The following is a 56,563-nucleotide window of genomic DNA, read 5'->3' as shown; positions in this document are numbered from 1 at the left end:
TGCAGACCTCGCGCTCCTCGGCGCTCTCGGCGCCGATCATCGCCGACCCGCGGCTGCGCAAGCTCTCCTTCACGGGGTCGACGGAGGTCGGCCGCAAGCTCATCGCCCAGGCCGCGGAGGGCGTCCTGCGCGTTTCGATGGAGCTCGGCGGCAACGCGCCGTTCGTCGTCTTCGACGACGCCGATCTGGACAAGGCCGTCGAAGGGGCGATGGCGGCCAAGTTCCGCAACATCGGCCAGGCCTGCACCGCGGCCAACCGGTTCATCGTGCACCAGGACGTCGCCGAGGAGTTCGGTCGTCGGATCACCGAGCGCGTGAAGGCGATGAAGATCGGCCGGGGCACGGAGGAGGGCGTCACGATCGGTCCGCTCATCGACGACGACGCCGTGGCGAAGGCCGCAGAGCTCGTCGGCGACGCGGTCGAGCGCGGCGCGACCCTGCTGGCCGGCGGCAAGGCCGTCGACGGGGTCGGATCCTTCTACGAGCCCACCGTGCTCGCGGACGTCCAGGCCGGCAGCGAGATCCTCCGCGAGGAGATCTTCGGACCGGTGCTCGCGATCGCGACGTTCGCGGACGAGGACGAGGCCGTGCGCCTCGCCAACGACACCGAGTACGGGCTGGTGTCCTACGTGTTCACCGAGAACCTGCAGCGCGGTCAGCGCATGATCGACCGCCTGGAGACCGGCATGATGGGGCTCAACGTGGGCGTCGTCTCGAACGCGGCCGCGCCGTTCGGCGGCGTCAAGCAGTCCGGCGTCGGCCGGGAGGGCGGACTCGAGGGCATCCACGAGTACCTGTCCACCAAGTACACGCTGATCCCCGTCGACTGAGCCCCTCACACCAACGAAAGGAACCGGACATGACCGACTACGCCGTCGTCAACCCGGCCACGGGCGAGACCCTGGCGACCTACGAGACCGCCACCGATGCGCAGATCCAGGACGCGATCGCCCGCGCGCATGCGGCCGCCGCGATCTGGGGCACCACGCCGGTGGCCGAGCGCGCCCGGGTGATCCGTGCGATCGCCGAGGGCCACAGGGCCCGCCGCGACGAGTTCGCCGCGATCATCGTGCGGGAGATGGGCAAGCCCCTGGCCGCCGCTCTCGGCGAGGTGGACTTCGCCGCCGACATCATCGAGTTCTACGCGGACAACGCCGAGAAGATCACGGCCGACCAGCCGCTGGACATCCTCGGCGAGGGGACCGCGGTGATCCGGCGCGCGCCGCTCGGCGTGCTGTTCGGCATCATGCCGTGGAACTTCCCCGCCTACCAGGTGGCCCGCTTCACCGGCCCGAACCTCGCGGTCGGCAACACGATCATCCTCAAGCACGCGCCGCAGTGCCCCGAGTCCGCGGCGCTCCTGGAGGAGATCTACCGCGACGCCGGCCTGCCGGACGGCGGGTACGTGAACGTGTACGCGACGAACGAGCAGTCCGCGACGATCGTCGCCGACCCCCGCGTGCAGGGCGTGTCGGTGACGGGATCCGAGCGGGCGGGTGCGGCGGTCGCCGAGGTCGCGGGCCGCAACCTCAAGAAGGTCGCGCTCGAGCTCGGCGGATCCGATCCGTTCATCCTGCTGTCCACCGACGACCTCGACGCGACCGTGCAGGCCGCCGTGGACGCGCGCCTGGACAACAACGGCCAGGCGTGCAACGGCGCCAAGCGCTTCATCGTCGTGGACTCGCTCTACGACGCGTTCGTGGAGAAGGCCGTGGCCGCGCTGTCGGCGGTCGTCCCGTCGGATCCGGCCAAGGACGACACGGTGCTCGGCCCGCTCGTCTCGACGCAGGCGGCGGAGCGGCTGCAGGAGCAGGTGGACGGCGCTGTCGCCCAGGGCGCCACGCTGCTCACCGGAGGCACGCGTGAGGGCGCGTTCTTCGCCCCCACGCTGCTCGCCGACGTCACGCCGGAGATGGACGTGTACCGCGAGGAGCTCTTCGGCCCCGCGGCCGTCGTCTACCGCGTCGCCGACGAGGATGCGGCCGTGGCGCTCGCGAACGACACCTCGTTCGGCCTCGGGTCCTACGTCTACACGACCGACCCTGCACAGGCGCAGCGCGTGGCCGACGCGATCGACGCGGGCATGGTCTACGTGAACGTCGTGCTCGCCGATAGCCCCGAGCTGCCCTTCGGCGGCGTGAAGCGCAGCGGCACGTCCCGTGAGCTGGGCCTGCTCGCCGCCGACGAGTTCGTCAACAAGAAGCTCATCCGCGTGGCCTGACCCCGGCCGCAGAACGCCCGCGCCGCACACCGCGCGGGGAAGGGCCGGTCGATGCTCATCCGCATCGACCGGCCCTTCGTCGTGCGCGGGGCGTAGCGTGGAGACGTCCTGTTCGTTTCCGGAGGGAGCCGCCATGACCACCGTCGCCGAGAACATCGTCGCCACACTCCGCGCGAACGGGGTGAAGCGCGTGTACGGGATCCCGGGGGATTCGCTGAACGGGTTCACCGACGCTCTGCGCAAGGACGGGACCATCCGCTGGGTGCACGTCCGCCACGAGGAGACCGCCGCCTTCGCGGCCGCGGCGGAGGCGGCGCTGACCGGCGATCTCGCGGTCGCGGCGGGATCCTGCGGTCCGGGCAACCTCCACCTCATCAACGGGCTCTACGACGCCAACCGCTCGCGCGTGCCGGTGCTGGCGATCGCCGCGCACATCCCGACGAGCGAGATCGGCACGCAGTACTTCCAGGAGACGCACCCCCAGGAGCTGTTCCGGGAGTGCAGCGTGTACGTCGAGTACGTCTCCGACCCGGTGCAGATGCCGCGGCTGCTGCAGGTCGCGATGCGGCAGGCGATCGCGAAGCGCGGCGTAGCCGTTCTCGTGATCCCCGGCGACATCGCCCTCGCGGAGGCCGCGGACGATGCGATCGCCATGATCGAGCGGAGCCGGCCGATCGTCGTGCCGAGTCCGGGGGAGCTGGAGCGTGCGGCGACGCTGCTCAACGCCGCCGCCAAGGTCACGATCCTCGCCGGTGCGGGGGCGGAGGGCGCGCACGACGAGGTCGTCGCGCTGGCGGACCGTCTCGCGGCGCCCGTCGTCCACGCCCTCCGCGGCAAGGAGTTCGTCGAATACGACAACCCCTTCGACGTCGGCATGACCGGGCTGCTCGGCTTCGCCTCGGGCTACCGGGCGATGGAGGGCGCGGACGCGCTGCTGGTCCTCGGATCCGATTTCCCCTATCCCCAGTTCTACCCGGCCGGCGCGACGACCATCCAGGTCGACATCCGCGGCGAGAACATCGGCCGGCGCCATCCCGTCGACCTCGCGCTCGTGGGAGACGTCGGCGCCACCGCCGCGGCGCTGCTCCCACGGCTGAAGACCGATCGACGCCGAGGACACCTGGACGACGCGACCGCGCACTACCGCAAGACGAGGGCCAAGCTCGACGAGCTGGCGGTGCCGTCGAAGGGCCGCAAGCCCATCCACCCGCAGTACCTCGCCCGCCTCCTGGACGAGGCGGCCGCCGACGACGCCGTCTTCACCGCCGACGTCGGTTCGCCCACCGTCTGGGCCGCGCGCTACCTGCACATGAACGGGCGTCGCCGTCTCATCGGCTCGTTCAACCACGGTTCGATGGCCAACGCGCTGCTGCACGGGATCGGTGCCCAGGCCTCCGAGCCGGAGCGGCAGGTCGTCGCGCTCGCGGGCGACGGAGGGCTGACGATGATGCTCGGCGAGCTCATCTCGCTCACCCAGAACAGCCTGCCGGTCAAGACGATCGTCGTGAACAACTCGTCGCTGAACTTCGTCGAGCTGGAGATGAAGGCCGCCGGGTTCGTGAACTACGGCACCGAGCTGGTCAATCCGGATTTCGCGGCGGTCGCCGACGCGATGGGCATCTTCGGTCGGCGCGTGGAGCGCAGCGAGGATCTGCCGGACGCCCTGCGCGAAGTGCTGGCGCACGACGGCCCCGCGTTGCTGGACGTGGTCTGCGAGCGGCAGGAGCTGTCCATGCCCCCGGCGGTCAACGCGGAACAGGTCAAGGGGTTCGCGCTCTATGCGATCCGCACCGTCCTCTCCGGCCGCGGCGACGAACTGCTCGATCTCGCGAAGGCGAACTGGCGGCAACTGTTCTGACGGGAGCGGTCGGATGGATCGCCGCAACGCGCCCGGGATGGCCCGCGGGTTCGGTGGCCGTCCGGGGATGCCGTACACTGGACGAGCAGTTGTTGTCTGCATTCTTTCGCCGTGCCGTCCATCTGGTCGGTCCGGGGGAGAAGGCGGGCAGAGGCCACACGGCCTCTAGGGCGGTAGCTCAATTGGCAGAGCAGCGGTCTCCAAAACCGCAGGTTGCAGGTTCGATTCCTGTCCGCCCTGCGCGTCAGCGCGTAGCTGGCACACGAAAGGTACTCGAGGATGGTTCAGGACGCATCGGGCGCTGTGGTCTCCACGGCGAACGGCGGCGCGGGCCGCGACAAGAAGCTCGGCTTCTTCGGGCGCATCGCGCTGTTCATCCGTCAGGTGATCGCGGAGCTCCGCAAGGTGGTCACCCCCACGCGCAAGGAGCTCGTCAAGTACACGCTGGTCGTCCTCGGCTTCGTCATCGTGATGATGGCCCTGGTGTACGGGCTGGACATGGCCTTCTCGTGGCTGACGACGCAAGTCTTCGGGGTTCCCGGGAAGACCGCGTGATCCCGCGGCCGGGATCCTCCGATCCGGCCGAACCTGAAGGAGTGAAGCAAGTGTCCGAACGCGAACGATACCTCGGCGACGACGTCGATTGGGCGACCGCCGCCGAGCAGTCCAGTGAGGACGACGAGGCGCAGGAAGGCGACATCCTCGCCTTCGAGGAGCGCGCCGTGACCGCCGCCGAGCACATCGCCCTGCACGTCGAGGGCGATGACGACGAAGACGCGGACGACGAAGACATCGACATCGAAGACCCGGAGGCAGACGCGATCGTGAACGACGCTCTCAACCTGGACCAGGCCGCGGAGTCCGAGGCCGCCGCCGAGGTCCTCAACGACTCGACCGCCGAGGAGGAGGCCGACCGCGAGGCCAAGGCCGCCGACACGGTGACCCCCTACGACGGCCCCGACGTGAACGGCGAGGAGGACGCTCCCGTCCTCGACCCGGACGAGGTCGCCGAGATCGACGACGCCGCCGACGTGGTGGACGCCGTCGAGTCCTCGGTCGACGCCGCCGACGCGGCGAGCGACCCGACCGACGTCGACCCCGCCGACGCCGAGGAGGACCCGTACGAGGCCTTCCGGATGGATCTGCGCATGCTCCCGGGCAAGTGGTACGTGATCCACTCCTACGCCGGCTTCGAGCGCAAGGTGAAGGCGAACATCGAGCAGCGCAAGTCGACGCTCGAGGTCGAGGACGACATCTACCAGATCGAGGTCCCGATGGAGGACGTCGTCGAGATCAAGAACGGTCAGCGCAAGATGGTCACGCGCGTCCGGATCCCCGGCTACGTGCTTGTGCGCATGGAGCTCAACGAGGACACCTGGTCCGTCGTGCGGCACACCCCCGGCGTCACCGGCTTCGTCGGCAACGCGCACAACCCGACCCCGCTGCGCTTCGAAGAGGCCTTCACCATGCTGAAGTCCCTCGTCGAGGTCAAGGACGTCCCGACCGCCAAGGCCGTGGCTGCCAAGGGCGGCACCGCGGTGGCGCGCCCGGTCGCGGCCGAGGTCGACTTCGAGATCGGCGAGACCATCACGATCAAGGAGGGCTCGTTCGCCGGGCTCCCCGGCACGATCTCGGAGATCAAGCCCGAGAGCGGCAAGCTCACGGTCCTCGTCTCGCTCTTCGAGCGCGAGACCCCGGTCGAGCTCTCCTTCGACCAGGTCACCAAGATGATCTGACGCTTCCTCGCGAAGCGCATCGAGAACGGCCGTCCCGCGAGGGGCGGCCATTCTCGCGTTCGGGACTCCGGAGCAGGTGACTCACGAAGTCTCCGGTGAGCTTCCGGAGTTCCTGTTGCCGATGTGGGGGCGGCCCGGGATGCGGAGGAACCCCGGATCCGGTAGACTTGTGTGGTTTGTGCGCCCGTTCATCGTGCGCGCGAACGCCACCGCGTTCCGGAGATGCCGGATCCGCGGGAGAGGGACGCCCCAGGGCATCCGCTCGAGAAAGGAATCATCATGGCACCGAAGAAGAAGGTGACCGGCCTGATCAAGCTCCAGATCAACGCCGGCGCCGCCAACCCGGCCCCGCCGATCGGCCCCGCGCTCGGTCAGCACGGCGTCAACATCATGGAGTTCTGCAAGGCGTACAACGCGGCGACCGAGTCGCAGCGCGGCAACGTCATCCCCGTCGAGATCACCGTCTACGAGGACCGCAGCTTCACCTTCGTCCTGAAGACCCCGCCGGCCGCCGAGCTCATCAAGAAGGCCGCGGGCGTGCAGAAGGGCTCCGCCACTCCGCACACCGTCAAGGTCGCGAAGATCACGGCCGAGCAGGTCCGTCAGATCGCCGAGCAGAAGCAGGCCGACCTGAACGCGAACGACGTCGAGGCCGCGTCCAAGATCATCGCAGGAACCGCCCGTTCCATGGGCATCACGGTCGAGGGCTGAGGAGAGAACAATGGCTACCAAGTCCAAGGCTTACAACGCTGCTGCCGCGAAGATCGAGGCAGACCGCTTCTACACCCCGTCCGAGGCCGTCGTCCTTGCGAAGGAGACCGGCTCCGCGAAGTTCGACTCCACCGTCGAGGTCGCGCTGAAGCTCTCGGTCGACCCGCGCAAGGCTGACCAGATGGTGCGCGGCACCGTCATCCTCCCGCACGGCACCGGCAAGACCGCCCGCGTCATCGTCTTCGCGACCGGTCCGGCCGCCGAGGCCGCGATCGCCGCGGGTGCCGATGAGGTCGGCGGCGCCGAGCTCATCGAGAAGGTCGCCGGCGGCTGGACCGCGTTCGACGCGGCCGTCTCCACGCCGGAGCTCATGGGCCAGGTCGGTCGACTCGGTAAGGTCCTCGGTCCCCGCGGCCTGATGCCGAACCCCAAGACCGGCACCGTGACCCCCAACCCGGCCAAGGCCGTGGAGGAGATCAAGGGCGGCAAGATCGAGTTCCGCGTCGACAAGCACGCCAACGTGCACTTCGTCGTCGGCAAGGCGTCGTTCTCGGCCGAGCAGCTCGACGAGAACATGAAGGCCGCGCTCGAGGAGATCGTCCGCCTCAAGCCGTCCAGCTCCAAGGGCCGCTACATCCAGAAGGGCGCCGTGTCGACCACGTTCGGCCCCGGCATCCCGCTGGACGTCAACGCCATCTGACCATCCGGTCGGAAGCCCGCACAGGGCTCGTTCGAAGGTCCGCTCCGTTCTCGGGGCGGACCTTCGTCGTGTCCGGCGCGGCACCCGCGCGGATCTCGTCGTGTCCCCGGCTCGGGAGGCGGGAGAATGGAGGCACGCGCGCGTGGACGGAGGACACATGGTCGATCGGGGCGGTTGCGGTCCTGCCTGTGTCTGCGGCGGTCCGTCGCGGGCGACGGACTCGATGGGCAACGCCGGATTCCGGACGGTGGCGGCATGAGCGGCCCACGGTTCCCTCGCTCCGTGTTCTCGCGCGGGCAGGAGCCCGATGCGCGGTTCACGCTCGCGAACGAGCGCACCTTCCTCGCCTGGATCCGCACCGCGCTCGCCCTGATCGCGGGCGGCGTGGCGCTCGAGGTGCTCGCGCTCGACCTGCATCCCGGGTTCCGTCTCGCCGCCTCCCTCGTGCTCGTGATCACCGGGATCCTCACGCCGGTGCTGGCCTGGCGCACCTGGATGCGCGCGGAGCGCGCGCTCCGGCTCGGGCTGCCCCTGCCCGGTTCTCTCCTCGGCGTGCTCCTCGCGGTCGCCGTCGCGGGCTCCGGCGTGCTCGTGCTGCTGTCGATCCTGCTGCGATGACCCTCTTCGACCCCGGACTGCAACCCGAGCGCACCCAGCTGGCCTGGCGTCGCACCTGTCTCGCCCTCGCGGCGGGATCCCTCGCGGCCATGAGGCTGCTGCCGCACGCCTTCGGGAGCGCGTGGTGGATCCTGGGCGGGATCGCGGGCCTGATCGCGACAGGAGCGCTGTGGATCGGGTCCGGCCGGCGGATGGGGGCCGCGAACGATGCGCTGAGAGCGGAGGACGAGCAAGCCAGGATGCCCGGCGGCATGCTGCTCGCCGCCGTCGCGGGATTCGTGGCGCTCGTCGGCGTCGTGAGTCTCGGGATCGTGCTGGCGAGCGGCCTGGGCGCACCTGCGGCGCCGCTCTTCTGAGTCGACCAGGCGGGTTCGAGTCGATCCGGCGGGTTCCGGGCCGATCCGGCGGGGTTTCAGAAGGCCGAGCCGCCGAGCGCGGCCCACCCGATGAGGAGCATGGTCGCGAGGAACCCGCAGACGTAGTTGAGCAGGAGGAAACGGCGCCACCCGCGATTCGTGGCCGCGGAGTCCGCATCCGTGACCCCTCGGAACGGCCACACCGCGACGATGTACGGGATGGCCAGCGCCGCACCGAGCGGGCCGGGCCAGGCGGTGAAGAGCATCAGCACCCCGGCGAGCGCCCACAGGGCCAGGGCGAAGCGCACGGTCCACCGCGCGCCCAGCACGGTCGCGATCGACGAGATCCCCGCCTCCCGATCCGGGATCACGTCCTGCACGGCGCCGAACGCGTGGCTCGCGACGCCCCAGGCGAAGAAGGCGAGCAGCAGCACGACAAGGGGCACGGTCGGCGTCGCCCTTGCGAGCACGAGGCCGTACACGGCGGGAGAGACGAAGTGCACGCTCGAGGTCGCGGAGTCGAGGAACGGGATCTCCTTGAACCTCAGCCCCGGCGCCGAGTAGGCGACGACCGCGAACAGGCTGATCGCCAGCACGAGCCAGGACAGCGGATCGCCGAGAAGCACGAGCGCGACGACGAACGGGACGGGCAGGAGCACGGACCACGCCAGCACCGCGCGGTGGCGAGCGGGGGAGAGCACGGCGCCCTCGGCGCCCCCCTTGCGGGGATTGGCGAGATCGGAGGCGTAGTCGAAGACGTCGTTGATCCCGTACATCGTGAGGTTGTAGGGCACGAGGAAGAACAGCGTGCCGATCACGAACGCCGCGTCGATCCGCCCCGTCGTGAGGACGTAGGCGGCGGCGAAGCCGAACGCCGTGTTGATCCAGCTCAGGGGGCGCGACGTGAGCAGCAGGTCGCGGAGGAGGGGGCGGGCGGCGATCGTGCTCATCGGCGGGGCTCCTCGGGACGCGGTCCCGCCGAGGAGCGGGCGGCGGATCCGGGATCCGCGGGGGATCGGCGGGCGCGGTCGGCGGGTCCGCGGAGGTTCCACAGCGCGGTGCCGAGCAGGGCGGCGGCGAGCGGATAGGCGAGGTCCTCGACGGGGGCGAGGCCGATCCGGATCCCGCTGATCCGCTCCGGCGCGTACGTGAAGAGGCCGCCGGCGATCATGAGGGAGTCGAAGACGACCGTGAGCAGGATCAGTCCGAGCGTGGCGAGGACCAGCGCCCGCGCGTGCCCCGGGGGTCGGCGACGCCAGAGGACCGCCTGCACGATCACGCAGGGGGCGAGGAAGACGGCGTCGACGAGCAGGTAGGTCCCGGTCACGAGCGCCGCTCCGCCCTCGTCTGCAGGATCCGCCGCGAACCCGTGTAGAGCACCATCGTGACCTGCACGAGGAAGAGCAGGAACACGGGCTCCTCGACGGGCAGGTGCGGGGCCAGCAGGATCCCCGTCGAGATCGGGTTCCCCTCGCGCGAGAAGATGCCCGTCGCGATCCCCACGCCGTCCCAGAGCAGCAGGAACGCGAGGCCCACGGCGAGCACGAGCAGTGCGCGTCGGGGATCCGCCCAGAGGAACAGCCGCCACCGGGCGTCGACGAGTCCGACGCACAGGATCGACACGAGCAGCAGCCCGAGGTAGAGGATGTTCATCGTGCCTCCTCCACAACGGGCAGCGGGCCGGAGGTGCGGTCGCCGCGGAACGCCTTGAGCACGAGTTCCGCGCTGATGAGGCACATCGGCAGCCCGATCCCCGGCAGGGTCGTGGCGCCCGCGTAGAAGAGGCCGCTCGTCGTGCGAGAGCGGGTGCGTCCGCGCAGGAACGCGCTCTGGCGCAGCGTGTGCGCGGGGCCCAGCGCCGATCCCCTCCAGGAGTGCAGATCCCGGGCGAAGTCGGCCGGCCCCACGGTGCGGCGGACGACGATCCGCTCGGCGAGATCGGGCGCCTGCGCGTGCACGGAGAGCTCGGCGATCGCGCGATCTGCGATGGCCTCGACCCCCGCCGCGCCCTTCCCGTCGAGACCGCCGGCTCCGATGCCCGGATCGGCCGGCACGGGGATGAGCAGGAACAGGTTCTCGTCCCCGTCCGGCGCGACGCCGGGATCGGTCGCACTCGGCATACAGGCGTAGAACGAGGCCGGATCGGGGACACGGGGAGCCGTTCCGAAGATCGCGTCGAAGTTGGTGTCCCAGTCTGCGGTGAACACGAGGTTGTGGTGGGTGAGTGCGGGAAGCCGCCCGCGCACGCCCAGCATCGCGAGCACCGCGCCCGTTCCGGGATTGGCCCTGCGCCAGTGCGCCGCGGAGCGCTCCCGAGCCCTCGGCGGCAGCAGGGCGGTGTCGCTGTGGTGCATGTCGACCGTGCTCACCACCTGGTCGAACCGCTCCTCGCGCACGAGGCCGTCGTGCGCGACGGCGACGCCCTGCACGGCGCCCGCCTCGACGAGGATCCGCTGCACGCGCGCCCGGGTGTGCAGCGCCGCCCCCGCGTCGCGGGCGAGCCGCGCGAACGCGTCGATCACAGCGCCGAAACCGCCGAGGGGGTACAGCACGCCGTCGGCGAGGTCGAACGAGCTCATCAGATGGAAGAGCGCGGGGGCGATGCCCGGTGCGCCGCCCAGGAAGACGGCGGGGTACTGCAGGATCTGCCGCAGCCGCCGGTCGGTGAACGAGGCCTCGACCATGCTCTGCAGCGAGGTGCCCAGCAGGCGCGCCAGCCGGGGCAGCTCGCGCAGGTCGCGTCCGGGCAGGAACGCGCGCGGGTGGGAGAAGTCGGTGTAGAGGAAGCGGTCGTTCGCGATCCGGGCCGTCCGCGCGGCCGAGTCCAGGTGCCGGGCGAGCGCGGCGCCCGCACCCGGCTCGACGGACTCGAACAGGGCGAGCGAGCGCTCCCGGTCGGAGCGCACGTCGAGCGGCGCCGCCCCTTCGTAGAACACCCGATACGCGGGGTCCAGCCGGACCAGGTCGAGCTCCCTCTCCGCGCTCGTGCCGAGGAGGCGGAAGCAGTGGTCGAAGACCTCCGGCATGAGGTACCACGACGGGCCGGTGTCGAAGCGGAATCCGTCCTGCTCCCAGCGTCCCGCCCGGCCGCCGAGCCGGTCGGACTGCTCGAACAGGGAGACCTCGTGTCCATCCGCGGCGAGCAGGGCCGCCGAGGCCAGTCCGGAGATGCCTCCGCCGAGGACCGCGACGCGGCTCATCGGGGGTCACCGCCCGCGCGGCGATCCCGGCCCGCGCGGGTGCGACCGTACAGTGCCGCGCGCGCGAGCAGCGTCGCCTTGCGGGAGGCGGGCACGCGCACACGGCGCTCGACGAGCTCGCGCGCGGGCGTGCGGCGCAGCCGCGCCGAGAGCTCCGAGTACAGCAGGTGCGCCGCCGTGACGGCGCGGCGGGAGGAGGCCGGAAGCTCGCCGATCACGGCCTGCGCGATCGCGAGCTCGGCGTCGATCCCGTCGAGGATCCGGTCGCGCTGCGCATCCGAGAAGGAGTGCGGGTCGATGCCCGGAAAGTAGCGTCGTCCGAGCCCATCGGCGTCCTCGCCGAGGTCGCGGAGGAAGTTCACGCGCTGGAATGCCGATCCCAGCGCGATCGCGCCGCGGTCCCACCGCGCGTCCCGGACGGGGTCCGGTCGCAGCCCGCGCCGGAACGAGGCCAGGCACATGAGTCCGACCACCTCGGCCGATCCGTACACGTACTCGTCGAGTTCGCGTTCCTCGGTGAAGGCGAGCGGGGTCAGGTCGCGGCGCATGGACGCGAAGAACGGACGGGTCAGGTCGGTGCCGATGCCCGTCGCGCGCGCCGTCGTGGCGAAGGCGTGCACGACGAGGTTGGCACTGTAGCCCGACGCGAGCGCGGCCTCGACCTCGCGCTCCAGGCCGTCCAGGACCTCGCGGCACTGCGGCGAGGACAGTCCGGCGTCGGCCGCGCAGCCGTCGACGACCTCGTCGGCGACGCGCACGAGCGCATAGATCGCGGCGAGATCCGCCCGTACCGACGGGCCGCAGAGCCGCGTCGCGAGGCGGAACGAGGTCGAATAGCTCTCCAGAACCTGCGCCGAGCCGCGCGCTGCGGCGCGGTCGTAGAGGGCGAGGCCCGCGGCCCCGGTCATCGGCCGCGCTCCGTGGCCGCGTCGATGATGCGATCCAGGTCGTCGACGAGCGCGGCGGGGAGCGCGGCGAGGAGCATCGACGCCCGGGCCTCGGCGGCCAGGCCGGAGATGACCGCCTCTGTCCGCGCCAGCGCGCCCGAGCGCTCGATGGCGCTCCGGAGCACGGCCGCGCCCTCGTCGTCGAGCGCGGGATCGCCGAAGAGGGATGCCGCCGAGATCCAGGCCGGATGACTCCTGGCATGCGCGACGAGCAGCGTGAGCTTGCCCTCGCGGAGGTCGGAGACCACCGACTTGCCGGTCAGCGAGGGATCCCCGAACACGCCGAGGACGTCGTCCCGCGCCTGGAAGGCGACGCCGATCGTGGTGCCGATGAACCCGAGCGCCTCGATGACGGCGGGCTCCGCGCGGCCGAGCAGCGCGCCCATCCGCAGCGGGGCGCTGAAGGAGTAGCGGGCGGTCTTCTGCTCCATGGTGCGCAGGATCGCCCCCTCGTCGGCGTGGCCGCGCAGGCTCAGCACGAGGTCGGCGTGCTCGCCGATCGCCGCGGCGTCGATCGCGTCGGCGACCACCCCCGTGAGCGCCCGCCGGTCGGCGACGGGGGCGTCGAGCTCCGCGATGATCCTGTGCGCGGCGGAGAGCAGGAGGTCGCCGGCGAGGATCGCGCAGCTTCCGCCGTAGCGCAGCGCCTCGGCCTCGCCGACCCCCGACGCGCGGGCCGCGTCGCGGCGCCGGGCGATGAGGTTGGGCGCGCCGCGGCGGACGAGGTCGCGGTCGATCACGTCGTCGTGCAGGAGGAAGGCGAGATGCAGCAGTTCGAGCGCCGCCGCGGCGCGGATCGCATTCTCGGTGGGCGCATCGGCGAAGGCCGCGTGCGCGGCCAGCAGCAGGCGTGGCCGCAGGAGCTTGCCCCCCGCGGCCGCACCGCGCGCCTGCTCCCAGACCGCGTCGAAGCCCTCCGCGTCGTCGATGCGCGCAGCGATGTCCTGGAAGGACCCGTCGATGACCGCCTCGACATCGGCGAGCACGTCGGAGGAGAGGGTGCTGTCGATCACGAAGCCAGCTCCTCGAGCCCGCTGCCTCCGCCGAGGAACGGGAGCAGCTGCGCCTGCAGCACGAGCCACGGGCTGAACGCCCAGGGCGCCCGTCGCACCGACTCGGCGAGATCGTCGGGGTCCACCCAGCGGTGCTCGATCACCTCATCGGGATGCGGCCTCGCGGCCTGCGACGTGGTGGCAAGGTACACGGGACAGATCTCGTTCTCGACGATGCCCGCCGCATCCGTCGCTCGGTAGCGGAAGAACGGCAGGACCGGCTCGACGGTGTCGAGAGGGAGCCCGAGCTCGTGCTCCGCCCGGCGGCGTACCGCGGCGACGAGTTCCTCCCCGGGCGCGGGGTGTCCGCAGAAGGAGTTGGTCCAGACGCCGGGCCAGGCGGCCTTGGTGAGCGCGCGCCGGGTGACCAGCAGGCGCCCCTGGGGATCGAAGACGTGGCAGGAGAAGGCGAGGTGCAGGCGGGTGTCCGCGCCGTGCACGCTGCTCTTGGGAGCCGTGCCGATCTCGGATCCGTCGGCGCTCAGGAGGACGACCCTCTCGATGTCTGCGGTCACGACAGGCCTCCTTGGCTAACCAGGTTAGATAATTACCTTGTTAGAAGTAAACCCTATGGCATAGGGTCCTCACGTGGAAGTCCCCGATTCCGAAGCCCGCGCCGGGCGCGCGATGATCGATCCACGTGTGATCGATCCCGACGCCGACCTCGTCGCGCGGGCGCATCTGGCGGAGGCGGAGGTCGACGAGATCGTCGGGATGATGACGGCGTTGCGCGCCTGGCGCGAAGCCGACGAGCGCATGAGTGCGGCGTCCCGCCAGTACATGAAGCTGAATCAGAACGACATGCGCGCGGTCCGCTACCTCATGGCCTGCGAGAACGCGGGGGAGCTCGCGACGGCCCGAGCGCTCGCGGAGCACCTGGGGATCAGCTCGGCCGCGACGACGAAGATGCTGGACCGGCTCGAACGGGGCGGCCATGTGCGCCGCCTGCCTCACCCCGCCGACCGTCGCTCGATCGTGCTGCAGATCACGCCCGAGACGCGCCGCTCCGCACGCGCGGGCGTGGGCCGTCTGCACGCGCGACGCTTCGAGGTCGGCGCGCGCATGACCTCCCAGGAACGCCGGGTGGTGACGCGGTTCCTCCGCGACCTCGCGGCCACGGAGAACGCAGAGGGATCCGAACGCCCCGCCCCCGAGCGCCCCGAAGACTCGGAACCCCGCGGCTCCGCTCGCCCGGGATCCCCGGAAGGGCGCTGAGCGGAGCGGGACCGGTCCTCAGCCGACGAGCACCGGCAGCACCAGCCCCACTCCCATGACCACCAGGATCACCGCGATGACCGTGTCCAGGATCCGCCAGGCGCGCGGCGTGCGCAGCCACCGGCCGAGGTGACGGGCGCCGAAGCCCAGGCCGAAGAACCAGATCACGCTGGCCACGATCGCGCCCGCGGCGAAGAGCCAGCGTCCCTCGCCATGCGTCGCCGCGATCGACCCGATCAGCAGCACGGTGTCGAGATAGACGTTCGGGTTCAGCCACGTGAACGCGAGCGTCGCGAGGATCACCGGCGCCAGCGCCGGCCGGGTGCGGGTGGCGACGTTTCCGGAGCCGTCCGCCGCGGACGGGAATCCGGCCTCCGCGTCGGTGCCGCCCGGATCCGCCGCGAGCGCCTCGCCGCCCGACCTCCACGCCCGCCGCGCCGCGAGCACGCCGTAGATCACGAGCGAGATCCCGCCGGCCCACCGCGCGAGGACCACCAACCAGGGCATCGAGGTGACCAGGTAGCCGAGGCCGGCCGTGCCGGCCAGGACGAGGGCGGCATCGGAGGCGGCGCAGATGACCACGACGGGGAGCACGTGTTCCCGGCGCAGGCCCTGCCGCAGCACGAAGACGTTCTGCGCACCGACCGCGATGATGAGCGAGAACATGAGGCCGAGACCGGCGAGCAGCGTGAGCACGCTCTCACGCTAGGCCGGGGACGCGATTCAGCACCAGCGAAGATTCCTTACCTCACATTAGAATCGGTGATGTGCAGGTGGATCCGGATCTCGCGCGGACCGTGGCCGTCGTCCTCGACGAGGGCAGCTTCGATCTGGCCGCGCGTCGCCTCCTGCTCACCCCCTCCGCGGTGAGCCAGCGCATCAAGACGCTCGAACAGCAGCTCGGGCGCATCCTGCTGGTGCGTTCGAAGCCGGTGCGCGCCACCGAGGCGGGGGAGGCCGTCGCCCGGTTCGGGCGGCAGATCGCCTTGCTCGAACGTGACGCGATCGCGGGGTTCGGTCTGGCCGCCGGCAGGCACGGCGCGCGCATCCGCATCCCGCTGGGCGTCAACGCCGACTCGCTCGCGACCTGGTTCCTGCCGCCGCTGGCGCGGCTCGCGGAGTCCCACGACGTCGAGTTCGACCTGCACAGGGACGATCAGAACTTCACCGCACGCCTGCTGGAGTCGGGCGCCGTCATGGCGGCCGTCACCTCCCAGGCCGAGGCGGTCGGCGGCTGCCGGGTCGAACCGCTCGGGGCCCTGCGCTACGCGGCGGTCGCGACGCCCGGCGTGGTCGGGCGCTGGTTCGGCGGCGGGGTCACGGCCGAGGCGCTCGCGGTGGCTCCCTTCGTCGACTTCGACCGGAGGGACCTCCTGCAGCACGACTGGCTGGCCGCGCGCGGGGTCGACTCCTGGACCGTGCCTCGCCACTACGTCCCGGCTTCGGCCGACTTCGCGGTCGCCGTCGAGCTGGGGATGGGGTGGGCGCTGCTCCCCGTGCCGCAGGCCGAGGAGGCGCTCGCCGACGGGAGGCTCCTCCGGCTGGACGCCGCGGAGACCGCGGTGCCGCTCTACTGGCAGCAGTGGAACCTGCGCTCCGACCTCCTCGACGCGATCGCCGCCGAGATCGGTGCGGAGGCTGCGCGCGTGCTGCGCTGACCGTCCCGGAGCCGCCCGTGATCGCCGTGCGTCGCGACGCATCGCGACGTGATTGAATCGGGTGAGGCTCGCCTAACCCGAAGGGGGTCCGCCTTGACCTTCGACCCGTCCGTCGTCGCCGCGGTGACCGCGCACATGAACGACGACCACCCCGAGGACAACCTCCTCATCGTGCGCGCCTTCGGTCTCCCCGAGGCCTCCGCCGCATCGATGGCGGGGCTCGACGAGAACGGCGGCACGTGGATCGCCGAGGTCCCGTCCGGCCGACAGGAGCTCGTCGTGCCCTGGTCGCACCGTCCTGTCACCGAGCGTCCGCAGATCCGCCGCGCGGTCGTGACGCTCTATCGCACGGCCTGCGAGCGGCTCGGCGTGACGCCGCGCGAGGAGCACGGCTCCGCCCCCGCCGGCCACGCTCCTGCTGCCGCCGGGCGCGGTCCTGCTGCCGCTGCGGACGGATCCGCGGAAGGCTTCGCCGCGCGCCTGCGCTCCGCGACCTGGAGCGACCACGGCGACAGCGAGGGAGCGTCCTTCATGGCCGACATCCTGCGTGGCCGCGGAACCCTCGACGACTATGCGGAGCTCGTCGCGCAGCACTGGTTCCTCTACGACGCGCTGGAGGAGGCCGCCGGAGCCCTGTCCTCGGATCCGCGTCTGGCGACCCTCCACCCCGAGGGGCTGACCCGTCGCGCGGCCCTCGACCGCGACCTCGTGCGACTGCGGGGGCAGGACTGGCGTCGCCGGATCGCCGCGGTGCCCGCCACCACGGCGTACGTCGCCCGGATCCGTGCCATCGCCGCGGAGGGCTGGACGGCGGGTCTCGTCGCCCACCACTACACGCGGTATCTCGGCGACCTCTCCGGGGGCCAGCACATCGCCCGCCGGGTCTCGGCGCAGTTCGGCTTCGACGACGCCGGTGCCGCGTTCTACGACTTCGGCGCGATCGGCGATCCGGCCGCCTTCAAGGCCGCGTACCGGAGCGCGCTGGACGCCTTCGGCGCCGAGCTCTCCCCGGCGGAGCAGCAGCGCATGCTCAACGAGGTGCGTCGCGCCTACCGGTTCAACACCGCCGTCTTCGAAGACCTGGGCGCGGCGCGGACCGCGGCCTGAGGGCCGTCGCGCCGGACTCCGCGGACCCTGGCGCGACCGCCCCGCCCCGCCCTACGCTCGAGGCATGGCGACCGAGCGCACGAGGCTGACGATCCCGGGCCCGGACGGCGACCGCACGGTCGACCTGTCCAACCCCAACCGCGAGGTCTGGCCGGAGGCACCCGGCGGTCCGATCACGAAGGCCGAGCTGGCCGCGTACACGGAGGCGGTCACGGTCCCGTTCCTATCGGCGAACGGGCACAGACCCGTGTCGCTCGAACGGTTCCGCGACGGCATCGGCGGGGAGAGCTTCTTCTCCAAGAACCCGCCGAAGGGGACGCCGGACTACGTGCAGAGCGTGATGTGCACGTACAACAGCGGCCGGAGGCATCCCCAGATCGTGCTCACGGAGACGGCGGCGACGGTGTGGGCCGTGCAGATGAACACGGTCGTGTTCCACCCCTGGGCGTCGCTCGCCGCGAACACGGACAACCCGGTGGAACTGCGCATCGATCTGGATCCGCAGCCCGGCACGGGCATCGCCGAGGCGATCCCCGCCGCCCATGAGCTGCGTGCGGTGCTGCGCGAGGCGGGACTCGAGGCGTTCGTCAAGACCAGCGGCAACCGCGGTCTGCACGTTTTCTGCCCGATCGTGCCCGAGTGGGAGTTCCTCGTCGTCCGGCACGCGGTGATCGCCGCGGGCCGGGAGCTGGAGCGGCGGATGCCGGATCGCGTCACGACGGCCTGGTGGAAGGAGGAGCGCGGGACGCGCATCTTCGTCGACTTCAACCAGGCCAACCGCGATCGCACGATGGCGGGGGCGTACAGTCCGCGCGCCCTGCCCGGAGCGACCGTCTCGACGCCGATCGAGTGGGAGGAGCTGGACGACGTGGATCCGGCCCGCTTCACCGTTCGTACCGTGCCGCAGCGTCTCGCCGACGTCGGCGATCCCTGGGCGCGCATGCAGGAGCGCCCCGGGCGGATCGACGTGCTCCTGGACTGGTGGGAACGGGACGTCGGGAACGGGCTCGGCGAGATGCCGTTCCCTCCGGAGTTCCCGAAGATGCCGGGGGAGCCGCCGCGGGTGCAGCCGTCGAAGAAGGTTGCGGCGCACTGGGACGAGCACGGCGAACGGGTGCAGGGCGCCTGAGCGGGGGGAGCGCGATCCCCGCGCGGAGCGCGGAGCGGAATCGGATCAGTCGATCACGTCGGCGAGGTCGTAGCCGTCGACCGTGTCGAGCTGTGCATAGGTGCACGAGCGCGGCTCCCGGTCGTCGCGCCAGCGCTCGAACTGCACGGTGTGACGGAAGCGCCATCCCTCCAGCTGGTCGTAGCGCACTTCCAGCACCCGCTCGGGCCTCAGGCGCACGAAAGACGTGTCTTTGGAGCCGCTGAACCGCGAGCGCTCGCCCTCGCCCGTGACGGCCGCGCCCGAGGAGTCGCGTTCGACGAGCGGGGCGAGCTCCTCCACGAGTCGCTGGCGCATCGCGTCGCTCCAGGCGGCGACGCCCCCGACCTGACGAAGGGTTCCCTCCTCGTCGTAGAGGCCGACGAGGAGGGATCCGACGCCGGATCCGCTCTTGTGCACGCGATAGCCGAGGGCGACGACGTCGGCCGTGCGGTGATGCTTGACCTTGAGGAGCGTGCGCTTGCCGGGGGCGTAGGGCTGGTCCAGCGGCTTCGCGACGACGCCGTCGAGTCCCGCCCCCTCGAACTCCGCGAGCCAGCGCCGCGCGGTCTGCGGGTCCGTGCTCGTGCGGCTGAGGTGCAGCGGATGCGGCACCACGGCGAGAAGGCCTTCGAGGCGCCGCCGACGTTCGGCGAAGGGAAGGTCCTGCAGCGACTCGTCGCCGATCGCGAGCACATCGAAGGCGATGAACATCGCGGGGGTCTCCTGCGAGAGGGTCCGCACGCGCGACGCGGCGGGATGGATCCGCTGGCTGAGGGCCTCCCAGTCCAGCCGCTGCGCACCGGCGGGGCCCGTCGCGACGACGATCTCGCCGTCGAGCAGGCACGGCTCAGGAAGGATGCGGGGGATCGCCTCGACGAGCTCGGGGAAGTACCGGGTCAGCGGTTTGGCCCCCCGGGAGCCGATCTCGACGTCCGTCCCGTCCCAGGCGACGAGCCCTCGGAAGCCGTCCCATTTGGGCTCGTACAGAAGTCCGCCGGGGAACCGTCCCGGTTCGGGGACGGTATCGGAGGCCTTGGCCAGCATCGGCGCGGGGATCTCGTAGCGCATGGTGCCCATCCTGCCCTGCGGCTCAGGATCCGAACAGGTCCGCGAGGGCGACGCGGTGCCCGGCGTCCGCGAGCGCGGTGCGCGCGGCGTGCCAGCCCGCCATGCCGTTCACACCGGGTCCCGGCGGCGTCGCCGCGGAGGCGAGGTACACGCCGGGCATCGGCGTGCGCCACGGCGTCGGCGAGAGCACGGGCCGCACCACGGCCTGGCGGAGCGTGAAGGCGCCGCCGAAGATGTCGCCGCCGATCTCGGACGGGTTCAGCCGCACGCGGTCGCGCGGGGGCACGGCGTGCGTCGCGAGGATCCGATCGCGGAACCCCGGGGCGAACCGCTCGATCTGGCGGGTGACGAGCTCGGTCGCGTCGATCTCGGAGTCCGCGGGCGCGTGGATGTACGCCCAGAGCGACTGCTTCCCCGCGGGCGCCCTGGTGTCGTCGAGGATCGACGGCTGGACGACGAGCGCGTAGGGACGCGCGGACACCCGCCCCCGCGCGACCGCGTTCTCGCTCGCCCAGACCTCCGTGCGCGTGCCGCCGAGGTGCACGGTCGGGGCCAGGGCGACGTCGGCGTTCGTCCACGGCACCGGTCCGTCGAGGGCGAAGTCGACCTTGGCGGCCGCCGCGCCGTAGCGGTAGCGGCGGATCGCCCGTGCGTAGCCGGCCGGGACGTCGCGGAGCGTCAGGGCCAGCCGCGGGGACGTGTTCAGCAGCAGCAGATCGCCGGCCCGAGGATCGCCCCAGTCCAGCGCGGAGAGATCGCGGACCGGGGCGTGGACGCGGAGCGTGCCGCTGTGCGCACGCAGATCCTCCGCGAGCGCGTCCGCGATCCGCTGCGCGCCGCCGCGCGGGAACGCCCAGCCGCCGACGTGCGCCTGGGCCATGAGAAGCAGTCCCGCTGCGGCGCCGCTCGCCGACGGCAGGGCGGTGTTCGCGTGGGCCACGACGCCGGCGACGAGCCCCGCGGCCTCCTCGGTGCGGAATGTGCGCCGCGCCATTCGGCTCCCCTGCTCCAGCACGCGCAGCCCGTAACGCACGGTGGCGATCGGATCCTCGGGGAGACGCAGCAGCGCGGATCCCGTGAGATCCAGCACGCCCTCGATCCGGGCGGCCAGAGGGCGCAACAGCGCCCGCCAGGCGCGGGCGTCGCGACCGAGCCCCTCGGCCGTGCGCTCGAGGTCGTGCCAGGCGATTCCGGCCCGACCGCCGTCGAGCGGATGGGCATATGCCGCTTCCGGAATGATCCAGTCGATCCGGTCCCGGCCGAAGGCGCGGAAGAACGGCGACGAGTACGCCGCGGGGTGCACGGCCGCGCACACGTCGTGCACGAACCCCGGCAGTGTCGACTCGGCGCTGCGGACGCCGCCGCCGATCGTCGGCTCGGCCTCGACCACCTCGACCGCGTAGCCCGCCCTGGCCAGGGAGACGGCGGCGGCGAGTCCGTTCGGACCGCTGCCGATGACGGTGGCGCGGGGCATGCCGTCAGTCTCGCACGCAGCCGGTGCCGAGCGGGACGTGGGATCCTGGAAGCGATGAACGAAGTCCAGGGCCCGACCCCCACCGGCAACTCCCGTCCGTACCGCTCGCTCGCGGAGGCGCTGCGCGCGCACCGCATCGACCCGATCAACCACGACTTCATCGACGCCGTCGTCGCGGCCGTCGGGATCTCGAGCTTCATCGACCGGGGTCGGTACATCGAGGCGGTCCGCCGCACTCCGGGCACGTCGCTGCACATCGGTCGCACCTACACGAACGGCTTCGCCGAGGACGAGCAGATCCTCGTCGGCGGACGCGTCCTGCCTCTCCTGCCCAGCGAGGGGCGCGCGCCGTACTTCTACGTCGTCCACCCCAGCGAGCTGCCGGGCGTCTCCTCCCCCCCGCGACGGTCCGCCCCCCGGACCGCTGCGGGCAGGCGTGCGCCGGCCGCGCCCAAGGCGGAGCCGCGCCCTCCGAAGGCGACGGCCCGCGAGGACCGCGAGTACGGCGTCTGCGACGTGTGCTTCATGGTGAAGACCCCGTCGGGCGGCTGCGGCTGCGACTGATCCGAGCGCGTCTCAGGCGAAGGCGCTCATGCCCGTGATGTCGCGTCCGATGAGCAGCGCCTGCACGCTCTCGGTGCCTTCGTACGTGTGGATGGCCTCGATGTCGGCCATGTGCTGCATCACGCCGTTCTCCAGCAGGATCCCGTTGCCGCCGAGCAGGTCGCGTGCGCTCGAGGCGATCCGCCGCGCCGCGCGCGTGTTGTGGAACTTCGCGAGGGACGCCTGCGTGGGTCGCAGCGTGCCGGCCTCGTCCATGTCGGCCATGCGGCGGCAGTACAGCTGCATCGCGGTGAGGTCCTCCAGCATGTGGGTGAGGCGCTCCTGGACCATCTGGAACCGCGCGAGCGGCTTGCCGAACTGGATCCGCGTCTTGGCATACGAGAGCGCGGCCTCGTAGCAGGCGGTCGCGTGCCCGAGCGCCGACCACGCGACGCCGGAGCGGGTCGCGTAGAGCACGACGGACGCGTCCCGGAAGCTGTGCGTGCCCGGCAGCACGGCATCGAGCGGCACGCGCACGTCGTCGAGGCGGATGTGCGCCTGGTGGATCGCCCGCAGCGACGCCTTTCCCGTGATGACCTCGCCCCGATAGCCGGGCCGGTCCTGCTCCACGAGGAAGCACCGCACCGCCCCGTGCTCCGGGGCCTCGGGATCGTCGACCCGTGCCCACACGAGGGTGATCCCTCCGGACGCGCCGTTGCCGATCCACTTCTTGGCGCCGCGCAGCACCCATTCGTCCCCGGCCCGCCGGGCGACGGTCTCGAGGGAGACCGAGTCGGAGCCGTGGTCGGGCTCGGTGAGCGCGAAGGATCCGAAGACGGATCCGTCCGCGAGCGGCACGAGCCAGCGCTCCTGCTGCGCGGGACTGCCGAAGAGCGCGAGCGTGCGCAGCGCGAGGCCTCCCTGCACGGCGAGGACGGTGCCCAGTGAACCGTCGCCGCGGGAGATCTCCATGTTCACGAGACCCGCCGCGAGTGGGCTCATCCGGGTGAGCGCGGGGTGCTCGATGCCGTCGACGACGAGGTCCATCTCGCCCATGCGACGCGCCGCGGCGAGGGGGTACTCCGCCCGGTCCCAGGCGTCGAGCATCTGCGGCCCGACCTCGTCGATGTACGCCTGCGCGCGCTCCCAGTGGGCACGATCCGCCGCGGGGATGTCGGAGAAGACCTCGTAGTAGTCGCTGCCGAGCCGATCCGTCACGTCGTAGCGCGTGACGGACTCGCCGGGGTAAAGGGCGTCGTCGCTCATGGTGTCTCCATCGAAAGGGTGAGACTCAGTCTCAGAGTTGTTGAGACAGCGTACCGCGAAGAAATGGCGGTCGCGAAAGGTCGCCGACGTATCAGCCCTGCGCGGCACGGCCGGTGGATCCGGATCCGGATCGGGACGGGTCAGGTGAGATCGTCGCGGAGGCGCCGGGTGATCTCGGCCATCGGCATCGACCGGGGGAATACGGCGACCACCACCGCGTCCTCGCCCGGGTCGGCGGCCGCGTCCGGGTGCACGCTGTAGCGGCGCAGCACGTCGTCGAGCGCGCGGCGCAGAGCGGCCGCAGAGGTCCGCGATCCGCGCAGCAGCCGCCGCAGCACGTGGTTGTGGACCGCGGTCACGAGTGCCGCGAACCCGACGGCGTCGAGCGGATCCAGATCCGGCATCGCACGACGCAGGTACTCGTCGAACAGCCGTTCGTAGCGGAAGACGGTGACGATCTCGCGGTCGCGGAGCGTCGGCACCTGCCGCACGACCTGATACCTGAGCCGGGCGAGCTCCGGATCGGCGGCGAAGGCGCGGAACACCATGACACTGGCGTCGCACACGGCCGTCCAGGGGTTCGGGTGCGGGCGATCCAGATACCTGCGCAGCCCCGCGAGCAGCTCCTCGTGGTCGGCGAAGACCACGTCGTCCTTCCCGCCGAACTGGCGGAAGAAGGTCGAGCGCGAGATGCCGGCGGCCCGGGCGATCTGCTCGACCGAGGTCTGATCGAAGCCCTGCGCCGAGAACAGCTCCAGCGCGGCGCGCGCCACGGCGGTGCGGGCGGGGGACACGTCGGCGTGCTCGGTCATAGCAGCAAAGCCTAGTCATCCGGTGCCGCCCCTCCGCCCTCGGCGTCGGGGCGCTTGTCGCGGGCGGGTCCGACCGGGGCGCAGGACGGTCCTCGGGAGCCTGTCAGGCGGCCCGATCGCGCGGTAGTAGGCTGGCCTATCGGGTCGGCGCGCAGCCGACACCCGACAGAATTCCTGTCGCGTCCCATTCGTCGCAACCAGCGAAGGACTGCACGTGGACCTCTACGAGTACCAGGCACGAGACCTTTTCGAGAAGTACGAGGTGCCGGTGCTCGCCGGCATCGTCGCCGACACCCCCGAGGAGGTGAAGGCAGCCGCGGAGAAGCTCGGCGGCGTGGTCGTCGTCAAGGCCCAGGTCAAGACCGGCGGCCGCGGCAAGGCCGGCGGCGTGAAGGTCGCCAAGAACCCCGACGAGGCGTACGAGGCCGCGAAGGCGATCCTCGGTCTCGACATCAAGGGGCACGTCGTCAAGCGCGTCATGGTCGCCGCCGGCGCCCGCATCGCGCGCGAGTTCTACTTCTCCGTGCTGCTGGACCGCGCGAACCGCTCCTACCTGAGCCTCGCCTCGGTCGAGGGCGGCATGGAGATCGAGCAGCTCGCCGTCGAGAAGCCCGAGGCGCTCGCCCGCGTCGAGGTCAACCCGCTCGAGGGCATCACCCCCGAGAAGGCGCTCGAGATCGCGAAGGCCGCGAACTTCGAGCCCGGCCTCGCCGAGAAGGTCGCCGACGTCTTCGTCAAGCTCTACGCCGTCTACACCGGTGAGGACGCGACGCTCGTCGAGGTCAACCCCCTCGTGCAGACCGAGGAGGGCGACATCATCGCTCTCGACGGCAAGGTCACGCTCGACGACAACGCCAGCGAGGTCCGCCACCCCGAGCACGAGGAGCTCGCCGACAAGGCGACCGAGAACCCGCTCGAGGCCAAGGCCAAGGAGTCCGGGCTGAACTACGTCAAGCTCGACGGACAGGTCGGCATCATCGGTAACGGTGCGGGCCTGGTCATGTCGACGCTCGACGTCGTCGCCTACGCGGGCGAGAACCACGGCGGCGTCAAGCCGGCGAACTTCCTGGACATCGGCGGCGGCGCGTCCGCGACCGTCATGGCCGCGGGCCTGGACGTGATCCTCGGCGACGAGCAGGTCAAGAGCGTCTTCGTGAACGTCTTCGGCGGCATCACCTCCTGCGTCGCGGTCGCCGAGGGCATCGTCAAGGCGCTCGAGATCCTCGGTGACGCGGCGACCAAGCCGCTCGTCGTCCGCCTCGACGGCAACCAGGTCGAAGAGGGCCGCGCGATCCTCGCGGCCGCCAACCATCCACTCGTCACGCTCGCCGCCACCATGGACGAGGGCGCCGACAAGGCCGCCGAGCTGGCGAACGCCTGAGCCGGACGAGAGACAAAGGACTAGAGAGATGTCGATCTACCTCAACAACGACTCCAAGGTCATCGTCCAGGGCATCACCGGCGGCGAGGGCACCAAGCACACCGCGCTCATGCTGAAGGCGGGCACGAACGTCGTCGGCGGCGTCAACGCGCGCAAGGCCGGGACCACCGTCACCCACACCGACAAGGACGGCAACACGGTCGAGCTGCCCGTGTTCGCCTCGGTCGCGGAGGCCATCGAGAAGACCGGTGCCACCGTGTCGGTCGCGTTCGTCCCGCCCGCGTTCACGAAGGACGCGATGATCGAGGCCATCGACGCCGAGATCCCGCTGCTCGTCGTCATCACCGAGGGCGTCCCGGTCGGCGACGCCGCGGAGGCGTGGGCCTACTCCGTCGACAAGGGCGGCAAGACCCGCATCATCGGCCCGAACTGCCCCGGCATCATCACCCCGGGTGAGGCGCTCGCGGGCATCACCCCGGCGAACATCACCGGGAAGGGCCCGATCGGGCTCGTCTCGAAGTCGGGCACGCTCACGTACCAGATGATGTTCGAGCTGCGCGACCTCGGCTTCTCGACCGCGATCGGCATCGGCGGCGACCCGGTCATCGGCACGACGCACATCGACGCGCTCGCCGCGTTCGAGGCCGACCCCGAGACCAAGGCGATCGTGATGATCGGCGAGATCGGCGGCGACGCCGAGGAGCGCGCGGCCGAGTTCATCAAGGCCAACGTCACCAAGCCGGTCGTCGGCTACGTCGCGGGCTTCACCGCCCCCGAGGGCAAGACCATGGGCCACGCCGGCGCCATCGTCTCGGGCTCCGCGGGCACCGCGCAGGCGAAGAAGGAGGCCCTCGAGGCCGCCGGCGTGAAGGTCGGCAAGACGCCGTCCGAGACCGCCGCCCTCCTCCGCGAGGTCTACGCCGCGCTGTAAGCGCTGCATCGAAGGGCCCCGGGTGCATCCGCCCGGGGCCCTTCGACGTGCTCGGCGCGGTGCGCCGCGCGCGGGGGTCGCGTGCCGGCTGGTCCGCGTGCCGCGCAGTCCGTTCCCAGGATGGAAGCGCGCGATCCGGCCGGGCCGCCGCGCGCCGCGCGGATCTCGGCCGTCGATCCTGAGAACGGTCGAGGGAGAACGGTCGAGGGAAACGGTCCGGGTGCGGCCGGAGGGACTGTCAGGGGCGGCACGATGGACCCATGACCCAGACTCCACTGACCCTCACCCTCGTCGGCGGTCCGACGGCCGTCATCGACTATGCGGGTCTTCGGTTGCTCACCGACCCCACCTTCGACGCCCCGGGCACGTACGACGGGGGAATCCCGCTGCACAAGCTCGTCGGACCCGCGCTCGGGGTCGACGAGGTGGGCGAGGTCGACGTGGTGCTGCTCTCCCACGATCAGCATCCCGACAACCTCGACGGGGCGGGGCGCGCGTTCCTGCCCCGCGCCGGCGTCGTGCTGTCCACGCCCGAGGCGGCGGAGCGGATCGACGGCGTGCTCGGCCTGACGCCGTGGCAGACGCACCGGCACGGCGACGTCGAGATCGCCGCGGTGCCGGCGCTGCACGGGCCGGAGGGAGCGGAGGCACTCTCCGGCACGGTCACCGGGTTCGTGCTCCGCGCGCCGGGCGAGCCCGTCGTCTACGTCTCCGGGGACAACGCCTCCGTCGCCCTCGTCGAGGAGATCGCCCGCCGGGTCGGTCGGATCGACGTCGCGGTGCTCTTCGCGGGCGCGGCGAACGTCGGTCGCTTCGGCGATGCGGACCTGACGCTCAACGCCCGCACCGCCGTCGCCGCCGCGCGAGCGCTGGGCGACGCCGTGATCGTCCCCGTCCACGCCGAGGGCTGGCACCATTTCACCGAGACCAGGGAGAGGCTCGTCCGCGAGTTCGGTTACGCCGGCCTCGCGGATCGGCTCCGGGTGCCCGAGGCGGGAACGCCGCTCGTCCTCCGCCCCTGAGCGCTCTCGGCGACGGCGAAGGGCCTGCGCGCTCCCGTCGGAGGCGCGCAGGCCCCACGCGGAGCCCAGGGCCAGGCGGGCTCAGTGCAGCAGCTGCTCGATCGGCCCGCGGACGAAGTAGATCACGAAGCCGAGCGTGACGATCCAGAGCAGCGGGCTGATCTCGCGCGCCTTGCCCGAGAACGAGCGCACGAGCACCCAGCTGATGAACCCGGCCCCGATGCCGTTCGCGATGGAATACGTCATCGGCATCACCGTGACGGTGACGAAGACCGGGAACAGCGCCGAGAAGTCGCTCAGGTCGATGTGGCGGATCTGGCTCATCATCAGCGCTCCGACGATCACGAGTGCCGCCGCCGCGACCTCGGTCGGCACGATCGAGACGAGAGGCGTGAAGAACATCGCGATGAGGAACAGGAGTCCGGTGACCATGTTCGCGAGGCCTGTCCTCGCGCCCTCGCCGATGCCCGCGCCCGACTCGATGAACACGGTGTTGGAGGATCCGGACGTGAGACCGCCGGCGACGGCCCCCACGCCCTCGACGATGAGCGCAGAGCGCAGACGGGGGAACTCGCCCTTGTCGTCGGCCAGACCCGCCTCCTTGGACAGGCCCGTCATGGTGCCCATCGCGTCGAAGAAGTTCGTGAAGACCAGGGTGAAGACGAGCATGAGGGCGGCGACCGCCCCGATCCGGCCGAAGGCGCCGAACAGGTCGACGTGACCGACGAGGGAGAGGTCGGGGATCGCGAGCGGGTTGGCCGGCAGCGTCGGCTCGGTCAGGCTCCACCCGCCGGGGTTGATCTTGTCGCCGTTCACCTTCGGGCCGAGGTGCCAGATCGCCTCGACGATCACCGCGATCACGGTGCCGGAGACGAGCCCGATGAGGATCCCGCCCTTGATCCGCATCGCGACGAGGATCGCGGTCAGCAGCAGGGTGACGACGAAGATCAGGGTCGGCACGGTCGCCACGGATCCGCCGAGGCCGAGACCGACCGGAGGGGAGTCGCTCTTGGTGGACGTCACGAACCCGGCGTTCACGAACCCGATGAACGCGATGAACAGGCCGATGCCGACCGTGATCGCGATCTTCAGCTGCATCGGCACGGCGGTGAAGATCATGCGGCGCAAGCCCGTGGCACTGAGCAGCACGATGACGAGACCGTTGATCACGACGAGACCCATGGCCTCCGGCCAGGTGACCTCGCCCACGACGGAGAACGCGAGGAAGGCGTTGATGCCCAGCCCCGCCGCGAAGCCGAACGGCAGGCGGGCGATGAGACCGAACAGGATCGTCATGACTGCTGCCGTCAGGCCGGTCACGGCGCTCAACTGTGCGAAGCCGAGCTGAGTGCCCGCGACGTCCTTCGTGGTCGACAGGATGATCGGATTCAGGATCACGATGTAGGCCATCGTCACGAACGTGACGATGCCGCCGCGCACCTCGGTGCCGACCGTGGAACCGCGCTTCGTGATCTCGAAGAAGCGGTCGATCGCGTTCTTCGGAGCGGCAGGGGCCTCGTCGGCCGTGGGTGGGGGGACAGTAGTCATGGGCAGGACCTCCGCGGAAAACCGTATCGCCTCCGGAGCCCCGCGCGCCCACGGGAGCGCGAAGGGTTGTGCCCGTAGGCTCGATCCCGTCATGCAACGCCTCCTCATCGTGCTCCTGGCGGCCGTCGACGCGGTCGTGGCCGCGGCCGTCGGTCTCGGCCTGCTGCTCGCCCCGCTCACCCTGTTCTGGGCGATCTCGCAGGGCGCGGCGGCCGATTGGGGCGCGCTCTGGCCGAGCACTGTGTCGCTGTGGCAATACGGCCACGGGGCGCCGCTGGACGTGTCTTTGCCCGACGCGCTCGTGCGCGCCGCGGGGATCGCACCCGAGGCGGCACGGTTCGTGCTCTCGGTCCCCCCGTTGCTGTTCCTCGCGATCACCGCGTTCCTCGCGGCCCGGTCGGGACGCCGCGCGGCGCTCGCCGGATCCTGGATCACCGGGGTGGGGAGCGGAACGGCGGTCTTCGGCGTCGTCGCGGTGGGCGTCGCCCTCACCGGGCGCAGCACGATCCTCTCCACGCCGCTCCCGCTCGCGATCCTCGCCCCGACGCTGGTCTTCCTCGCGGGCGCGCTCCTCGGTGCGCTCACGACCGCGTGGGCCGAGGGGGACGGCGGCGTCGTCGACCGCGTCCAGGACGCTCTCGAGCGCCACCCGGACTGGGTCGAGGTCCCCGGCGAGATCGTGCGCGGCGCGACCGTCGTCATGGCGGGCGTCGTCGGCGCGGCGGGCATCGCCCTCGCGATCGCCGCGCTCACCCGGGGAGGCCAGGTGGTGGCGCTCTTCGAGTCCCTGCGCGTCGACGCGTTCGGGACGATCGTGATCGGACTGGCACAGCTCGCCTTCCTCCCGACCCTCCTCGCCTGGGGCGTCGCGTGGCTCGCCGGGCCGGGGTTCGCGATCGGTACGGGGACCGCGGTGTCTCCGGCCGGCACCGCCCTGGGCGTCGTCCCCGGCGTCCCGCTGTTCGGGCTGGTCCCGGAGAGCTCGTCGCCGTGGCTGTTGATCGTCGTGCTCGTCCCGATCGGGGCGGGGGCGTTCGCGGGGTGGGTCGTCCGTTCGCGCCAGGTGTCCGCCGGGATCGACGCGCCGCTGCTGCCGCGGGTCGCTGCCGCGGTCGGTATCGCGGCCGTGAGCGCCGGTGCGGGCGCCGCGCTCGCCGCGCTCTCGCACGGCTCGCTGGGCCCCGGGCGGCTCGCGGAGGCGGGGCCCGAGCCCTGGACCGTCGCTCTCGCGCTCGGCGCCGAAGTCCTCGTGGGCGCCGCGATCCTGCTGCTCGCCCCTCGCCGCCGGAGCGGCGCGGACCTCGATCTCGACGAGCGCGGGCACCTCCTGACGCCCGGCTAGACTGTCCAGGTGCTGACGGTCGCCGTTCTCATCTCGGGCACCGGCTCGAATCTTCGTGCCCTGCTCGACGCGGCTGCCGACCCCGGATACCCGGCCAGGGTGATCCTGATCGGCGCGGACCGGGAGGCCGAGGGGCTCGCCCATGCCGAGGCTTTCGGGATCCCCTCTTTCGTCGTCCCGTGGGACGCGTTCGACAGCCGTGAGGCCTGGGGCGCGGAGCTGGACGCACAACTGCAGGTCTGGAAGCCCGATCTCGTCGTGCTGAGCGGGCTCATGCGCCTGCTCCCGCCCGCGCTCGTGCAGGCTTGGGCTCCCCGCATCATCAATACGCACCCGGCCTACCTGCCCTCCTTCCCCGGCGCCCACGGCGTGCGCGACGCGCTCGCGGCCGGCGTCGCAGAGACGGGGGCGAGCGTGATCGTGGTCGACGACGGCGTCGACAGCGGACCGATCCTCGCGCAGGAGCACGTCCCCGTGCTCCCCGACGACACCGAGTCGTCGCTGCATGCGCGCATCAAGCCCGTCGAGCGGCGTCTGCTGATCGACGTCGTCCGCCGCATCGCCGAGGGCGACCTCGACCTCGGCGCGCGCCCTCAGCCGCACTGAACCTCTCCGGAAGGAACCCCCGATGGCCGGTCCCGCCCACGACCCGTCCCTCTACCGCCCGCGCGACGCCGTGCGCATCCGCCGCGCCCTCGTCTCGGTGAGCGACAAGACCGACCTCCTCCCGCTCGCTCAGGCGCTCGCCGCGAACGGCATCGAGATCGTCTCGACCGGGTCCACCGCGCAGACCATCCGCGACGCGGGACTCGAGGTCACCGACGTCGCCGCCGTCACCGGTGTCGCGGAGATGCTCGACGGCCGGGTGAAGACCCTGCATCCCACGATCCACGGCGCGGTGCTCGCCGACCTCCGCCTCGAGGACCACGAGCGGCAGCTCGCCGAGCGGGGCATCGATCCCTTCGAGCTCGTCGTCGTGAACCTGTACCCGTTCGTGGAGACCGTCGCCTCGGGGGCGGTCGGCGACGACGTCGTGGAGCAGATCGACATCGGCGGCCCGGCGATGGTGCGGGCGGCGGCCAAGAACCACGCCAACGTCGCGATCGTCGTCTCGCCCGAGTCGTATCCGTCCCTCATCGCGTCCCTGCAGACCGGCGGCACCACGCTGTCCCAGCGCCGGGAGCTCGCAGCGCGGGCCTTCGCGCACACCGCGGCGTACGACACCGCCGTCGCGCAGTGGTTCTCCGAGGGGACCCTGTCCAGCGAGATCGACCTGCCCGAGCACCTCACGATCAACGCCGAGCGCCTCGCGACCCTGCGCTACGGCGAGAACTCCCACCAGCGCGCCGCGATCTACACCCGCGCCGGCGGGCACGGGATCGCCCAGGCCACCCAGCTGCAGGGCAAGGAGATGTCGTACAACAACTACGTCGATGCCGATGCGGCGCTGCGCGCGGCGTACGACATGGTGCTCCCGGCCGTCGCGATCATCAAACACGCCAATCCGTGCGGCATCGCGACCACCGCTCCGAACGCCCTGGACCCGATCGCGAGCGCCCACCTGCGCGCGCACGAGTGCGATCCCGTGTCGGCCTATGGCGGCGTGATCGCGGCGAACGGCACGGTCACGCTGAAGATGGCCGAGAACCTCAAGGACATCTTCACGGAGGTCATCGTCGCCCCGGCGTTCGAGCCCGCGGCGCTCGAGGTCTTCAAGGCGAAGAAGAACCTTCGCCTGCTGCAGCTTCCCGACGACTGGCAGCAAGAGCGCATGGACGTGCGCCTCGTCTCGGGCGGTCTCCTGCTGCAGGACGCCGATCGCTTCCCGGACGACATCGTCTCGGTCGCGAAGGACTGGGAGCTCGTGTCGGGGGAGCGGCCGAGCGATGAGGAGATGGAGAACCTCATCTTCGCGTGGAAGGCGTGCCGCGCCGTCAAGTCCAACGCGATCGTGCTCGCCAAGGGCAACGCGACCGTCGGCGTCGGCATGGGGCAGGTCAACCGCGTCGATTCGTGCCGCCTCGCGGTCGAGCGTGCGGGGGACCGCGCCGCCGGATCCGTCGCCGCCTCGGACGCGTTCTTCCCGTTCGCCGACGGAGCGCAGGTGCTCATCGACGCCGGCATCACCGCGATCGTGCAGCCGGGCGGATCCGTCCGCGACGCGGAGGTCGTCGACGCCGCCCGCAAGGCCGGCGTGACGATGTTCTTCACCGGCGAGCGCCACTTCTTCCACTGACGCGGGGTTCTCCCGCCCCCGGCCGCCGGACGCGGGGGTAGGGCTCTCCCTGCGACGTAGGGCTCTCCCGCCGACGTGGGGCTCTCCCCGCGACCGTAGGGCTCTCCCGCCGACGTGGGGCCGCGCGCGAGCAAGGACCCCGCTCGATCGGTGCCGATATGTCGGCCCGGGTCATGTTGCTCGGCCGGGAGTGCGGCTGAGGACCGACAATGTCGCCCCGGGCCGACATATCGCGCGGGTGTGTTGGGTCCGTGTCGGGCGTGGGTTCGAGCCGGGCGCGTGAGCCGGATCTGCGGAGTGCGGCGGACGGGCCGCGGACCTGCGGACGTGTGCGCCGGGCGTCCGGAATGCGGTCGGTGCGCGGGATCCGGGGGCCGACTGTCGTGTCCGATTTCCGCGAGAGTGCGGGTTCCGGACGTGACAGAGTGAGGTCATGACCTTCTCCGGGATGACCTTCGACGAGCGGTATCGGGCGATCGATGCGCGCGATGTGCGCTTCGACGGCCAGTTCGTCACGGCGGTGCGCTCGACCGGCATCTACTGCCGCCCGAGCTGTCCCGCGCGCACGCCCCGCCCCGAGAACGTCACGTTCTATCCGACGAGCGCCGCCGCCCACGAGGCAGGCTATCGGGCGTGCAAGCGCTGCCTGCCCGAGGCGGCCCCCGGGTCGCCGGAGTGGAACGTGCGCGGCGACGTCGCAGCGAGGGCCATGCGGCTCATCGCCGACGGGGTGGTCGAGCGCGAGGGCGTGCCGGGCCTCGCCGCACGTCTCGGCTACTCGTCCCGGCATCTGACCCGACTGCTCGCGGCAGAGCTCGGGGCGGGCCCGCTCGCGCTGGCGCGAGCGCATCGGGCGCACACCGCGCGGATGCTGCTCGTCGGCACGGATCTGCCGATCTCCGACGTCGCGTTCTCCGCGGGGTTCGCGAGCGTGCGTCAGTTCAACGACACCGTGCGCGAGGTCTTCGGGCTCGCGCCCGGGGAGCTGCGAGCCCGGCGCCACCGCACAGGATCGACCTCCGCCGAGACGCCCGGCGAGCTCGACCTGCTGCTCCCGTACCGTGCCCCCTTCGACGCGGACGGGCTGTTCGCGTGGATGCGCGCCAGGGCGTTGCCCGGTGTGGAGGAGGCGGGCGAGCGGCGCTTCTCGCGGCATCTTCGTCTGGACGGCGGCCCGGGATGGTTCGAGCTGCGCCTGGACGAGAACGAGCGTCTTCATCTGCGCGCGCGCCTGACGCGCCTGGCCGATCTGGCGCCGCTCGTCGCCCGCGCCCGGCGCCTCTTCGATCTGGACGCGGATCCGCAGGCGGTCGATGCGGCCCTCGCGGCTCATCCGGCACTCCGCCCGCTCGTCGAGGCCACGCCCGGCATCCGGGTGCCCGGGGCGGCGGATCCGCACGAGATGCTCATCCGCGCCATGATCGGCCAGCAGATCACCGTGGCGGCCGCGCGCACCGCCCTGACACGACTCGCGGAGGAGCTGGGGGAGCGCACCGTCGACGGCGGGATCCTCTTCCCCACGGTGTCGGCCATCGCCGACCGCGGCGCCGTCGTGCTCCGCGGCCCCGCCGCGCGGATCCGCGCGATCACCGGTGCCGCGGCGGCCCTCGCCGACGGCTCCCTGATGCTCACGGCCGGCGATGACGGACGCACGCAACGGGAGGCGCTGCTCGCGATGCCCGGGATCGGACCCTGGACGGCCGACTACGTGCGGATGCGCGTGCTCGGGGATCCCGACGTGTTCCTTCCCGGCGACGTCGCCGCCCGCGCCGGGGCGGCAGGGGCCGGCCTTCCGGCGGAAGCCGCGCCCCTCGACGCGTGGGCCGCCCGGACCGCTCCGTGGCGCAGCTATCTCACGGCGCATCTCTGGCGCGCCGCCCCCGTCCGCCCGTCTCGCACCCGAGCCGTCCGCTCGGCCGACCCTTCCCCGACCACCCCTCCGAAAGAAGGTTCCCGATGACCGCTCTCATCCAGACCGTCGAGACCCCCGACGGCCCGTTCACGATCCTCAGCGATGCCCGGCATCGCGTTCTCGCCTCCGGATGGACCGCTGACGCGGACGAGATCCTGCAGCGCGTCCCTGCGGCGCACCGGCCCACCGAGATCTCGGAGGGGAGCACTCGGGCGGGCGACGCCGTCGCGGCGTACTACGCGGGCGACGTCGCGGCGATCGACGCCGTGGAGGTGCGCCAGTTCGGCACCGAGCTCCAGAGCGCGGGCTGGGCGGCGCTGCGGCGGATCGCTCCCGGTCGGCCGCTCAGCTACACCGAGTTCGCCGCCGCGATCGGTCGCCCGGGAGCCGTGCGCCCCGCCGCCTCGGTCTGCGCGCGCAACGCGGCCGCGCTCTTCGTCCCGTGCCATCGGGTGCTGCGCGCGGACGGCACCCTCGGGGGCTTCGCCTGGGGCGAGAGCGTGAAGCGACGCCTCCTGGAGCGCGAGGCGGCGGCCTGATCGGGATCCGCCGCACGAATCTCGGAAAGCGCTTGCGTTCAGCAAGATCACAGTTCTAGGCTGGAGGGCTGTCGCGCCGATCCGGCCGATCTCAGCCGAACCGAGGAGGACACCATGCCCGTGATCAACACCGCATCGTCGATCAGCGCTGTCGCCGCCGGTTCGCCCTCCGCGTTCGTCGGGTACTGATCCGCTCCGGATCCCTCCCGGCCCACCGGCCGTCGCACTTCGCTCGGATGCATCTTCCGCGTCCGCTCCTCGTCGTCCCCTGCCCTCCCCTGTGACACGCATCTGCTGAGAGTCATGTCTGAAGAATCCACGTCCCCGTCCCCCACGAACACCCTTTCCACCCCCCGCGCTCTCGCCCGCCTCGCTCCCTTCGTCCGGCCCGTCGCCTGGCGTCTGGTCGGCGGCGGCGCGTCGGCGCTCGCTGCCGCGGTCATCGCGCTGTGCGTGCCGCTGCTGCTGCAGGCCGTGCTCGAAGGCCCCATCGCCACGGGCGAGATCAGCGCGATCGTGTGGGGTGCGGTCGCGGTGACCGCTCTCGCACTCGGCGAGGCCGTCATGGTGTGGCTGCGCCGCCAGTTCGTGCTCAACCCGGCTACCCAGGTCGAGTACACGATGCGCACGCAGCTGTACTCGCGCCTGCAGACGTTGCCCGTCGCCTTCCACGACCGCTGGCAGTCGGGTCAGCTGCTCAGCCGGATGATGCAGGACATCGGGCTCATCCGCCGTTGGCTCGCGTTCGGGCTGGTGCTGCTCGTGGTCAACCTGCTCACCATCGTCATCGGCGCAGGCCTGCTGTTCCGCTGGCACTGGCTGCTCGGGACGATCTTCCTCGTCACGGCCGTGCCGCTGTGGATCTCGGGCTTCCTCTTCGAGAAGCGCTACGGGGTGCTCACCCGCCGCAGCCAGGATCAGGCCGGCGATCTCGCGACGAGCGTCGAGGAGAGCGTGCACGGCATCCGCGTGCTGAAAGCCTTCGGCCGCGGAAAGCACGCGCTCGTGAAGTTCGCCCGTCAGGCCGAGTCGCTGCGCAAGACGGAGCTGAGCAAGGCCCGCTCGGTGGGCTGGATCTGGTTCTGGCTCGTGTTCATGCCGGAGGTCGCCTTCGCGGTCAACCTCGTGGTGGGGATCTGGCTGATCTCCCAGGGTGCATTGAGCGCGCCGGAGCTGTTCGCGTACTTCGCGATGGCGACGGTGCTGCGCTGGCCGATCGAGTCGATCGGCTTCCTGTTCTCGTTCCTGCTCGACGCGCGCACCGCGACGGATCGCGTGTTCGAGATCTACGACGAGCAGAACACGATCACCGATCCGGAGAATCCGCAGACGATCGCCGCGCCGCGCGGCCAACTGGCGTTCGAGAACGCCCACTTCCGCTACCAAGACGCGCGTGCGCACGAGAGGGATCTCCTCGACGGCATCGATCTCGTGCTGCAGCCGGGGGAGACGATGGCGCTGGTCGGCATCACCGGATCCGGCAAGACGACGCTGACGACGCTGCCCACGCGCCTGTACGACGTCACGGGCGGTCGCGTCACTCTCGACGGCGTGGACGTGCGCGACCTCACCCTCGCGGAGCTGCGCACGCACATCGCGATGGCGTTCGAGGATGCCACGCTGTTCTCCGCCACCGTGCGCGAGAACGTCCTCCTCGGTCGCGCCGACCTCGACCCGCACAGCCCCGAGGCCGAGCGCGTCCTTCGCGAGGCCCTGGACGTCGCCCAGGCGGGCTTCGTCGACGACCTTCCCGACGGCGTCGAGACGATGATCGGGGAGGAGGGGCTGAGCCTCTCCGGGGGGCAGCGTCAGCGGCTCGCCCTCGCTCGCGCGGTCGCCGCCAAGCCCAAGGTGCTCGTCCTGGACGACCCGCTGTCGGCGCTCGACGTCGACACCGAGGCGCTCGTCGAGGAGGCGCTGCGCCACGTGCTCGCCGAGACCACCGCCCTCATCGTCGCGCACCGTCCCTCGACGGTCGCGCTCGCGGATCGCGTCGCGCTGCTGCAGAAGGGCAGGGTGACCGTCGTCGGCACCCATTCCGAACTGCTGCGCACGAGCGCGCACTACCGTCACGTGATCTCGAGTCTCGAGGCGGAGGAGGCCGCGCGGACCGGGGCGATCCCGGTGATCCCCGCGTCGGACCCGGCGGAAGGATCCCGCTCCCGACCCACGACCCAGGAGGTGCAGGCATGAGCGTCGTCGGAACGCAGGACGAGGACCGCTCCGATCTGACCCGCGAGGAGAGCGCGACGATCCGCCGTCGCTCGCTGCGGCTGTTCGGATCGCTCGTCGCGCCGCTCAAGGTGCAGATGGCGCTCACGGCGCTCGTGCTGGTGGTCTCCACGGCCGCCCAGGTCGCCGGACCTGCTTTGGTCGCCTATGGCCTGAACACCGCGCTTCCGGCCGTGCTGCAGCACGCGGACTGGGCACCGACGATCGTCGTGGGCCTGGTGTTCCTCGTGACGGGTCTGGTCGGATCGGCGCTGATCGGCTGGTACGCGGTGCTCACCGCGCGCATCACCCAGGCGATCCTGCTCGATCTGCGCAAGCGCATGTTCCTGCACACGCAGCGATTGAGCCTGGAGTTCCACGAGAGCTACACGTCCGGTCGCATCATCTCGCGTCAGACGAGCGATCTGGACTCGATCCGTGAGCTGTTGGACGGCGGCCTGAACGAGCTCGTCTCCGGGCTGCTCTACGGCGTGTTCACGTTCATCGCACTCATGCTCGTGGATTGGAAGTCGGGGGCGGTGCTCATCGTCGCCGGGGTCCCCCTTGTCCTCCTGATGCGCTGGTTCTACCGTCGTTCGCAACTCGTGTACCGCGAGTCGCGGGTGATCAGCGCGAAGGTGATCGTGCAGTTCGTCGAGACGATGACCGGGATCCGCGCGGTCAAGGCGTTCCGCAAGGAGCCGCGCAACGACGTGTCGTTCCAGGAGGTCGCGGGCGAGTACCGCGACGTCAACCGGCGTTCGATGCTGCTCTTCGGCACGTTCGAGCCGGGACTCATGGCAGTCGCGGCGCTCACCCTGGGCGTCGTCGTGGTGTGGGGCGGCGTGCGCATGGCGGACGGCCAGATCCAGGTCGGCATCCTGCTGGCCGCGGTCCTGTACGTGCGCAACTTCTTCGCGCCGATGCAGGAGATCGCGATGTTCCTGAACTCCTTCCAGTCGGCCACGGCGGCGCTGGAGAAGGTGTCCGGCGTTCTCGAGGAGGTTCCCACGGTGCCGGATCCGGCGAAGCCGACCGACCTCTGGAACGCCTCGGGTCACGTGCGCTTCGACGACGTCGAGTTCGGATACTCGGCGGATCACACGATCCTGCCGGACTTCTCGCTCGACATCCCGGCGGGGCAGACGATCGCCCTCGTCGGCACGACGGGCGCAGGCAAGTCGACGCTCGCCAAGCTCGTGTCGCGCTTCTACGATCCGACCGCGGGCGCGGTGACCTTGGACGGCGTGGATCTGCGCGCGCTGCACCCGAAGGATCTTCGGCGTGCGATCGTCATGGTCACGCAGGAGGCGTACCTCTTCAGCGGAACGGTGGCGGACAACATCGCGCTCGGCAAACCGGACGCGACGATGGACGAGATCCGTGCGGCCGCCGCGGCGGTCGGTGCGGATGCGTTCATCGAGGGGCTTCCGGACGGTTACGACACCGACGTGAACAAGCGCGGTGGCCGTGTGTCGGCGGGGCAGCGGCAGCTGATCTCGTTCGCGCGCGCCTTCCTCGCCGATCCGGCGGTGCTGATCCTCGACGAGGCGACCGCATCGCTCGACATCCCGTCCGAGCGGCTGATCCAGGACGCCCTGCAGACCCTGCTGGCCGACCGCACCGCGATCATCATCGCGCACCGCCTGTCGACGGTCGCGATCGCGGACCGCGTGCTGGTCATGGAGCACGGGCGCATCATCGAGGACGACGCCCCGGACGCCCTGATCGCCGGCACCGGCAAGTTCGCCCAGCTGCACCGCGCCTGGCAGGCGACGCTCGTCTGATCGCCGCTCCCGCCCCCGTGTCCCGCGCACGGGGGCGGGAGTGCGTCGGCGGGGCCGTGTAGCGCACGCGCAATATGTCGGACTGGGTGGGCGATGCCGGGGTGCGGGATGCGCTGTGCCGCGCTGCGCTGTGCACGCGCGATATGTCGGGTTCCCTCAGCAATGTCGGACCCATGGGGACCTATCGCCCGATTCTCTTCGAGTGATCCGACATATCGGGCGATGTAGATCGAGTCGGGGGTCCTAGAGGGAGTTGGTCAGTCTGGATCGAGTCGGCCAGTCTGGACGGAGTCGACCGTCTTGGATCGGGTCGGCCAGTCTGAATGGAGCCGAGCGTCCTGGACGGAGTCGAGTGCTCCAGACGTGTGCGGCCGGGACTTCGACCGAGACGGGTCGCGTGCGCGATGCGGGCCGAAGCGGCGGTCAGGCCAGGGTACGCCGCAGGTGTGGTGCGAGGTGGAGACGTCGGGCGAGCGCGGCCGCGATGGTGCGCTCGACGTCATCCCAGTGGTGCACGACCTGCGCGTAGGTGAAGCGAAGCACGGTGTAGCCGCGCAGCTGAAGCTCGGCATCATGGCTCACGTCGCGTTGATGTGCGGCCGGGGAGCTGTGGAAGGCGAATCCGTCGAGCTGCGCGACGAGATGCGTTCCGATCAGCGCGTCGACATCGTGCCCTCCGAGGCGGACCTGCTGGCGGATCGGGATGCCCCAGGGTCGCAGGCGCACGACGAACAAGGTCTCGACGCCCGAGTCTGACCGGCCCCGTACCGCTTGCGCGTAGCGCCGACTCGGTGGCTCGGGCCACGCGACCGTACGGAGGGACTCCAGATCCAGATGCGCGATCCGGATCGCGGATTCCCAGACGCAGAGGGCGTCCTCCTCCCCGAGACAGAGGGCGATGTGCGCGAGCGCATCCTCGATCGAGGCGTGCAGAGCTCGAGGTCCGGTGTCGACGAGAGGTCGCGACCAGTGCGGCCGCACCTCGCCTGCCGTGCGCCGTCCATTCGCCGGAAGCTGGACAGGGATCCGGGAGTCCGCACTCTCGGGGATCCACCAATGACGCGGCCGAGCCAGCGAGAGGCAGGTCAGCCGGCCTCCTGCTGAGGCCGCCGTGACGAGATCGGAGGAAGCCGTTTCGTCCGTGATCCAGGAGGCGCGCACACGACGCACCGTCCCGGCGCGGATCGCCGTCCGGACGGCCGACGGAGCGAACCCGTGCGCTGCTGCGACACGTCGGTGCGCGATGCCGCCTCGCCTGCTCAACCAGGTGTCCAGATCCATATGCAGACTGTGCCGGGGATCGGCGGTCGTGAAGACGCCGATCACGGAAGCGGTGGGATCGCATCAGTTCACGGCGGGAGTGGAGGAGCAAACGCCCGGCCGCGACGGTGGCGAGACGATCGCGATATGTCGGATCGCTCACCGAAAAGCGGGCGCGAGAGCGCACAGCGTCCGAAGTTCATGCGCCGGGCCGACATATCGCGCCGGTAAGGACGAAGGCGGGGGCGGGGCGGAGCACGGCGATCGGGAGAGAGGGCGACGGGGCTTCGATGGGGGAGGGGATTCGAAGCCCCGCCGCCGGTTCAGCGTGTGCGGATCGGGCTCGGGCCGGGGTCAGGCGAAGCGGATCTCCGCGATCACCTCGGCATACTCGGTCTCGCCCACGGGGGAGAAGCCGACGCGCTGGAAGAACGCCTCGGGGCCGCCGTCGCCGGCCTCGTAGATGACGTTGAGGTGCTCGAAGCCGCGGTCGCGGGCTTCGGCGATGAGGCTCTCGACCGCGAAGCGTCCGACGCCGCGGCCCTGCTCGTCGGCCGCCACGTTGATGCGCCACAGCACCGAGCGGAAATGCTCCTCCGGCGCGTCGTGGTCGAAGTTGGCGCTCACGAAGCCGACGACCTCGTCGCCGTCCAGCACGACCCGCTGCCACGTGGTCTGCGGGTTCATGACGGTCGCGGCGATCCCGTACGAGACGGGCGCGAGGAACTGCTCCTGCCCGGGCTTGAGGGACAGGTTGTTGACGGCGACGATCGTCGCCGCGGAGAGTTCGACCAGTCGCAGTTCCGTCATAGCCCAAGGCTAACCCCTGCACGGGGGCAGGGCGGGCCGAAGTCGGAACGAGGGAAGAAAGTTCATCCGGGATGAACAGGGCGCACAGGGCGCACAGAACCGCCCCGCGGCGCGCCCGGCCGCTCAGGTATCTTGGTATCGAGACAAAATCCTGCGTGAATCCCCGCGCGAACACTCGTGCGGACGCTTCCTGTGCGAAAAGGAGCCCCGGTGACCGACGACGCGATCATCTACACCTACACGGACGAGGCGCCGGCGCTGGCCACGGCCTCGCTCCTGCCGATCGTCCAGGCCTATGCCCACCAGGCGGGCATCGACATCGAGACGCGCGACATCTCGCTCGCCGGTCGGATCCTGGCCGCCTTCCCCGAGCGGCTGACCGCGGGCCAGGCGGTGGGCGACGCTCTCGCCGAACTCGGTGGCCTGGCGACCACGCCCGAGGCCAACATCATCAAGCTGCCCAACATCTCGGCCTCGATCCCGCAGCTCAAGGCCGCGATCGCCGAGCTGCAGCAGCAGGGCTTCGACGTGCCCGACTATCCGGACGACGCGTCCACGGTCGAGCAGAAGGACATCCGCGCCCGCTACGACCGGATCAAGGGTTCGGCCGTGAACCCCGTGCTGCGCGAGGGCAACAGCGATCGTCGCGCCCCGCTCGCGGTGAAGAACTACGCGAAGAAGCACCCGCACCGCAACAAGGCCTTCGCCGCCGGGTCCCGGACGCACGTCGCGACCCTCGGTCACGACGACTTCAAGGCGAACGAGAAGAGCTGGGTGTCGCCGGGCGACGACGTCCTGACGATCCGCCACGTCTCGACCGACGGTCAGATCACGGTGCTCAAGGAGAACCTCAAGGTGCTCCCCGGCGAGATCATCGACGCGACCTTCCTGGACGCCGCGGCGCTCGACGCCTTCCTCGCCGAGACCCTCGCCGAGGCGAAGGCCGAGGACGTGCTGTACTCGGTGCACCTCAAGGCCACGATGATGAAGGTCTCCGACCCGATCATCTTCGGCCACGTCGTGCGCGCCTACTTCGCGGACGTCTTCGCCCGCTACGGCGACCGGATCGCGGCCGCCGGGCTCACCGCGAACGACGGACTCGGCTCGATCCTCGCCGGGCTCGCGGACGTCGAGGGCGGCGAGGAGATCGCCGCCGCGTTCGCGCGCGCGATGCAGGACGGACCCCGTCTCAACTACGTGAACTCCGACAAGGGCATCACGAACCTCCACGTGCCCAGCGACGTCATCGTCGATGCGTCGATGCCGGCGCTGATCCGCAACGGCGGCAAGCTCTGGGGTGCGGACGGCAGCGAGGCGGACACCCTCGCCGTCATCCCCGACTCCTCCTACGCGGGCGTCTACCAGGCCACGATCGAGGACGTCATCGAGAACGGCCCGCTCGACCCCGCGACGATCGGCACCGTCCCCAACGTCGGCCTCATGGCCCAGGCGGCCGAGGAGTACGGCAGCCACGACAAGACGTTCGAAGTCGCGGCGGACGGCACGATGCAGGTCGTCACCGCGGCGGGGGACGTCGTCCTCGAGCACGCGGTGCACACGGGTGACATCTGGCGCGCGACGCAGACCAAGGACGTCCCGATCCGCGACTGGGTGAAGCTCGCCGTGAGCCGCGCCCGTGCGACCGGCGCCCCGGCCGTGTTCTGGTTGAACCCCGCGCGGTCGCACGACGCGGCGCTCATCGCCAAGGTGACCAAGTACCTGAAGGACCTGGACACCGACGGGCTGACGATCGAGATCCTCACGCCCGAGGACGCGACCCGCTACTCGCTCGCGCGCATGCGCAAGGGCGAGGACACGATCTCGGTCACGGGGAACGTGCTGCGCGACTACCTCACGGATCTGTTCCCGATCCTCGAGGTCGGCACCAGCGCCAAGATGCTGAGCATCGTCCCGCTGCTCGCGGGCGGCGGGCTGTTCGAGACCGGAGCGGGCGGATCCGCGCCGAAGCACGTGCAGCAGCTCGTCGAGGAGAACTACCTCCGCTGGGACTCGCTGGGTGAGTTCTTCGCTCTGGCCGCGTCCTTCGAGCACTACGCGGATCGGACGGGCAACGCGAAGGCGGCGATCCTGGCGAAGACGCTCGACGCCGCGACCGGGACGTTCCTCGAGAACGATCGTTCCCCCGGCCGCGCGCTCGGCACGATCGACAACAGGGGCAGCCACTTCTACCTGGCGCTGTACTGGGCGCAGGAGCTGGCGAATCAGACGGAGGACGCGGAGCTCGCCACGGCGTTCGCGCCGGTGGCCGCCGCGCTCGCCGCGGACGAGCAGCGCATCGTGTCGGAGCTGAACGCCGTGCAGGGCTCGCACGCCGAGATCGGCGGCTACTACCGCCCGGACGGCGCGCTCGTGGCCAAGGTCATGCGTCCGTCCGCGACGCTGAACGCGGTGATCGACGCTCTGGACTGAGCGGATCGGGGATCCTCGGAGGGGCGGGCGCGCGGGCGTCCGCCCCTCCGGCGTTCCCGGGGTCGAACGGTCACGGCGAATCGACGAACGCCTTGCGCCGGGCCGAGGCGCCGTGGAACGTCGGCCGTGGAACGTCGGCCGTGGAACGTCGGCCGTGGAACGTCGAAGGGCCCGCCGCGCCAGGCGACAGGCCCTTCGAGCTCAGTAAGAGCTCAGTAGTGCACGTTGACCTCGGTGCCCTGCGGGCTCCAGTCGTACAGCCACTCGGCGCGCCACTCCGGCATGCCCACGCAGCCGTGGCTCATCGGGGTACCCCAGTTGGAGTGCCAGTACACGCCGTGCAGGGCCTCGTCGCCGTTGAAGTACATGATCCACTTGACGTCGGGCTGGTAGTAATACGGCGCCTTCGTGAGATCGGTGTTGCCCATGTTCTGGGACGTCAGCTTCCAGTTCACCGCGAAGGAGCCGGTGTGCGTCGCGAAGCCCTCGCGGCCCGACGAGACGGACCAGGAGTCGACGACGTTGCCGTTCTCGATCGCGCTGACGGTCTCGGTGCTGAGGTTGACGTCGATCTTGCGCAGGAGCGACGTCGTCGTGAAGGGCGTGTCCTTCACGGTCAGTGCGTAGTGCCCGTTCCCCGTGCGCAGCTGCGAGGCGAACGCGGCCGCGACCCCGGAGACGTCGCCGAGCTCTCGTCCCGCGACGCCGGGCGTGAGGTCCTGCAGCACCTCGCCGGAAGAGTTCACGATCGAGGTCGCGTTGACGGGCGCGCGGTTCACCAGCGGGGCCAGCCCGCTCACGGACTTCTGGATCGCGGCCTGGTTCGCGTCGATCGTGAGCTTGCCGTCGTCGGGCGTGACCGTGATCCAGCTCGCCGCGGTGGCAGCGTCGACGGGGACGGTGCGCTCGCTGCCGACGTAGAACCCGATCGAGGCCAGCATCGTGTTCAGGCGCTTGACGGTGTCGGCCGCGGTCGCGTCGGTGATCGCCGGCGTCACGACGTCAGCCGTGGCGGGGTAGGACAGGGCGTTGTCGCCCTTCTCCACGGCCTTCGTGAGCGCGGCGGTGAGCTTGTCCAGATCGATGCCCGACCCGTTCTTCGCCGCGCTCGCGACGTAGCCGCCCGCCGCCGGGTTGAAGGCGACGGTCGCATCGGTCGCGTCGGTGTAGACGGAGGGGACCTGTGCGCGCAGGGCGTGCTCCGCCGCCCGCTGATCCAACGTGATGTCGCCTGCGACGGGCGCGGACATCCACGACGTCACGTTCCAGAGGGGATGCTCGGCGAAGGCCTTCTCGGCGAGCTTGGTCGCATCGATGTGCGCACCGAGGTCGCTGCCCGTGACCTTGCTGCCGTCGCCCTCACCGGTCAGCGTGACCTGCATGCCTGACACGTGGTTGTTCACGGCCTCGGCCGCGGCGCCCACCGTCATCCCGCCGACCTGCACTCCGGCGATGGCGGTGCCGGGCGCGATGAGGATGGTCGATGCGGCGCCGACCCCGAGCACCAGCACGCCGAGACCCAGCCCGATCCACAGCCCGAGCCGCCGTCTCTTCTTCGGTGCGTCGGCCGTCGGCGCCCATTCGGCGTGGCGATCGCCGGATCCGCCGTCTCCCGACTCGGTCGGCGTGGTGACGTCGTCGTTCACCGCGCCCCCCTTCGCCGCGTCGGTCGCATCGACGATCGGGGAACCCTCTGTCGAAGCCCCCGCTTCCGTTGCCAGATCCGTCACGTGCGCACCCCCCTCCGCCCGTAGGCGTCTGCTCACTCCTCAGGATACGGGATCCCATATCACAGAATGGCAACGGACGGGAAACGACCGGCCCGGCGCGGGCGATTCCGCTCAGGATGAGCAGACGTCCCGGAAATCCTGAGCCGCGTCCGCGAGGTCCTTCGGCCCCTGCAGTAGCGGCAGCATGCTCGCAGGATCCTTGTCCTGCGCGGCCTTCGTCGCGAGGTCGGCGTACTTCTGCCACACGGCCTGCACCCTCTCCGCCGCCGTCCTCACCCGGCCGTTGCCGAGCGCCTGCACGGCGGCGGAGACCTTGTCGGCGTCGGCCTGGAAGCGCTGGAGGGTGCCGGCCGGGTCCTTCGCGGCGCTCGCGGGATCCCATCCCGCCACGTCCTCGCCCACGGCGCCGAGCGTGGAGGTCATGGCGGCGCACGCGTCCACGGCGCTCTGCGTGTCGCCGCTCGTCGTCGACGCCGACGGCGCGTTCTGCGGCGTGCTCTGAGCCGGCGCGCAGGCCGCGAGGCCCAGGGCGAGGACGACGGCGGAGAGGGTGGTGACGAGCGGACGTCGGAGGCGAAGGGGCATGGGGCTCCTCGGTGCGGGTGTGGGGTGCGGGTGGTGGGTGCGGGCGGTGGGGATCGGTTGGTGGCGATCGGTCGGCCACGCGGTGTCCGCCGACCGCTGCGACCTGCATCCAAGCACGCTCTCCTGGGATCGTGCTCCGGGAGACCGAGGATCCGCCGGGGCGCGCACACGGGGGCGCGGGGAGCCCGACGCGGGCACGGCAGTAACGTTTGCGTAACCCGATCGGACCGCGCGTGCGCGGCGGCTTGCGCATCCTCTGTTCGTAAGGTGTACTAACAAACATGGTCCCGAGGAAGAAGGTCCGCGGATGAGCGTGGAGCACGGCGAGGGCGATCCGCACCGCTTCGGACCCTCGAGACGGCTGCGCACCCGCGCCAAGGTGCTCCCGGAGCACGCGAGAGGGCACAACCGCGCGCTCGTGCTGCAGACGCTCTTCCACGCCGGTGCCATGAGTCGCGCCGACCTCTCCCGCGAGACGGGCCTCACCCGGGTGACGATCTCCGATCTCGTCGGGGAGTTCATCGCGGACGGCGTCGTCGTCGAGAAGGGGATCCGCGAGACGAGCGGACCGGGCAAGCCGCCGACCCTCATCGACATCGACCGCGACGGGCACCGCATCGTCGGTCTGGACCTCTCCGGACCCGGCGCGTTCGAAGGCGCGCTGCTGAGCCTCGACGGCGTCGTGCTCGAGCGCCGGGAGATCGCGCGTCCGGTCGAGGGCGGCGAGGCGGCGTACGCCGCCGTGCGGACGCTCGCGCAGCAGCTCGTCGCGCTGTCGCCCGCACCCGTGCTGGGCGTGGGCGTGGGCGCGCCGGGCATCGTCCGACCGGACGGCGTCGTGCTGAGCTCGCCCAACCTGGACTGGGTCGACCTCCCCCTGGAATCCCTGCTCAGCGCAGACCTCGACCTCCCCGTGCTGGTGAGCAACGACGCCAACGCGGCCGTGCTCGCCGAGTTCACGTTCGGGCAGGCCAGGGACGACATGATGCTGGTCCGGATCGGCAAGGGCGTCGGCGGCGGACTCATCTCGGACAGCCAGCCGCTCGTGGGGAGCAGGTTCGCGGCGGGAGAGATCGGGCACGTCGTCGTCGGCACCGACGGCGGACCCCTCTGCGGCTGCGGCAAGCGCGGCTGCCTCGAAGCCTGGCTGGGCGCCTCGGCCCTGCGCACCCGGCTCGCGGAGGCGCCGGTCGCAGAGTCCGACGCGGTGCTGCGCGAAGCGGGTACGCGGCTCGGCATCGGGATCGCACCGATCGTCGCGGCCCTCGACCTGTCCGAGATCGTGCTGTCCGGGCCGGCGGATCTGCTCGACGGCCCGCTCATCGAGGCCGCGACGCGCACCCTGACCGAGCGCACGCTCGACGGCGTATACGACGACGTCGTCATCCGCCTGACCGCGCAGGAGGACATCGTCCTGCGCGGCGCCGCGGTCATGGTGCTCTCCAGCCAGCTGGGCGTCTCGTGACCGCGATCCGCGCCGGACTGGACGTCGGGGGCACCAAGATCGAGGCGCTCGCGCTCACCGCCGACGGGCGCATCGCGGCGCGCACGCGGATCCCGACCGGCTGGGGCGACGACGGGGTCGTGGCCGCGGTGCACGACGCGATCGCCGCACTCGCCGCCGAGGGCGGCTTCCCCGTGTCGGACGTCGCCTCGATCGGCATCGGGATCCCCGGACTCGTCGACGCGGAGCGCGGCCGGGTGCTGCATGCCGTGAACCTGGGCGTCGCCGAGCTCGATCTGGCCGCGGCGGTCCGTGCGAGGCTCGCCGTGCCCGTGGCGGTCGAGAACGACGTCAAGGCGGCCGCGGTCGGCGCGGGCTCGCTCCGGGGCGACGCGCACTCGATGGCGTACCTGAACCTCGGCACGGGCGTCGCGGCCGGGATCGTGATCGACGGACGGCTCTGGCGGGGCGCCCGAGGGACGGCGGGCGAGGTCGGGCACCTGTCCGTGGATCCCGAGGGGCGCGTCTGCGGCTGCGGCCAGCGCGGCTGCATCGAGACGTTCTGCGGCGGCGGCGCCGTGTCGAAGGCGTGGGGGCGCGGCGGCGCGCTGCCGATCCTCGACATCTTCGACCGCGCGGAGCAGGGCGATCCCCTCGCGATCGAGCTCCGTGCAGGCGTCGCCTACGGGGCCGCCTCCGCGGTGCGGGCGCTCGTCCTCGGCGCCGATGTGGAGACGGTCGTCCTCGGCGGCGGCGTCACCGCGCTCGGGGATCGCCTGCTGGACGACCTCCGCCGGCGCCTGCGGGCCGAGGCCGCGTCCTCGGCCTTCATCGGCTCGCTCCGCCTCGAGGATCGCGTCGAGCTGCTGCCCCCGGGCTCTCCGGCGGCGGCGCTGGGCGCGGCGCTCGTGGGCGCGTCGCAGCCGACCCCTCCCTCCCGTCCTGCGTCCGCATCCGTTCCGGTCGCGTCGAACACCCCCGAAGGAGCCCTTCATGGCTGAAGTCGTCATCGTCGAGAACCCGGCGGCCGCCGGCGAGCTGGTCGCGCAGGAGATCGCGCAGTTGATCCGGCGTCGCTCCGACACCGTGCTGGGCCTCGCGACCGGGTCCACGCCGCTGCCCGTGTATTCGGCGCTGCGTCCCCGGCTCGCGGGCGTCGACGTCTCGCACGTGCGCGGTTTCGCCCTCGACGAGTATGTCGGCATCGACCCCTCGCACCCCGAGAGCTACCGTTCCGTCATCACCCGTGAGGTCGTGGAGCCGCTGGGACTGAACCCCGCGCTCGTGCACGTGCCGGACGGCGACGAACGGGGGATCGAGCACGCCGGCGCGGAGTACGACGCGCGGATCCGTGCCGCGGGCGGCGTCGACCTGCAGATCCTCGGCATCGGCACGGACGGGCACATCGGGTTCAACGAGCCGGGGAGCTCCTTCGCCTCGCGCACACGCGTCAAGACGCTCACCCAGCAGACCCGCGAGGACAACGCCCGGTTCTTCGACTCGATCGAGCAGGTGCCGATGCACTGCATCACGCAGGGGCTGGGCACGATCCTCGAGGCCCGCCATCTCGTGCTGCTCGCGTACGGCGAGGGCAAGGCGCAGGCGATCGCGGACGCCGTCGAGGGGCCGTTGACGGCGTTCGTGCCCGGCTCGGCGATCCAGCTGCACCCGCACGCGACCGTCGTCGTCGACGAGGCCGCCGCCTCGAAGCTCCGACTCGCGGACTACTACCGCTACACCTACGAGAACAAGCCGGCCTGGCAGGGGATCTGAGCCGCGCCGGGCCCGAGCCCTCAGCGGGTCTCGGGCCAGGCGAGCCGCAGCAGGTGCTCCTCACTGAGCGGGGCGAGCGGGATCCGCATGGCGTCGTCCGGGGTGATCCAGCGCAGTTCGGCGAGCTCCGCCTGCACCTGGACGTCCTCGGGCTCCGCGGTCATCGCGAACGCGGTCGCGATCACGCGGTGGCCCGGCTCGTTCGCGGCGGCGGAGACGAAGACGCCGAGCGGGGTGAGGGCTGCCTCCTCGACGCGGAGTCCGAGCTCCTCGTGCAACTCGCGGGCGAGGGTCTGCGCGGCGTCCTCGCCGGGCTCCGGCTTGCCGCCGGGCTGCATGAACCGCTCCGTGCCGCGCTTGCGCACGACGAGCACCCGGCCGTCGCGCGCGGTGATGACGGCGGCGGAGACGTGGATGTCAGGCATGAGTTCCTTCCGGTCGAGGCGCGAAGACCTTGCCGGGGTTGAGGATCCCCGCGGGGTCGAAGGCGCGCACGATGCGCTCCTGCAGATCCCACTGATCCTCGCCCAGCTCCTCCGCGAGCCAGCGGCTCTTCAGCACGCCGATGCCGTGTTCGCCGGTCAGCGTGCCGCCGAGCCGCAGGGCCGAGCGGAAGAGGTCGTCGGCGGCGCGCCAGACGTGCGGAGGGACCACGGGGCCGTCGACGATGAAGTTCGGGTGCAGGTTGCCGTCACCGGCGTGCGCGACGGTGGGGATCACGAGGTCGTACTCGCGCTCGATCCGGGCGATCTCGTCGAACATGTCCGGCAGGGCGCTGCGGGGCACCGCGACGTCCTCGATGAGCGTGGTGCCGAGGGAGGCCATCGCGGCGTGCATCGACCGCCGGATCCGGAGCAGCTCCTCGCCCTCCGCGGCGTCGTCGGTGACGGACACGGTGCCGCCGACCGCCCGCAGGACGTCGGCGATCCGGGCGGCCTCGTCGGCGGCGACGGGGCCGTCGGTCTGGATCGTGAGCTGCGCGACGCCCGAAGCCGGGGAGGGCAGCCCGAGGAGCGCGTGCACGGCGGCGAGGGACCGAGCGTCCATGAGCTCCATGATCGCCGGCTCCGCGCCGCTCGCCGTCACGGCGGCGGATCCTCGGGCGGCGTTGTGCACGTCGGGGAACGTGGCGGTGATCGTGCACGGGGAGCCGGGCACGATCCGACGCAGTTTGAGCGTCGCGCCGACGATGACCCCGAGGCGACCCTCCGAGCCGATCACGAGCGACGTGAGATCGAGCCCGGTGACGCCTTTCACGCTGCGATGGCCCAGGTGCAGCAGGCGTCCGTCGGCCAGCACGAGGTCGAGGCCGAGGACCGCGTCGCGGACGACGCCGTACTTCGCGCACAGCAGTCCGCCGGCACCCGTGGCGATGTTGCCGCCGACCGTGGAGATGTCCTTGCTGGCCGGATCGGGCGGCCACCAGAGCCCGTGCGGGGCCAGGATCTCGTCGAGCTCCCCGTTGAGGATCCCCGGCTCGACGACGGCGAGCAGATCGTCGGGCCGGATCTCGCGCACTCGGCGGAGACGCGACGTGGAGAGCACGATCTCGCCCGCTCCCGCGTTCGCGGCCCCGGCGAGCCCGGTCCCGGCGCCGCGCACGACGACGGGCGTGCGCGTCTCGTGCGCGATCCGCAGCACCGCCTGCACGTCCTCCGTGCTCCCCGCGTGGACGACGGCGAGCGGCGCGGACGGCGCGGCATGACCGGAGCGGTCGGCGCGGGCGGCGTCGAGCGATTCCGGTGCGGTGTCGACGCGCTCGCCCAGGAGGGCCTGAAGGCGCTGGACGATCCGCCGGTCCGGCATGACCTCAGACCAGGGCGCGACGGCCGGCGAGAAGCCCCGAGACCACGGCCACGACCGCGAAGCCGAGGCCGATCCAGGCCTGGCCCATGCTCCACCAGGCGATCGTCACCCCGGCGTAGACCACCAGCTCGACCGCCGCGCGCACGAATGGATGCACGCGCAGAACCGGACGCGGGGAGAGGAACAGCGCCCACAACAGGAGCGTGAGGACCGGGGTCCCGACGGCGAGGACGAGGTTCCACGGCATCGGCCACGAGACGAGTCCCCACAGCACGAGCGAGGCCAGTGCGGCGATGAGGACGACGACACGGACGATGTCGAGGGGCGTCGCGCGAGGGACGGTCCCCGCAGGCTTCTCGGGGACGGGCGTGTCGGCGAACATGCCTCGATTCTACGCGCCGGGCGTGATGGCCGAGGCGTCCGCGGGAGCGGGGCTCTGCGCATCGGGGTCGTCCGCCGGGGCGGGCGACGACGTGGCAGGCGAAGACGTGGCGGCGCTCTCCGTCGGCGCGGCCTCGGTCGAGGTTGCGGGGGCATCGGGGGCCGAGTCGGTCGTGGAGGCGGTCTCGCCGTCGCCGGCCACAGGCGGGTTCGCCGGCGCCGCGCCCGGCGCGGGCTCCTCGGGAGCGGGGTCGGTCGTGGGCGGCGTGACCGGGTCCGAGGGTGCGGGGTTCGGCGGAGTCGTTCCGGATCCGGCCAGGCACTCCCACCAGTGCGCCGATCCCAGGGAGCCGAGGTCGAACGTCGTCGATCCGCCCACCTCGTCACCGCGCACGTAGGAGAAGGTGGCGGTGGCGTGCCGGTTGACCTGCCGGGCCGTCGGGTGCAGCACGAACGTCGCCGCACCCGTGCCGTCGAGGACGACGCGGCCCGCGTCCGCGGTCTCGATCGTGGCACGGACGGTGGTGCCGGGGACACCCGTGAGCGCAACGGTGACCGTGACGTCCCGGTGCCAGCCTACGATCTGACAGCTCAGCTGGCCCGCACCGAGGAGCGGAGGGGTGGTCGGCAGGGCCGGGGTGCCGGGGTCCGTTCCCGGATCGGTGCCAGAGTCCGTTCCGGGGTCGATGCCGGGGTCCGTTCCGGGGTCGGTGCCCGGGTCCTTTCCAGGATCAGTGCCGGGGTCGGTGCCCGGACCCTTTCCGGGGTCGGTTCCCGGCACCGTGGGCGGTTCGGTCGGGGTCACCGTCAGCGGCGGAGCGACCGCCGCGCTCTCGGCCGGTGCGGCGGCAGGAGGCGCGTCCTGGGCGGCGGGAGGCGCCGGGGGAGCGGCGGGCGGGGTCGTGGGCGCCGTCACGGGAGCGAGCGGCGCGGGCGACGAGACGGGACCGGCCGGGGCGGCGACCTGCGCCACGATCCCCGATTCGTCCTGGTCCGATGCGGAGGGGGCCGACGTCGAGGACGGATCGGAGCTCAACGACGGGACGACGGCGGCGGCGACGATCGCGCCCGCGATGACGAGGGCGACGGATCCCGCACCCACGAGGGCGCCGAAGCCGGCGAACGCGCCTCCGGAGGTCGTGCCGCCGCCTGCGGACCCGGCGCCCGCCGCACCGCCTGCCGCGGCCGCCGCCCCGGAACCGCCGACGAGCACGGCGCCCTCGACGACGCCCGAGGGCATCGCGGCGAGCGCGATGGTCGGCACGGTGCCGCTCTGCAGCGCGGCCAGGTACGCTCCGGATCCGCCGACCCCGATGACCAGCGGCAGCAGCACGAACGTGAGCCGGTGCGAGACCTCCTTGGCCTCCGCGGCGACGATGAGGCAGCGCGCGCACTCGCTGAGGTGGGCGTCGAGCTTCGCGCGGTCCCTGACGCCCAGATTGTCACGGGCGTAGGCGCCGAGATGCTCGATCGTCCAGGCGCAGGCCGAACCGGGCTCCGCCGTCCGCAGGTGCGCCTGGATCCAGGCCTCGCGGAGTCCCTCGCGGGCACGGAAGGCGAGTTGGGCGGTCGCGCCGGCGCTGAGCCCGAGCAGCGGGGCGATCTCCCCGGGCTTCATCTGCTCGATCTCGGAGTACCAGAGCACTTCCTGCCAGCGGGAGGGCAGACTGCGGAACGCCTGCGCGGACAGGCTGTGATCGAGCGCCTCTTCCGCGGCCTGCGTCGTCGACGACGGATCCGCGACGCTGTCGAGCTCGTCGATCGGATCCTCCCGGCGTGCGCGACCCCAGCTCGCCGCGGTGTTGCGGATGCTCGTGAAGAGGTAGGCGCGGAACGAGCCCGTCGGCCCTCCGCCGGCGCTGATCGCCTGGTAGATGCGGGCGAACGCCTCCTGGACAAGATCGTCCGGGTCGAATGCGCCCGTGACCGAGCGCGCGACGGCGATCCCCGACCGGTAGTGCCGACGCCAGAGTTCGCCGAACGCTTCTGCGTCGCCGGAGCGGCTGCGCAGCACGAGGTCGGCGTCGCTGCGCGCCGGGGTCTCTTCGGCGTCGTTCTGGGACAGGGCGGTCTGGTCGGTCATCACTCGGTTCTCATGCGGGTGCGGTCTCGTGGAGGTCTCTCATTCGACAGACGCGACACCCGGGAAATCATTACGCGGATTCTCCATTGTCCACCCGTCAACAGGGAGAACGCCAGGGTGCGTACAAATTCGCCCGCATGATCCGCGGCCGCGGCCGGGAGCGGGGGCGAAAGGCCCACGGAGACGTGCAGAAAAAAAGTTCTGGGATTCGCGTAATGGATCGGCGATACCGCGCTCTCATCCCATAGAGACGGTCTGCGCGCGCCACCGGGGGGCGGCACGCCAGGACTCCGACGGATGGGGATCCGTCGGCCAGGTCGGCCCGGCGCCTCGGGGGAGGAGTTCCGGGCCGACCTCTCTGAAAACCGGAGGGAAACAGGGGCACGAGCAGGGCCGTCGCAGTGGGGTGCGACGGCCCTCCGTCGTTCTTCCGTCGTGCTCGGCGGCGCTCCGCTCCGGCCCGCGCGGTCAGCGGGCGAGCGGCGCCCCGGTCCAGACCCGGATCACGTCCAGGTCGGCGGAGAGCAGCACCGCGTCCGCCAGGAAGCCGGGATCGAGCTCTCCCAGTCCCTCGGCGAATCCGATCGCGCGGGCCGGTGTGCGCGTCAACGCCCGCACCGCGTCGACCAGGGGAACCCCCGCGGCGACCGTGTTGCGCAGCGCGACGTCCTGCGTGAGCGTCGAGCCGGCGATCGACCCGGTGTCGACCCTCGCCATGCCGTCGACGACCGTGACGTGCAGGGAGCCGAGCATGTAGTCGCCGTCCTCGGATCCCGCCGCCGCCATCGCGTCGGTGATCAGCGCGACGCGCCCCGGTGCCTCGTCGAACACGAGCTTGATGACCTGCGGGTGCAGATGGAAGTTGTCCGTGATGGCCTCGAGGGTGACCCGCTCGTCGTTCGCGGCCGTGAGAACGGGGCCAGGCTCGCGGTGGTGCACGGGGCGCATCGCGTTGAAGGCGTGCGTGAGGATGGTCGCGCCCGCGTCGAAAGCCGCGCGCATCGTGGCGTCGTCGGCATCGGTGTGGCCCACCGCGGCCGCGGCGCCCGCCGCCACGACGATCCGGATCGCCTCGAGCCCGCCGGGAAGCTCGGGTGCGAGCGTGACCTGGCGCACGGTTCCCCGTCCAGCCTGCAACAGGCGCCGCACGTCGTCGGGCTCCGGCGCGCGCAGCAGGCCGGGGTCGTGCGCGCCTTTGTGCCCCGGGTCGAGGAAGGGGCCCTCCAGGTGCGAGCCGAGCAGGTCGCCGTCGGTCTCCATGAGATCCGCGATCGCTCCGGCGCGCGCCGCGAGCTCGTCCACCGACGCCGTCACGAGCGACACGACGGCGCGGGTCGTCCCGTGCGAGCGATGCATGGCGCGGGCGGTGCGGATGGCCTCGGCGCCGTCGTCGAAGGCGGCGCCGGCCCCGCCGTGGCCGTGGATGTCGATGAAGCCGGGGGTGAGCACCGCGCCGACGCCGGCGACCTCCGTCGCGTCGACGACCGTGTCCGCCACGGTCCAGTCGCGGCCGGTTCCGCGCGCCGCGACGACGCCGCGCTCGAAGCGGACCCAGCCGTCCTCGGTCACCGAGCCGGCGGAAACGATCCGCGCGGAGTGGATGACGAGGGATCCGTGCTCTGAGGATTCGGGCTGGCTCATGCGTTCTCTCCGGGTTCGATGCGGGGGCTGCGAGGCGATCCTGCGCGGCCGCGCACCCGGGACGGAGCGCGCGGTCCTGTGGCAGGACGCTGAACAAAATGTACCGCCGTGGCGGTCCGTCGCGAGCCGCGTCCTCGCGTCATGTCCCGCGGGATCCCGTCGCCGATCGGGTAGGCTCGTGCACGTCGCGACTGGCGTCTGGGTGGGTCACCACCGGGGAGCGACCGTCATGGATTCGACCGCGCGCCTGGGCCGATGAGCACCCTTCTCTTCGCTATGTCAAAGGAGCACGCCATGACCGACCGTTATTTCAACGCGCCTCTCGCCGAGGTCGATCCCGAGATCGCCCAGGTCCTCGACCGTGAGCTGACGCGTCAGCAGACCTTCCTCGAGATGATCGCCTCGGAGAACTTCGTCCCCGTCTCGGTCCTGCAGTCGCAGGGCTCCGTGCTGACGAACAAGTACGCCGAGGGGTACCCCGGCCGCCGCTACTACGGCGGCTGCGAGGAGGTCGACGTCGCCGAGGAGCTCGCGATCGCCCGCGCCAAGGATCTGTTCGGCGCCGAGTTCGCGAACGTCCAGCCGCACTCCGGTGCGACCGCGAACGCCGCCGTGCTGCACGCGATCGCGCGGCCCGGCGACACCCTGCTCGGTCTCTCGCTCGACCAGGGCGGTCACCTCACGCACGGCATGAAGATCAACTTCTCCGGCCGCCTGTACGACATCGTCGCCTACGGCGTGAACCCGGAGACCTCGACCATCGACATGGACGAGGTGCGCCGTCTCGCGATCGAGCACAAGCCGAAGGTCATCATCGCCGGCTGGTCGGCCTACCCGCGCACGCTCGACTTCGCCGCGTTCCGCGCCATCGCCGATGAGGTCGGCGCCCTGCTCTGGGTCGACATGGCCCACTTCGCCGGTCTCGTCGCCGCGGGGCTGCACCCCAACCCCGTGCCGCACGCGCACGTCGTCTCGTCGACCGTGCACAAGACGATCGGCGGCCCGCGCTCCGGCTTCATCCTCACGAACGACGCCGACATCGCGAAGAAGATCAATTCGGCGGTCTTCCCGGGACAGCAGGGCGGACCGCTCATGCACGTGATCGCCGCGAAGGCGACCGCGTTCAAGATCGCCGGCACCCCGGAGTTCAAGGAGCGCCAGGAGCGCGTGCTGCGCGGTGCGGCGATCATCGCCGACCGCCTCTCGCAGCAGGACGTGACCGATGCGGGCATCGCGGTGCGCTCGGGCGGCACCGACGTGCACCTCGTGCTCGTCGACCTCCGCGACGCCGATATCGACGGCAAGCAGGCCGAAGACCTGCTGCACGACATCCACATCACGGTCAACCGCAACGCGGTGCCGAACGACCCGCGTCCGCCGATGGTCACCTCCGGCCTGCGCATCGGCACGCCCGCGCTCGCGACCCGCGGCTTCGGCGACGCCGAGTTCACCGAGGTGGCCGACGTCATCGCGCTCGCGCTGCAGCCCGGCGCCGACGTCGAGGCGCTGCGCGCCCGTGTCGACGCGCTCGCCGCCGCGTTCCCGCTCTACCCCGACCTGCAGCAGTAGGCATCGCCGCATCCCGCCCCGGGATCGTTGAGCGAGGACGCCGAAGGCGACCGAGACGAAACGCGGCAATGTCGCAAGAGCGCGCGTTTCGTCTCGCCCGCCCGCCGTCGTCCTCCCTCACTGCCCGGGGACGGGCGACAACACCTTCGACCAGAGAACGGAGAGACGCGATGACCGCGAAGATTCTTGACGGCAAGGCGGCGGCGGCCGAGATCAAGGCGGAGCTCGCCGAGCGCGTCGCCGCGCTGAAGGAGCGCGGGATCGTCCCCGGCATCGCCACCGTCCTCGTCGGGGCCGACCCGGCCTCGCAGCTGTACGTGGGCATGAAGCACCGGCAGTCCGAGGCGATCGGCATGAACTCGATCCAGCGCGAGCTCCCGGCCGACGCGACCCAGTCCGAGGTCGAGGCGCTGATCGACGAGCTCAACGCCGATCCGGCCTGCCACGGCT

Annotated in this window: 52 protein-coding genes, 1 tRNA gene and 1 riboswitch (2 of these 54 cut by a window edge); of the genes, 31 read left to right on the top strand and 22 right to left on the bottom strand. The window is 71.4% G+C overall.

The genetic code is table 11. The annotated features are described in order from the left end of the window. The 10 genes from Q0P88_RS00760 to Q0P88_RS00715 all read left to right on the top strand — a co-directional run. Positions 1–830, top strand: partial view of an NAD-dependent succinate-semialdehyde dehydrogenase gene (locus Q0P88_RS00760; RefSeq protein ID WP_295010373.1) — the 3' portion only. It extends 634 nt beyond the left edge of the window; 830 of the gene's 1,464 nt are visible here — the last part of the coding sequence; its start codon lies beyond the left edge, outside the window; its stop codon occupies positions 828–830. A gap of 29 nt (positions 831–859) precedes the next feature. Continuing rightward, a complete protein-coding gene (locus Q0P88_RS00755; protein WP_295010372.1) occupies positions 860–2,221 on the top strand; it encodes an NAD-dependent succinate-semialdehyde dehydrogenase in 1,362 nt (453 codons plus the stop codon). Between the two features lie 133 nt (positions 2,222–2,354). After that, complete coding sequence (gene poxB / locus Q0P88_RS00750; RefSeq protein WP_295010371.1) at positions 2,355–4,079, top strand: ubiquinone-dependent pyruvate dehydrogenase; 1,725 nt, start codon at positions 2,355–2,357, stop codon at positions 4,077–4,079. A 167-nt stretch (positions 4,080–4,246) separates the two neighbouring features. Then, a tRNA-Trp gene (locus Q0P88_RS00745) sits at positions 4,247–4,319 on the top strand. Positions 4,320–4,358: 39 nt separating this feature from the next. Continuing rightward, the gene (gene secE / locus Q0P88_RS00740) at positions 4,359–4,634 is read left to right on the top strand and encodes a preprotein translocase subunit SecE (RefSeq protein WP_295010370.1); all 276 of its coding nucleotides are present in this window, start codon (positions 4,359–4,361) and stop codon (positions 4,632–4,634) included. A gap of 50 nt (positions 4,635–4,684) precedes the next feature. Continuing rightward, a complete protein-coding gene (gene nusG / locus Q0P88_RS00735) occupies positions 4,685–5,815 on the top strand; it encodes a transcription termination/antitermination protein NusG (RefSeq protein WP_295010369.1) in 1,131 nt (376 codons plus the stop codon). Between the two features lie 279 nt (positions 5,816–6,094). Further along, a complete protein-coding gene (gene rplK / locus Q0P88_RS00730) occupies positions 6,095–6,526 on the top strand; it encodes a 50S ribosomal protein L11 (RefSeq protein WP_295010368.1) in 432 nt (143 codons plus the stop codon). A 10-nt stretch (positions 6,527–6,536) separates the two neighbouring features. After that, the gene (gene rplA, locus Q0P88_RS00725; protein WP_295010367.1) at positions 6,537–7,226 is read left to right on the top strand and encodes a 50S ribosomal protein L1; all 690 of its coding nucleotides are present in this window, start codon (positions 6,537–6,539) and stop codon (positions 7,224–7,226) included. 255 nt (positions 7,227–7,481) lie between these two features. After that, a complete protein-coding gene (locus Q0P88_RS00720; protein ID WP_295010366.1) occupies positions 7,482–7,844 on the top strand; it encodes a YidH family protein in 363 nt (120 codons plus the stop codon). Beyond that, entirely contained in the window at positions 7,841–8,200 is a 360-nt protein-coding gene (locus tag Q0P88_RS00715; RefSeq protein ID WP_295010365.1) for a DUF202 domain-containing protein, read from the top strand. The genes Q0P88_RS00720 and Q0P88_RS00715 overlap by 4 nt, the downstream gene beginning before the upstream one ends. A 56-nt stretch (positions 8,201–8,256) precedes the next feature. Here the strand turns inward: Q0P88_RS00715 and Q0P88_RS00710 are convergent, their stop codons facing one another. The 7 genes from Q0P88_RS00710 to idi are packed head-to-tail and all read right to left on the bottom strand — an operon-like array spanning position 8,257 to position 13,914. Continuing rightward, complete coding sequence (locus Q0P88_RS00710) at positions 8,257–9,150, bottom strand: prenyltransferase (RefSeq protein ID WP_295010364.1); 894 nt, start codon at positions 9,148–9,150, stop codon at positions 8,257–8,259. Further along, positions 9,147–9,527, bottom strand: a complete 381-nt coding sequence (locus tag Q0P88_RS00705; protein WP_295010363.1) for a lycopene cyclase domain-containing protein — start codon at positions 9,525–9,527, stop codon at positions 9,147–9,149. The genes Q0P88_RS00710 and Q0P88_RS00705 overlap by 4 nt, the downstream gene beginning before the upstream one ends. Beyond that, positions 9,524–9,853 carry a lycopene cyclase domain-containing protein gene (locus Q0P88_RS00700; RefSeq protein WP_295010362.1) on the bottom strand — a complete coding sequence of 110 codons (330 nt, stop codon included), beginning with the start codon at positions 9,851–9,853 and terminating at the stop codon, positions 9,524–9,526. The genes Q0P88_RS00705 and Q0P88_RS00700 overlap by 4 nt, the downstream gene beginning before the upstream one ends. Further along, positions 9,850–11,400 carry a phytoene desaturase family protein gene (gene crtI / locus Q0P88_RS00695; protein WP_295010361.1) on the bottom strand — a complete coding sequence of 517 codons (1,551 nt, stop codon included), beginning with the start codon at positions 11,398–11,400 and terminating at the stop codon, positions 9,850–9,852. The genes Q0P88_RS00700 and crtI overlap by 4 nt, the downstream gene beginning before the upstream one ends. Further along, a complete protein-coding gene (locus tag Q0P88_RS00690) occupies positions 11,397–12,308 on the bottom strand; it encodes a squalene/phytoene synthase family protein (RefSeq protein ID WP_295010360.1) in 912 nt (303 codons plus the stop codon). The genes crtI and Q0P88_RS00690 overlap by 4 nt, the downstream gene beginning before the upstream one ends. Next, positions 12,305–13,360 (bottom strand): polyprenyl synthetase family protein, encoded by a 1,056-nt coding sequence (locus tag Q0P88_RS00685; RefSeq protein ID WP_295010359.1) that lies wholly within the window; start codon positions 13,358–13,360, stop codon positions 12,305–12,307. The genes Q0P88_RS00690 and Q0P88_RS00685 overlap by 4 nt, the downstream gene beginning before the upstream one ends. Beyond that, positions 13,357–13,914, bottom strand: coding sequence for an isopentenyl-diphosphate Delta-isomerase (idi, locus tag Q0P88_RS00680; protein ID WP_295010358.1), 558 nt, complete (start codon positions 13,912–13,914; stop codon positions 13,357–13,359). The genes Q0P88_RS00685 and idi overlap by 4 nt, the downstream gene beginning before the upstream one ends. Positions 13,915–13,987: 73 nt before the next feature. Here idi and Q0P88_RS00675 point away from each other — a divergent pair, with 73 nt between their 5' ends. Further along, a complete protein-coding gene (locus tag Q0P88_RS00675) occupies positions 13,988–14,614 on the top strand; it encodes a MarR family winged helix-turn-helix transcriptional regulator (RefSeq protein ID WP_295010357.1) in 627 nt (208 codons plus the stop codon). An 18-nt stretch (positions 14,615–14,632) separates the two neighbouring features. Here Q0P88_RS00675 and Q0P88_RS00670 read toward each other — a convergent pair whose 3' ends face one another. Further along, positions 14,633–15,310, bottom strand: coding sequence for a LysE/ArgO family amino acid transporter (locus tag Q0P88_RS00670; RefSeq protein ID WP_295010356.1), 678 nt, complete (start codon positions 15,308–15,310; stop codon positions 14,633–14,635). A gap of 71 nt (positions 15,311–15,381) precedes the next feature. Between Q0P88_RS00670 and Q0P88_RS00665 the strand changes: the two genes are divergently transcribed. From Q0P88_RS00665 to Q0P88_RS00655, 3 genes are all read left to right on the top strand, one after another. Next, complete coding sequence (locus Q0P88_RS00665) at positions 15,382–16,272, top strand: LysR family transcriptional regulator ArgP (RefSeq protein WP_295010355.1); 891 nt, start codon at positions 15,382–15,384, stop codon at positions 16,270–16,272. A gap of 93 nt (positions 16,273–16,365) precedes the next feature. After that, positions 16,366–17,379 (top strand): biliverdin-producing heme oxygenase, encoded by a 1,014-nt coding sequence (locus Q0P88_RS00660; protein WP_295010354.1) that lies wholly within the window; start codon positions 16,366–16,368, stop codon positions 17,377–17,379. Between the two features lie 64 nt (positions 17,380–17,443). Next, positions 17,444–18,508 carry a DNA polymerase domain-containing protein gene (locus Q0P88_RS00655; RefSeq protein ID WP_295010353.1) on the top strand — a complete coding sequence of 355 codons (1,065 nt, stop codon included), beginning with the start codon at positions 17,444–17,446 and terminating at the stop codon, positions 18,506–18,508. Positions 18,509–18,553: 45 nt separating this feature from the next. Here the strand turns inward: Q0P88_RS00655 and Q0P88_RS00650 are convergent, their stop codons facing one another. Together Q0P88_RS00650 and Q0P88_RS00645 are read right to left on the bottom strand one after the other, a co-directional pair. Beyond that, positions 18,554–19,597 carry an ATP-dependent DNA ligase gene (locus Q0P88_RS00650; RefSeq protein ID WP_295010352.1) on the bottom strand — a complete coding sequence of 348 codons (1,044 nt, stop codon included), beginning with the start codon at positions 19,595–19,597 and terminating at the stop codon, positions 18,554–18,556. A 22-nt stretch (positions 19,598–19,619) separates the two neighbouring features. Further along, positions 19,620–21,071: an NAD(P)/FAD-dependent oxidoreductase gene (locus Q0P88_RS00645; RefSeq protein ID WP_295010351.1), complete on the bottom strand. Its 1,452-nt coding sequence runs from the start codon at positions 21,069–21,071 to the stop codon at positions 19,620–19,622. Between the two features lie 54 nt (positions 21,072–21,125). Between Q0P88_RS00645 and Q0P88_RS00640 the strand changes: the two genes are divergently transcribed. Beyond that, on the top strand, positions 21,126–21,635 hold the full coding sequence (locus tag Q0P88_RS00640) for a hypothetical protein (RefSeq protein WP_295010350.1): 510 nt from the start codon (positions 21,126–21,128) through the stop codon (positions 21,633–21,635). Positions 21,636–21,647: 12 nt separating this feature from the next. On the opposite strand, the gene Q0P88_RS00635 is transcribed toward Q0P88_RS00640, so the two are convergent. After that, entirely contained in the window at positions 21,648–22,880 is a 1,233-nt protein-coding gene (locus tag Q0P88_RS00635) for an acyl-CoA dehydrogenase family protein (RefSeq protein WP_295010349.1), read from the bottom strand. A gap of 140 nt (positions 22,881–23,020) precedes the next feature. Next, positions 23,021–23,692, bottom strand: a complete 672-nt coding sequence (locus Q0P88_RS00630) for a TetR family transcriptional regulator (RefSeq protein WP_295010348.1) — start codon at positions 23,690–23,692, stop codon at positions 23,021–23,023. A gap of 214 nt (positions 23,693–23,906) precedes the next feature. Here Q0P88_RS00630 and sucC point away from each other — a divergent pair, with 214 nt between their 5' ends. The 3 genes from sucC to Q0P88_RS00615 all read left to right on the top strand — a co-directional run bounded on the left by sucC (position 23,907) and on the right by Q0P88_RS00615 (position 27,026). Further along, positions 23,907–25,073, top strand: coding sequence for an ADP-forming succinate--CoA ligase subunit beta (sucC, locus tag Q0P88_RS00625; protein ID WP_295010347.1), 1,167 nt, complete (start codon positions 23,907–23,909; stop codon positions 25,071–25,073). Positions 25,074–25,101: 28 nt separating this feature from the next. Continuing rightward, a complete protein-coding gene (gene sucD, locus Q0P88_RS00620; protein WP_295010346.1) occupies positions 25,102–26,004 on the top strand; it encodes a succinate--CoA ligase subunit alpha in 903 nt (300 codons plus the stop codon). A 260-nt stretch (positions 26,005–26,264) separates the two neighbouring features. After that, positions 26,265–27,026, top strand: a complete 762-nt coding sequence (locus tag Q0P88_RS00615) for an MBL fold metallo-hydrolase (protein WP_295010345.1) — start codon at positions 26,265–26,267, stop codon at positions 27,024–27,026. Between the two features lie 81 nt (positions 27,027–27,107). On the opposite strand, the gene Q0P88_RS00610 is transcribed toward Q0P88_RS00615, so the two are convergent. Continuing rightward, positions 27,108–28,574, bottom strand: coding sequence for an NCS2 family permease (locus Q0P88_RS00610; RefSeq protein ID WP_295010344.1), 1,467 nt, complete (start codon positions 28,572–28,574; stop codon positions 27,108–27,110). Between the two features lie 91 nt (positions 28,575–28,665). Between Q0P88_RS00610 and Q0P88_RS00605 the strand changes: the two genes are divergently transcribed. From Q0P88_RS00605 to Q0P88_RS00575, 7 genes are all read left to right on the top strand, one after another. Continuing rightward, positions 28,666–29,916 (top strand): DUF6350 family protein, encoded by a 1,251-nt coding sequence (locus Q0P88_RS00605; protein ID WP_295010343.1) that lies wholly within the window; start codon positions 28,666–28,668, stop codon positions 29,914–29,916. A gap of 9 nt (positions 29,917–29,925) precedes the next feature. Further along, positions 29,926–30,522, top strand: coding sequence for a phosphoribosylglycinamide formyltransferase (gene purN, locus Q0P88_RS00600; protein ID WP_295010342.1), 597 nt, complete (start codon positions 29,926–29,928; stop codon positions 30,520–30,522). Between the two features lie 22 nt (positions 30,523–30,544). Beyond that, complete coding sequence (purH, locus tag Q0P88_RS00595) at positions 30,545–32,152, top strand: bifunctional phosphoribosylaminoimidazolecarboxamide formyltransferase/IMP cyclohydrolase (protein ID WP_295010341.1); 1,608 nt, start codon at positions 30,545–30,547, stop codon at positions 32,150–32,152. 433 nt (positions 32,153–32,585) lie between these two features. Next, a complete protein-coding gene (locus Q0P88_RS00590; protein WP_295010340.1) occupies positions 32,586–34,112 on the top strand; it encodes a DNA-3-methyladenine glycosylase 2 family protein in 1,527 nt (508 codons plus the stop codon). Further along, a complete protein-coding gene (locus Q0P88_RS00585; protein ID WP_295010339.1) occupies positions 34,109–34,603 on the top strand; it encodes a methylated-DNA--[protein]-cysteine S-methyltransferase in 495 nt (164 codons plus the stop codon). The genes Q0P88_RS00590 and Q0P88_RS00585 overlap by 4 nt, the downstream gene beginning before the upstream one ends. Positions 34,604–34,906: 303 nt before the next feature. After that, positions 34,907–36,796 carry an ABC transporter ATP-binding protein gene (locus tag Q0P88_RS00580; RefSeq protein WP_295010338.1) on the top strand — a complete coding sequence of 630 codons (1,890 nt, stop codon included), beginning with the start codon at positions 34,907–34,909 and terminating at the stop codon, positions 36,794–36,796. Then, positions 36,793–38,601, top strand: coding sequence for an ABC transporter ATP-binding protein (locus Q0P88_RS00575; protein WP_295010337.1), 1,809 nt, complete (start codon positions 36,793–36,795; stop codon positions 38,599–38,601). The genes Q0P88_RS00580 and Q0P88_RS00575 overlap by 4 nt, the downstream gene beginning before the upstream one ends. A 423-nt stretch (positions 38,602–39,024) precedes the next feature. Here Q0P88_RS00575 and Q0P88_RS00570 read toward each other — a convergent pair whose 3' ends face one another. After that, positions 39,025–39,882: an endonuclease domain-containing protein gene (locus Q0P88_RS00570; protein WP_295010336.1), complete on the bottom strand. Its 858-nt coding sequence runs from the start codon at positions 39,880–39,882 to the stop codon at positions 39,025–39,027. Between the two features lie 333 nt (positions 39,883–40,215). Further along, a complete protein-coding gene (locus tag Q0P88_RS00565) occupies positions 40,216–40,671 on the bottom strand; it encodes a GNAT family N-acetyltransferase (protein ID WP_295010335.1) in 456 nt (151 codons plus the stop codon). A 210-nt stretch (positions 40,672–40,881) separates the two neighbouring features. Here Q0P88_RS00565 and Q0P88_RS00560 point away from each other — a divergent pair, with 210 nt between their 5' ends. Continuing rightward, a complete protein-coding gene (locus Q0P88_RS00560; RefSeq protein ID WP_295010334.1) occupies positions 40,882–43,101 on the top strand; it encodes an NADP-dependent isocitrate dehydrogenase in 2,220 nt (739 codons plus the stop codon). Positions 43,102–43,313: 212 nt separating this feature from the next. Here Q0P88_RS00560 and Q0P88_RS00555 read toward each other — a convergent pair whose 3' ends face one another. Both Q0P88_RS00555 and Q0P88_RS00550 read right to left on the bottom strand, forming a co-directional pair. Further along, positions 43,314–44,747, bottom strand: a complete 1,434-nt coding sequence (locus Q0P88_RS00555; RefSeq protein WP_295010333.1) for a L,D-transpeptidase — start codon at positions 44,745–44,747, stop codon at positions 43,314–43,316. A 195-nt stretch (positions 44,748–44,942) separates the two neighbouring features. Further along, positions 44,943–45,416: a hypothetical protein gene (locus Q0P88_RS00550; protein WP_295010332.1), complete on the bottom strand. Its 474-nt coding sequence runs from the start codon at positions 45,414–45,416 to the stop codon at positions 44,943–44,945. A 307-nt stretch (positions 45,417–45,723) separates the two neighbouring features. On the opposite strand from Q0P88_RS00550, the gene Q0P88_RS00545 reads away from it, so the two are divergent. The 3 genes from Q0P88_RS00545 to nagB are packed head-to-tail and all read left to right on the top strand — an operon-like array spanning position 45,724 to position 48,633. After that, the gene (locus tag Q0P88_RS00545; protein ID WP_295010331.1) at positions 45,724–46,881 is read left to right on the top strand and encodes an ROK family transcriptional regulator; all 1,158 of its coding nucleotides are present in this window, start codon (positions 45,724–45,726) and stop codon (positions 46,879–46,881) included. Positions 46,882–46,886: 5 nt separating this feature from the next. After that, complete coding sequence (locus Q0P88_RS00540) at positions 46,887–47,861, top strand: ROK family protein (protein WP_295010398.1); 975 nt, start codon at positions 46,887–46,889, stop codon at positions 47,859–47,861. Then, entirely contained in the window at positions 47,854–48,633 is a 780-nt protein-coding gene (gene nagB, locus Q0P88_RS00535; protein WP_295010330.1) for a glucosamine-6-phosphate deaminase, read from the top strand. The genes Q0P88_RS00540 and nagB overlap by 8 nt, the downstream gene beginning before the upstream one ends. Before the next feature lie 20 nt (positions 48,634–48,653). Here the strand turns inward: nagB and Q0P88_RS00530 are convergent, their stop codons facing one another. The 5 genes from Q0P88_RS00530 to nagA all read right to left on the bottom strand — a co-directional run bounded on the left by Q0P88_RS00530 (position 48,654) and on the right by nagA (position 54,544). Further along, on the bottom strand, positions 48,654–49,058 hold the full coding sequence (locus Q0P88_RS00530) for an NUDIX domain-containing protein (RefSeq protein WP_295010329.1): 405 nt from the start codon (positions 49,056–49,058) through the stop codon (positions 48,654–48,656). After that, positions 49,051–50,439 (bottom strand): FAD-binding oxidoreductase, encoded by a 1,389-nt coding sequence (locus Q0P88_RS00525; RefSeq protein WP_295010328.1) that lies wholly within the window; start codon positions 50,437–50,439, stop codon positions 49,051–49,053. The genes Q0P88_RS00530 and Q0P88_RS00525 overlap by 8 nt, the downstream gene beginning before the upstream one ends. Positions 50,440–50,443: 4 nt before the next feature. Then, positions 50,444–50,821, bottom strand: coding sequence for a YrdB family protein (locus tag Q0P88_RS00520; RefSeq protein ID WP_295010327.1), 378 nt, complete (start codon positions 50,819–50,821; stop codon positions 50,444–50,446). Between the two features lie 9 nt (positions 50,822–50,830). Further along, positions 50,831–52,903, bottom strand: coding sequence for a sigma-70 family RNA polymerase sigma factor (locus tag Q0P88_RS00515; protein ID WP_295010326.1), 2,073 nt, complete (start codon positions 52,901–52,903; stop codon positions 50,831–50,833). Between the two features lie 468 nt (positions 52,904–53,371). After that, positions 53,372–54,544: an N-acetylglucosamine-6-phosphate deacetylase gene (gene nagA / locus Q0P88_RS00510; RefSeq protein WP_295010325.1), complete on the bottom strand. Its 1,173-nt coding sequence runs from the start codon at positions 54,542–54,544 to the stop codon at positions 53,372–53,374. Positions 54,545–54,721: 177 nt separating this feature from the next. Beyond that, positions 54,722–54,804, top strand: a riboswitch (ZMP/ZTP riboswitch). A 34-nt stretch (positions 54,805–54,838) separates the two neighbouring features. On the opposite strand from nagA, the gene glyA reads away from it, so the two are divergent. Both glyA and Q0P88_RS00500 read left to right on the top strand, forming a co-directional pair. Then, positions 54,839–56,113, top strand: a complete 1,275-nt coding sequence (glyA, locus tag Q0P88_RS00505; RefSeq protein ID WP_295010324.1) for a serine hydroxymethyltransferase — start codon at positions 54,839–54,841, stop codon at positions 56,111–56,113. A 170-nt stretch (positions 56,114–56,283) separates the two neighbouring features. Next, a protein-coding gene (locus Q0P88_RS00500; protein WP_295010323.1) for a bifunctional methylenetetrahydrofolate dehydrogenase/methenyltetrahydrofolate cyclohydrolase crosses the window boundary here: on the top strand, positions 56,284–56,563 show its beginning. The gene runs 605 nt beyond the window's last position; the window shows 280 of its 885 coding nt (coding positions 1–280); the start codon lies at positions 56,284–56,286; the stop codon falls past the right edge of the window.

The sequence above is a fragment of the uncultured Microbacterium sp. genome, from assembly GCF_945952435.1.
GTDB lineage: Bacteria > Actinomycetota > Actinomycetes > Actinomycetales > Microbacteriaceae > Microbacterium.
Note: the sequence above shows the minus strand (reverse complement) of the source record. Positions and strands in the feature narration are given on the sequence as shown.

Coding starts and splice junctions, on each gene's coding strand:
- Q0P88_RS00755 (WP_295010372.1), top strand. CDS start 860: ATGACCGACTACGCCGTCGTCAACCCGGCCACGGGCGAGACCCTGGCG.
- poxB (WP_295010371.1), top strand. CDS start 2,355: ATGACCACCGTCGCCGAGAACATCGTCGCCACACTCCGCGCGAACGGG.
- secE (WP_295010370.1), top strand. CDS start 4,359: ATGGTTCAGGACGCATCGGGCGCTGTGGTCTCCACGGCGAACGGCGGC.
- rplK (WP_295010368.1), top strand. CDS start 6,095: ATGGCACCGAAGAAGAAGGTGACCGGCCTGATCAAGCTCCAGATCAAC.
- rplA (WP_295010367.1), top strand. CDS start 6,537: ATGGCTACCAAGTCCAAGGCTTACAACGCTGCTGCCGCGAAGATCGAG.
- Q0P88_RS00720 (WP_295010366.1), top strand. CDS start 7,482: ATGAGCGGCCCACGGTTCCCTCGCTCCGTGTTCTCGCGCGGGCAGGAG.
- Q0P88_RS00715 (WP_295010365.1), top strand. CDS start 7,841: ATGACCCTCTTCGACCCCGGACTGCAACCCGAGCGCACCCAGCTGGCC.
- Q0P88_RS00710 (WP_295010364.1), bottom strand. CDS start 9,150: ATGAGCACGATCGCCGCCCGCCCCCTCCTCCGCGACCTGCTGCTCACG.
- Q0P88_RS00700 (WP_295010362.1), bottom strand. CDS start 9,853: ATGAACATCCTCTACCTCGGGCTGCTGCTCGTGTCGATCCTGTGCGTC.
- crtI (WP_295010361.1), bottom strand. CDS start 11,400: ATGAGCCGCGTCGCGGTCCTCGGCGGAGGCATCTCCGGACTGGCCTCG.
- Q0P88_RS00690 (WP_295010360.1), bottom strand. CDS start 12,308: ATGACCGGGGCCGCGGGCCTCGCCCTCTACGACCGCGCCGCAGCGCGC.
- Q0P88_RS00655 (WP_295010353.1), top strand. CDS start 17,444: ATGGCGACCGAGCGCACGAGGCTGACGATCCCGGGCCCGGACGGCGAC.
- Q0P88_RS00650 (WP_295010352.1), bottom strand. CDS start 19,597: ATGCGCTACGAGATCCCCGCGCCGATGCTGGCCAAGGCCTCCGATACC.
- Q0P88_RS00645 (WP_295010351.1), bottom strand. CDS start 21,071: ATGCCCCGCGCCACCGTCATCGGCAGCGGTCCGAACGGACTCGCCGCC.
- Q0P88_RS00640 (WP_295010350.1), top strand. CDS start 21,126: ATGAACGAAGTCCAGGGCCCGACCCCCACCGGCAACTCCCGTCCGTAC.
- Q0P88_RS00635 (WP_295010349.1), bottom strand. CDS start 22,880: ATGAGCGACGACGCCCTTTACCCCGGCGAGTCCGTCACGCGCTACGAC.
- Q0P88_RS00630 (WP_295010348.1), bottom strand. CDS start 23,692: ATGACCGAGCACGCCGACGTGTCCCCCGCCCGCACCGCCGTGGCGCGC.
- sucD (WP_295010346.1), top strand. CDS start 25,102: ATGTCGATCTACCTCAACAACGACTCCAAGGTCATCGTCCAGGGCATC.
- Q0P88_RS00615 (WP_295010345.1), top strand. CDS start 26,265: ATGACCCAGACTCCACTGACCCTCACCCTCGTCGGCGGTCCGACGGCC.
- Q0P88_RS00610 (WP_295010344.1), bottom strand. CDS start 28,574: ATGACTACTGTCCCCCCACCCACGGCCGACGAGGCCCCTGCCGCTCCG.
- Q0P88_RS00605 (WP_295010343.1), top strand. CDS start 28,666: ATGCAACGCCTCCTCATCGTGCTCCTGGCGGCCGTCGACGCGGTCGTG.
- purH (WP_295010341.1), top strand. CDS start 30,545: ATGGCCGGTCCCGCCCACGACCCGTCCCTCTACCGCCCGCGCGACGCC.
- Q0P88_RS00590 (WP_295010340.1), top strand. CDS start 32,586: ATGACCTTCTCCGGGATGACCTTCGACGAGCGGTATCGGGCGATCGAT.
- Q0P88_RS00585 (WP_295010339.1), top strand. CDS start 34,109: ATGACCGCTCTCATCCAGACCGTCGAGACCCCCGACGGCCCGTTCACG.
- Q0P88_RS00580 (WP_295010338.1), top strand. CDS start 34,907: ATGTCTGAAGAATCCACGTCCCCGTCCCCCACGAACACCCTTTCCACC.
- Q0P88_RS00575 (WP_295010337.1), top strand. CDS start 36,793: ATGAGCGTCGTCGGAACGCAGGACGAGGACCGCTCCGATCTGACCCGC.
- Q0P88_RS00570 (WP_295010336.1), bottom strand. CDS start 39,882: ATGGATCTGGACACCTGGTTGAGCAGGCGAGGCGGCATCGCGCACCGA.
- Q0P88_RS00565 (WP_295010335.1), bottom strand. CDS start 40,671: ATGACGGAACTGCGACTGGTCGAACTCTCCGCGGCGACGATCGTCGCC.
- Q0P88_RS00550 (WP_295010332.1), bottom strand. CDS start 45,416: ATGCCCCTTCGCCTCCGACGTCCGCTCGTCACCACCCTCTCCGCCGTC.
- Q0P88_RS00545 (WP_295010331.1), top strand. CDS start 45,724: ATGAGCGTGGAGCACGGCGAGGGCGATCCGCACCGCTTCGGACCCTCG.
- nagB (WP_295010330.1), top strand. CDS start 47,854: ATGGCTGAAGTCGTCATCGTCGAGAACCCGGCGGCCGCCGGCGAGCTG.
- Q0P88_RS00530 (WP_295010329.1), bottom strand. CDS start 49,058: ATGCCTGACATCCACGTCTCCGCCGCCGTCATCACCGCGCGCGACGGC.
- Q0P88_RS00525 (WP_295010328.1), bottom strand. CDS start 50,439: ATGCCGGACCGGCGGATCGTCCAGCGCCTTCAGGCCCTCCTGGGCGAG.
- Q0P88_RS00520 (WP_295010327.1), bottom strand. CDS start 50,821: ATGTTCGCCGACACGCCCGTCCCCGAGAAGCCTGCGGGGACCGTCCCT.
- Q0P88_RS00515 (WP_295010326.1), bottom strand. CDS start 52,903: ATGACCGACCAGACCGCCCTGTCCCAGAACGACGCCGAAGAGACCCCG.
- nagA (WP_295010325.1), bottom strand. CDS start 54,544: ATGAGCCAGCCCGAATCCTCAGAGCACGGATCCCTCGTCATCCACTCC.
- glyA (WP_295010324.1), top strand. CDS start 54,839: ATGACCGACCGTTATTTCAACGCGCCTCTCGCCGAGGTCGATCCCGAG.